Origin of the sequence: Variovorax sp. LjRoot84 (genome assembly GCF_964254305.1) — a bacterium.
Lineage (GTDB): Bacteria > Pseudomonadota > Gammaproteobacteria > Burkholderiales > Burkholderiaceae_C > Variovorax.
The window spans coordinates 162,689-215,776 of the sequence record NZ_CAXUTE020000001.1; the positions used below are offsets into that span (position 1 = coordinate 162,689).

The window sequence follows — 53,088 nt, forward strand, 5'->3', positions numbered from 1 at the left end:
TGCCGCCGCGAGCTCGATGGCCAGCGGGATGCCGTCCAGCTGGCGGCAGATGCGGGCCTTGAGCGCGACCACACGCGGGTCCTCGCTGCGGCCGGCGCCCGCCACCGAGCTCGCGCGGGCGTCGAAGAGCTGCAGCGCACCGTGCCGCAGCACATCGGCGACGTTTTGGTTCTCTTCGGCGGGCACGTCGAGCGAGGCGACGCGGTAGACGTATTCCCCGTCGGCCTTCAGCGCTTCGCGGCTGGTGGCGATGACGCTGGCGAACGCGCCCGCGTGCAGGAGCTTCTCGACGATCTGAGCGGCTGCCTCGACCAGATGCTCGCAGTTGTCGAGCACCAGCAGCATGCGGCGGGTGCTGATCGCCGAGGCGATGCGGTCCAGCGAAGGGGTGCCCGCACCTTGCGGAAAGCCGAGCGCCTGCGCCACCGCGGGAGGCACGAATTCGGGCGCGCCGAGCGGCCCCAGTTCCGCGAGCGACACGCCATCGGGGAACAGCGGCGCCAGGCGTCTGGCGGCCTCCAGGGCCAACCGGGTCTTGCCGACGCCGCCGGTGCCCACCAGCGTGATCAGTCGATGGGTGGCGGCGAGTTCGACGATCTCCCGCAGCGCCGCTTCCCGGCCGATCAAGGGGGTCAGGCTCACCGGCAGATGTCCGTTGCTCGCCACGGCGGTGGCCACCCTGGCGCCGTCGCTGATCTCGCCGACGAACTGGTAGCCGCGGCCGGCGATGGTGCGAATCAGGTTGCGGTCTTCGCCCAGGGCGCGGCGCAAGGCGGAGACCTGGGCCTCGAGGGTGTTCTCCTCGACGATGCGGCCGGGCCAGGCCAGGCGCATCAGCTCGTCCTTGGTCACCACGGAACCGCGCCCATCGATGAGCGCGATCAGGATGTCGAAGGCGCGGCCGCCCAGCGCCACGGGCTGGCCTTCGCACAGCAGTTCACGGCGCTGCAACAAGACCCGGCAGCTGCCGAATTCGAACGAGGAAGGCGCGGAGGCGGCGGGGTTCATCGCGGATGAGGCACGGACGTGCTGGCCTGGGCTGAGACGCGCGAGTTTAGGGGCAGGGCTTCGCTTTTTCAGGAGATTTCAGCGCCCGTCCGGGACGGCCAGGCGCTCGGCTCGTACCTTCGAGCCCCTCCCTTCCACCCCAACCAGGAGCAGCGCCATGAGCTATGTCACCACCAAGGACGGCACCCAGATCTACTACAAGGACTGGGGCACCGGCAAGCCCGTCGTCTTCTCCCACGGCTGGCCGCTCGATGCGGATGCGTGGGACCCGCAGATGCTCTTTCTGCTGCAGCACGGCTGGCGTGTGATCGCGCACGACCGGCGCGGCCACGGCCGCTCGAGCCAGCCGGCCGAGGGCAACGAGATGGACACCTTCGCGGACGATCTCGCGGCGGTGATCGAGTCGCTGGACCTGAAGGGCGCGACGCTGGTCGGCCATTCGACCGGCGGCGGCGAGGTGACCCGCTATGTCGGCCGGCACGGGACCAAGCGCGTCGCCAAGGTCGTGCTGATCGGCGCCGTGCCGCCGCTCATGCTGCAGACCGAGGCGAATCCCGGCGGACTGCCGATCGAGGTCTTCGACAACATCCGCGCCGGCGTGGCCGCCAACCGCTCGCAGTTCTTCAAGGACCTCGCGGTTCCCTTCTACGGCTACAACCGGCCCGGCGCAAAGATCTCCCAGGGCGTGATCGATTCGTTCTGGGGCATCGGCGTGCTCGGCGGCATCAAGCCCGAGTACGACTGCATCAAGGCCTTCTCCGAAACCGACTTCACCGAAGACCTGAAGAAGTTCAACGTGCCCACGCTCTTCATCCACGGCGACGACGACCAGATCGTGCCGATCGGCGCATCGGCCGCGATGGCGTCCAAGCTGGTGAAGAACTCGACGCTCAAGATCTATGCGGGCGAGTCGCACGGCATCTGCACCACGCAGCCGGACCGGGTCAACGCCGACCTGCTGGCCTTCCTCGAAGACTGAGCGTCGCCATGTTCGGCCTCACACCGCTGGGTGCGATCCACACCGCCATCAGCCTGGTGGCGCTGGCGGCGGGCTTGCTCGCGCTCATCCGCCACCGGGAGATCCTGCCCAGTAACCGCCTCGGCAGGGCCTACATCTGGGCCACCGTGCTGACTTGTCTCACCGGCTTCGGCATCTTCCAGCACGGCGGCTTCGGCAAGCCGCATGCGCTGGGTGTGCTCACGCTGGTGGTGCTCGGGATCGCAGCACTCGCTGGCCCCAAGAAGCGCAGCTTCGGTCGCGCGTCGCCTTACGTCGAAACCATCGGCTACAGCGCCACCTTCTTCTTCCACATGATTCCGGGGCTGACCGAAACCTTCACCCGCCTGCCGCTCGGCGCGCCGCTGTTCTCGGGGCCCGAAGACCCGGCGCTGCAGAAACTGGTCGGCTTTTTCTTCGTCGTCTTCGTCGTGGGCGCCGCGCTGCAGGTGCGCCGCCTTCACCGGTTGCGGGCCGATGCGCCTGCGGCGGGCATCCAGGGAGCAGGGCCGTGAACGCGTCCGGATGCCTCGTTGCGATGGCCCTCGCGGTCTTCGGCGCCGCAGGAAGCGCGCAAGCGGCCGATCAAGAAGGGCCCGTTCGCATCAAGGTGCAGCCCTTCGTGACCCTGCCCGACAACGTCCGGCATCCGGAAGGACTCGCCTCGAATCCCGCGAACCGCGAGATCTACGTCGGCACCTTCGACGCCCGCATGCCCGAGTCGGCACGCAACAACCAGCTGCTTCGCTATTCGGCGGATGGACGCTTGCTCGCGCAGAAGAGCTTCGGGCCGACGCCCTTGACCGGCATCGAGTTTGCAGACGGCAAGCTCTACATCCTGAACTTCGGTGCATCGAAGCTGCAGCGCATCGATGCCGCCTTCACCTCCGCCACGCCGGTGGAAGACGTCGCTGTGTTCACGGCCCTGGTGCCGCCCACGCCGTTGCCGAGGCCGGTCGCGAATCCGGAAGGCAGCAAGGACATCATCACCTTCGGGTCCAGCGGATTCCCGGCGCCCAACGGCATGGTGTTCGACAAGGCAAGAAACCTGTACGTGTCCGACTCGTTCCAGGGCGCCATCTATCGCATCGAGCGGGCGACGAGCTGCGCGCCATCGTGTGCCGTGGTGCCGATATCGCGCGACCCACTGCTCGCGACGGCCGGCACCTTGCCCTTCGGCGCCAACGGGCTCGCGTTCAATGCCGACGAAAGCCTTCTCTATGTCAACAACGCCGGCGACGGACGCCTGCTGCGCATGCCGATGCCGGCGGGGCCGCTCGGCATCGTCGCCGAGAGCGTGCATGGCGCCGACGGCCTGATGTTCCACCGCGGCCTGATGTGGATCGCATCGAACCAGGCTGACGTGGTGCTGGGGCTCGACGAGAAGGGCCGCACCGTGGTTCGCGCGGGCGAGTTCGATGGCATCGGCAGCGACGGGGCGCCGCGGGGACTGCTGTTTCCGGCGAGCACTGTCGCGCAAGACGACTGGATGATCGTCTCGAACCTTGCCTTGCCGCTCACGCCCGCAGAGGGCGACGAGTGGGAGGAGAAAGTGACGCGATGGAATCTCGTCCGGTTCAAGTTGCCCGCGCCGGCCCGCTAGCCGACGGAGGGTCTTATCTGGCCAGCAGCGGTATCGGGTAGGCGAAGTCCACGAAGGCCGTGGCCTCGAATTCCGAGTCGACTTTCTTGCGCGGCATGGGCAGGGGTTCGGGGATGCCCACGAAGGCCGTGGCCTCGAACTCCGAATCGTCCTTCTTGCGCGGCGAGGACATGGGCAAGGGTTCGGGGATCTCCATGAAGTCGGTCCGCGCAAAGCTGGTGTCGACATGGCGCGCTGGCTGCTGTGCCAGCGCATGCCGCTCCCTGGCCGTCTGGCGCAGCCGCGCCAGGTCGGCCCTCACCTCTTCGAGCGAGCGCATCGTCTTCGCGCCGACGGGCGCTTCGGCCTCAGGGACTTCCACGACGATCGTGGGCGCTTTCATGACTGGCGTGGGAGCAGCCGGTTGAACGGCAACCGGCTCGACCTCGGGCCGTGCCGCTTCGAAGCTCGTCGGACGGAACTCGCGCCTGGCCGGGGCCTCGCTTCGAGGCTTGGCCCGCGCGGCCGGCCGCATCGGCACGGGCGCCGCCAAGACGGCCCAAAGGCCGCGCGGGATGCGAAAGAGCGGTTCGAGAAGGCGAGATGCGTTCATGACTTGAGGCTCGAAATAGGTGTCGTGCCATTGTCAAACGCGGTCGAATGCAGGCAAACGGGTTACATCGTGCGCCGCGCCGCGAATTGCGCACAACTGCACGAACCTTCAATGCCTTTGCGAGCGCCGAGATCGCGGAAGACGGTCAAGCCCGATTCGGCGCGTCACAGCACCGTCACCGGGCGCATCGATAGTCGCGCCATCTGCACCGGTTCCCGCGTGCGATCGGCACATGCACCAAAGAACAGCGCTGCCGCAATTCGATGGGCCAGGAGGGACCCTGCCATGACGATCCGCCACTTCGCGCTGAGCTGCGCATTGACTGCCGTTGCCGTCACAGGCATCGGCTTGGTCTCTGCGCCTGTTCAGGCCCGTTCGGCCCAGCCGATCAAGACCATCGCCTTCAACGACCACGACGATGATCGCGATCGCGACCACGACCACGACCATCACGGTCGCCCGCGCGAGCCCATCAAGATCAAGATCATCGGCTTCAACGACTACCACGGCAACCTGCAGTCGCCCGGCACCTTCGGCATCAACACCGTGGTCCCCGCGGCGCAGCGTCCGGCCGTGGGCGGTGCCGAGTACCTGGCGGCCTACGTGGCGCGGCTGAAGGCGCAGAACATGCTGAACGTGGTCGTCGGCGCCGGCGATTTCATCGGTGCCTCGCCGCTGATCTCGGCCCTGTTCTTCGACGAGCCGGCGGTCGAGACGCTGAACAAGATCGGGCTCGAGTTCAATGCCGTCGGCAACCACGAGTTCGACAAGGGCTCGGCCGAACTGAAGCGGCTGCAGAACGGCGGCTGCAAGCTCACCAACAGCGTCCCCGACCCGAACAGCTGCAAGGGCGTGGGCTCCAACGCACTGGGCACCTTCGACGGTGCGAAGTTCAAGTGGCTGTCGGCCAACGTGTTCGAGACCGCCACCGGCCGCACCCTGCTGCCGGCCTACGGCATCAAGAACTTCCGTGGCGTGAAGGTGGCCTTCATCGGCATGACGCTGAAGGGCACGCCCAGCATCGTCACGCCGACTGGCGTCGCCGGTCTCGAGTTCCGTGACGAGGCCGAGACGGTCAACGCATTGATCCCGCGCCTGCGCGCGCAGGGCGTCGACGCGGTCGTCGTGCTCGTCCACCAGGGCGGCTTCCAGACCAGCCCGAACGTCGGCGACATCAATGGCTGCGACGGCAACCTGAAGAACGCCGACGGCAGCGACTCCGAGATCGCCAACATCGTCAAGCGCCTGCGCAACGGCGTCGACCTGGTGATCAGCGGCCACACGCACGCGGCCTACAACTGCTCCGCCAACACGGTCGACGTGAAGAACGTCAACGGGGTGGCGGTCAGCACGCCGCGCCCGACCGGCCTGCCGAACAGCGAGGGGCGCCTGGTCCCGGTCACGAGCGCGAGCGCCTTCGGCCGGGTGCTGACCGACATCGACCTGAGCGTCCACCCCCGTTCGCACAAGGTGCTGGCGGTGTCGGCGACCAACCGGCTGGTCGACCGCACGGACGTGGCGATCAACAACGCGATCGCCACCGATCCGAGCGTGAAGAACATCGTCGACGGCTACAACGCGCTGGTGTCGCCGCTGGCCAACGCGGTGATCGGCACCATCGCCGCGCCGCTGCCCAATGCCGCGAACAGCGCCGGCGAGATGCCGGCGGGCAGCCTGATCGCCGACGCGCAGCTGCAGGCCACGCAGCCGGCCGCGCTCGGGGGCGCGGTGATGGCGTTCATGAACGCCGGCGGCGTGCGCAACCCCGGCTTCGCGATCGCCGGTGCCAGCTACCCGTACAACGTGACTTACGGCAACGCGTTCACGGTGCAACCCTTCGGCAACAGCCTGGTGACGATGACGCTGACCGCGCTGCAGCTGAAGAACCTGCTCGAACAGCAGTTCGTCGGCTGCCAGGGCCAGATCCAGCAGCGCATCATGCAGGCGTCGAACGGCCTGAAGTATTCGTGGAGCGCCGCCGCCGCACCCTGCTCGAAGATCGTCGACGTGGTGCTCACGCCGACCGACGTCACCGTCACGCCGCCGGTTGCGACCGGCGCGCCGGAGACCATCGTGGCCAACGGCGTGGTGCAGAACCCGACCAAGACCTACCGGGTCACCGTCAACAACTTCATGGCCACCGGCGGCGACGGCTTCACGGTGCTCCTGGGCGGCACCAACGTGCTCGGCGGCGCGCAGGACATCGATGCGCTCACTGCCTACCTGAACGCCGGCTACAAGTCGCCGAAGCCCCCCTACGACCCGACGCTGCCGGCGCTGGCGATCCCGCGCATCACGGTGCTGCCCTGACTGGCAACCGGGCTGCGTCCGTCGTCGCGATCGCCTGCATCGCGCTCGGCCTGCCGGGCATGCGCGCCGATGCGCAGCCGCGTTCGCCGGCAGCGATCACGGACATGCGCGTGCTGGACACGACGCGGATGGAAGCCCGCTCGGCGCTGCTCGGCCGCGCCGAGTCGGAGCTCGTGCGCGGCGACATCGCGGCGGCCACCGACGCTTTCGACCGTGCCGCCCTGATGCTGCACGCGCCCGACACCGAGATGGGACTGGTGCGCACCTACATGCAGGCCGGGCAGTACCGGCGCGCACTCGCCTTTTGCGCGCACACCGCCGGCGCGCACCTCGAATCGGCCCCGGCCGGCGCGCTGTACGCGTGGCTGCTGCGCGCCGGCGGCCAGGCCGCGTTCGCCGAGCGCGTGCTGAACGAGACGCTCGCACGCTTGCCGCAGGATCCCGTGCTGATCGAGGCGCGCAGCGCTCTTGCGAAGCCCTTGCCGGTGGCGGCGGGGCCGCTGCTGCAAACGCCGCACCGGATGGCACCCCAGGGTGTGATGGCGCGCGGGCAGGCAGAGATTCCGGAGGCGGCACGGATCGTCTCGAGCGGTGTGCTGATCAACGACGGCACGCTCGCACTCGTGCCGAGCTCGGCCGCGCGCTCGGCGGCCTCCGGCACGCTGTGGGTGCGCAACGGCCTCGGGCAGACCACGCGCGCGCGGATCGACGGCGACGCCAGTGCGCAAGCGCTCGAGGCGCTCGGCGTCACGGTGCTGCGCCTTGAGGCCGCATTGGACGCGACGGGAACGCAGGCCGTGGCGGCGCGCGATCCCTTCGCGGGAAGCCCGGGCTTCGCGCTGGAATACGCCGCGCCGGGCGCCGCCGTCGCCGCATGGCCGTGGCTGCGGCAGGGCTTCCTCGGTTCGTTTCAGGGCAACGCCGGCCTTCGGCGATTGGGCATCGAGGTCGCCGACGGGCCGCACGGCGGGCCGGTGCTCGACGCCAACGGGCGCCTTGCGGGCATGGCCTTGCAGGGCTCCGAGCGCGAGGCCGTGATGCTGCCTGCGTCGCGGTGGCGGTCCTTGCTGGAGATCGCGCCGGCCACGCCGTCGCCGAGTGCCGTCGACCCCGCTGCATCGGCGCGGCCTTCGAGAGCGATTCCGCTCGACGAGGCCTATGAAAGCGGGCTGCGACTCGCGCTGCAACTGATCGCGTTGCCCTGAGCGCCCGTTTTTCGTTGCCTCACGAGGTCGCGCCGCACTCACCGCTGCCGCTGCGCTTCGCCAGTGCGGTGCCGCGAACCGGCGCCGCAGCACCCGTCCGGCTGCTCGCGGTATGGATCAGCAGGGCGCCGACCACCATCGCCATCCCCAGCAGCTCGTTGCCCGAGGGCAGCTTGCCCAGCGCCACGCTCATCAGGAGCGCCGACACCGGGATGAAGTTCAGGAAGGCCGTGCCCGTCACCGCACCGAGGGTGCGCACGCCGTGATTGAAGGCCAGCACGGCCATGGCCGAGGGCACGAGGCCGACGAAGAGCAGCACGTGCCACGAGAGCGCCATGCCTTGCGCGCTCGGTACCGCGGCCAGGCCGAAGGCGGTGGCCAGCAACGCGCCCAGCAGCAGCACGGGCCAGGCGGTCAGCACGGTCAGCGCGGTGTATTCGACGACGTCGAGCCGGTCGGCGAACTGGGTGGCGCCGCGCGTGTACCAGACCCAGCCCAGCGTGCCGAGGAGGGCGATCGCGTCGCCGTAGGCGGTCGATGCGCCGGCCTCTGCGCCGTGCGGGAAGAGCACGCCCGCGACGACGACCACGCCGGCCAGCGCCAGCGCGCTGGTCGAGAGCGTCGCGCGCGTGGGCCGCACGCCGTCGAGCACCCAGCGCAGCAGCTGTGCGGTCATCGGCGTGGTGGCCATGATGACCGCGCCGTGCGAAGGCAGCGAATGGGCGAGGCCCGTGAGCAGCAGCACGCTGAACACGCCGAAGCCCGCGATGCCGCGCAGGGCCAGCGGGCCGGCGTGGGCGCGCAGCTTTCGCCAGGGCGCCGCGCCGCGCGGGGCGAGCAGGGCGACGAACACCAGCGCGGAGAGGCTGTAGCGGATCAGCGTGAACCAGAATGGATCGACGTGGTGGAGAACGTTCTTGCTGACGAGGAACATGCCACCCCAGGTGGAGGTGGCGGCGAGCAGCGCGGCGATGCCGAGCGCGCGTGGGTGGATGGTCTTGAACATGAGCCGAATATCGGCATCGGGGCCCGCATTGACCATTCGTTTCTTTGGACCGGGGTCTCAGGATTTGCGAACAGACGAATCCGGCCGGCGCGCTCACAATTTGCGACATGGAGCTCTACCAACTCAAGACCTTCGTGGCCATCGCGCGCGAGGGCAGCCTCACGCGGGCGGCCGAGCGCGTGTTCACCAGCGCGCCGGCCGTGAGTGCGCAGCTCAAGGCGCTGGAAGACGAACTCGGCGTCAAGCTTTTCGAGCGCACGCCGCGCGGCATGACGCCGACCGAAGCCGGCCACACCCTGCTGGAGGAAGCGGAGCGCACCCTGGCCTCGGCGACGCGCATGCGCTCGGCGGCCGAGCAGATTCGCGGCGCGGCGCAGGGCGTGGTGCGCTTCGGCACCGTGGTCGATCCGGTTGCGCTGCGGCTCGGCGAAGTGCTGGTGAAGCTGGCCGAGCGCCATCCGCAGGTCTCGCTGCAACTGCAGCAGGGCCTGTCGCACCGGACGCTGGAAGGCGTGCGGCGCGGCGAGCTGGACTGCGCCTATGCGCTCAGCGACAGCGAAAAGCTCGACGGCCTCGTGCTGCAACGCCTCGGTGTCGTCGACCTGGCGGTGGCGCTGCCGCTGCCGCTCGCCGAGGCCCACCCCGCGCTGGATCTCGAGGCCCTGACCCAGCTGCCCTGGGTCGGCACGCCGCCTTCATGCATCCTGCGCGCGCACCTCGACGGCCTGTTCGCAAGCGTCGGCCGCGAATACCGCCCCGCGCGGACGGCCGACAGCGAGAGCGCGATCCGCAGCATGGTTGCGGTCGGCCTGGGCGCCGGGCTTCTGCGCGTCGACCAGGCCGAGCAGGCCGAGCGCAACGGCGAGCTGAAGATCTGGCGGGGCTGGCGCTCGCACACCTGGCTGTGCTGGGTCGAAGCGGCCGGGAGCAGCCGCACGACGGCGGTCGATGCGGTGCGCAGCGCGGTGCTGGAGGCCTGGGGCTGAGCTTCCCGTCGGCTTTGTCCGTGGAAGATAAAGCCTCGTTTCCTACGCCGGGCGCCACCGTCCCGGGTGAGTTTGCGGCGCATGGAAGAAGACCTGTGGGCGTTGGAAGAGCGGCTCTGGCTCGGTGACGCGCTCTTCTACGAGCAGCACCTGGCAGTCGATGCGCGCATGGTCTTTCCGCAGCCCGTGGGCATGATGGGACGCGCGCAGATCCTGGCCTCGATCGAGCCGGACAAGCGCTGGCGTCGGGTCGAGTTCGCGAATCAGCATCTGCTCGATCCCGTCGAGGGCACGGCCGTGCTGGTCTACGCCGCTGCCGCCGATCGCGGCAGCACCGGCAGCGCCTATCGCGCGCAATGCAGTTCGGTCTATGTTCGCACCGGCGGCCGCTGGCAACTGGTGGCGCACCATCAAACGCCGGCCGACTGCAAGCTCAGCAGCTGATCGGCTGCCGCTGCCTTCGGCGGCTGCGGCTTCGGATCGCAGGCGGCGAGCGTTGCCAGGGCGATGCATGCCAGCGCAAGAGTGAGCTTTCGATAGGTCATGGTCGTCTCCTTGGAGCGCATGGGCACTTCTTCACGATTCTGCCGTTGCAAGGCGCGGCTGGATGTCGGCGCATGACCTACAGCGCGCGGCGCATTCCGGATCAATACGCGAAGTTGCGCACTTTGACTCGAAAGTTCTACCTGGCGTTGGCGCGCGTTGACCGCAGCGCGGGGCCCCTGACCTATTCTGCGGGCTCGCAACTACTCGAGACATCCTTGATGAAACACCGCGTCGATCGCAACGCAAGCTTCGCCCCTTGGGCCGCGGCTTTTCTGCTGGCCGCTGTCGCTCCGGCCCATGCGCTGGTGCTCGGCGTGACCGAGGGCGTGACCTACAAGGCCAGCGACAGCCAGATAGAAGCCAAGTTCGAGCCGATCGCCGAGGCACTGAGCAAGGCGCTCAAGCAGCCCGTGACCCTCAAGGTCTTGAGTTCGTACGCCAATGCGCGCGAAGCATTGAGGCAGAACCAGGTCGATCTGGCCTTCGTGCATCCGGCCCATATCGCCTTCGAAGCGACCAAGGCCGGCAACTACAAGACGCTCGCCTGGACCGCGGGCTTCACCGAATACAAGGTCTCGTTCCTGTGCAAGGACCTGCAGACGATCTCCAACTGGAAGGAGATCGCCGGCAAGAGCCTGGTCATGCCCGACCCGGATTCCATCACCTCGGTGATCACGCGCGCGATGCTGCGCGAGCAGGGCCTGCAGGACGGCGCGGTCAAGACCACCAACACGCGCTACCAGGACGCGGTGCCCTTCTACGTGCAGAACGGCTTCGCCGCCTACGGCGCCACCGCATCTGCCGGCGTGGTCAAGGCCTGGAAGTCCACCGGCGGCAAGACCTGCGCCGAATCGCGCGCCGTCCCCATCAAGCAATGGCTCGCATCGAGCAAGCTCGATGCGAGCGCGGTCGCCACGGTGCGCGACACCTTGCTGGGGCTCGGCCAGTCGGAAGGCGGCAAGCGCGCGCTCGCCACCTCGACCTATTCCGGCTTCATCGCGCCTTCGGCGGAAGTCGAGAAGAGCCTGATGTACTGGCTCGGGATCTAGGCCCTCGACCAAAGCCGCACTGCGAGCGCCGCGCCGGCCGCCGCAGTGGCGAGCGCCGTGACCGCCATCCAGCCCCATTCGGCGAACAGCAGGCTGCCCAGCGCCGCACCGACGGCCATGCCGATGAACATGCCGACGAAGAGCACGGCATTGAGGCGGCTGCGCGCGCCGGGCTCGATGCCGTAGACGATGGTCTGGTGCGCGATCAGCGCGGCCTGGATGCCGAGGTCGAAGCCGATGGCGCAGGCCACCAGCAGCGCCAGCCGAGCGTGCGGCTGCATCAGCGGCGCCAGCGCCATGGCCGCGAAGGAGAGCACGACCAGCCCCGCGCCCAGGCGCGTCACCAGTTCCGGCCCGCGGCGATCGGCGATGCGGCCGGCGATGGGCGCGGCCAGCGCCCCGGCGGCGCCCGCCAGCCCGAAGGCGCCGGCCGCGGCGCTGCCGAGGTGGAACGGCGCGCCGTGCAGCATCACGGCCAGGGTGGACCAGAAGGCGCTGAAGCCGACCGAGAGCAGGCCCTGCGCCAGCGCCGCGCGGCGCAGTGCGGCATGGCGCTGCCACAGCTGGGCCAGCGAACCGAGCAATGCGCCGTACGCCAGTTGCGTAGTGGGCTGGAAGCGCGGCAGCCGCTGCCATGCGGCGGCGCCGATCAGCGCGATGCTCGCCGCGGCCGCAACGAACACCGCGCGCCAGCCGAAGTGCTCCGCCACGAAACCGCTCGCCACGCGCGAGAGCAGGATGCCCAGCAGCAGCCCCGTCATTACCGTGCCGACCACCTTGCCGCGATGGGCGTCGGGCGCGAGCGTGGCGGCGGCCGGCACGATGTCCTGGGCCATCGTCGCGGCCAGGCCGATGACCAGGCTGACGACCAGCAGCGCGCCGATGGAGGGCGCAACGCCGGCCAGCAGCAGCGCGGCGCCGAGCACGGCCGCCTTGAGCAGGATGATGCGGCGCCGGTCGTAGCGGTCGCCCAGCGGCGCCAAGAGCAGGATGCCGAGCGCGTAGCCGAGCTGCGTCAGCGTCGGGATGAAGCCGACGGCCCGGTCGGAGGCGCCGATGTCCGCACCCAGCACGCCGAGCATGGGCTGGCTGTAATAGATCGAAGCGACGGCGAGGCCGGCCGCGGTCGCGAGCAGAAGAACCAGCGACGCCGGCAGGCCCTGGGCCGCGCGGGCCGGCTCCGGGGCCGGTACGGCGGCTGCTCTGGCATGCGAGCAGTGAATACCAGACATGGTGTTAACCCTTAGAAACTCTTGAGGGACGGAGTGTGAGGTTTGAGTGCTCTCGGTGGTAGCCGCAAGCCGCGCACAATTGATATACGCTGCTCGTATGAAAGAACCCGGCTCACCCTCGGCCTCCGCCGACCGCATCGCGCTGATGCAGACCTTCGTCCGCATCGTGGAAGCCGGCAGCCTTTCGGCGGCGGCGGCGCAGATGGGATCGACGCAACCCACCGTCAGCCGCCGCCTGCAGGTCCTGGAACGGTCGCTCGGTGTGCGGCTGCTGCAGCGTTCCACGCATGCGATGAAGCTCACCGAAGACGGCGAACGATGCTTCGAGCGCGCCAAGGAACTGCTCGCGAACTGGGAGGCCTTCGAAGCCGACCTGCGCGGCACCGGCGACGAGCCCGAAGGCAGCTTGCGCGTGATCGCGCCGCATGCCTTCGGCCAGTCGCAGCTCGTCGAACCGCTGGCCCGCTTCCTGCGGCGCTACCCGCGCGTGACGGTCGAGTGGCTGCTGCACGACGATACGCAGGACTTCATCGCCAACGGCATCGACTGCGCCATCCAGATCGGAGAAGTCGGCGACCCCGCGCTGGTCGCGATCAAGCTGGCCGAGGTGCCGCGCATCGTGGTCGCCGCGCCCTCGGTGCTGGCCGGCGCGCCGGTGCCGGCGCACCCCTCCGAGCTGGCGGGCTTGCCCTGGCTGGCGCTGCGCACCTACTACCGCAACGAGGTGACGCTCACGCATGCGGCGAGCGGCGAAACCCATCGCTTCGCGATCCGGCCGCGCATGAGCACCGACAGTCTGCTGGCCCTGCGCCACGCCGCGGTGCTGGGGCTGGGCGCGGGCGTGGGGTCGGCCTGGCTGCTGACCGAGGACCTGGCCCAAGGCCGGCTGATCCAGCTCGCGCCGCAATGGTGCGCCGCGCCACTGCCTGTCTACGTGGTGTATCCCCACGCCCGCTTCTATCCGGCCAGGCTGCGCCGCTTCGTCGAGGCGATGCGGGAGGCCATGCCGGCGGTGGTGGGGATGCGCCAGCGCGAAGAAGTTATCCTACGCAGGCCTTGATCACGGGCCCATGGCTCCCGCCACCCGTCGACCTGACCATCCAATCCGTATGAGCAAATCCATCCTCGCATCCCTGGCCTTGGCCGCATGCTGCGCCGGCGCTCTCGCGCAGCCGCTCAAGCTTCCCGTGGAAAGCAGCGACCAGGGCACCCTCTACGTCGCGCCCAACGTGTCGCCCACCGAGACCTCGGCCCGCACGAATGGCGCAACGATCGGCACGCAACGACTCGACGGAAGCGGCGCGTACGGCGGCGTCGACACCTCCGGGTCCCGGCCCAACTATTCGCTCGGTGCAAGCACGGGCGGCAACACGTCTTTTTCGGCAGGCGCCCATTCGGACGGCAAGAGCAACGCGGGCATCAAGGCCGGCGTGACGATCAAGTACTAGCAGCCGACGTTCACGCGCGGCGAAACAGCAGCACCGCGTTCGTACCGCCGAAGGCGAAGGAACTGCTGATCGCGGCCTCGAGCTGCGGCGCGGCTTCACCGGCCTCGCGCACCAGGTTCAGGCTGCACTCCGGGTCGATGGTCTGGCAATGCGCGTTGGGCGGCAATTGGCGCCGCGCCAGCGCCAGCACGGTGATCACCGCCTCGAGCGCGCCGGCGGCGCCGAGCAGGTGGCCGTGCAGGGCCTTGGTCGAGCTCACGCGCAGATCGTCGAGCGCCTCGCCCCACACCTCGGCCAGCGCGTTGCGCTCGACCACGTCGCCGATGCGCGTGGCCGTGCCGTGCGCGTTGCAGTAGCCCACGTCGCGCGGCTGCAGGCCGGCCTGCCGCAACGCGGCGCGCAGGGCGCGGGCCTGGCCCGGGGCGTCGGGCTTGGTCAGGTGGGTGGCGTCGCAGCCGATGCCCCAGCCGGCCAGCGTGGCATGGCTGCGCGCGCCGCGCAGGCGTGCGCGCTCGGCCGATTCGAGGACGAGGAAGGCCGCGCCCTCGCCGAGCGCGAAACCGCTGCGGTCGGTGGCAAAGGGCCGGATCGCGCTGGCCGCCTCGCCGGGCGCGAAGCCGGCCAGGGTCTGCATCGCCTGCCAGGCCAGCAACACGCCCGGCACGATCAGCGCTTCGCTGCCGCCGGCGATGGCGATGTCGACCTCTCCGCGCTGCACCGCCTTGGCTGCCTCGGCAATGGCCACGGCCGACGAGGCGCAGGCCACGGAATAGGTGAGCACCGGGCCCTGGACGCGCTGCCGCATCGCCACCTGCGAGGCCGGCGCGTTGGGCATGAAGGCCGGAATGGTGAGCGGCGGCATGCGCCCGGCGCCGCGGTAGGCCGCCTCGAGAGCGCCCGCGCCGCCCATGCCGCAGCCGGCGTAGATGCCGATGCGTTCGGGGTCCACGTTGCCGAGCGCGCCGGCATCGCGCACCGCCAGGTCAGCCGCGGCCACGGCCAGTTGGCTCACGCGGTCGACGCCGGCGAGCTGCAGCTTGGTGAACCAGCGGGATTCGTCGAAGGCCACCGTGGCGGCGGCGGCCGGCTTGGGCAGCTCGGGGAGGACGGGTCCGAGCGCCGATTCGCCGCGCATCAGCGCATCGAAGACCGTGCCCGGATCGTCGCCATGCGGCGCGACGAGGCCCAGACCAGTGACGGCGACCTCGGTTGTCACTTGGCCTGCGCCATCCTGACCTTGTCGACCATGGCCGCGAGGCCGGCCAGCGTGTCGACGCTGTTCGCGTCGTCGTCGGTGATGGAGATGGAGAAGTGGTCTTCGATCGCGAACACGAATTCGACCAGCGTCAGCGAATCGAATCCCTTGTCGCGCATGGACGCGTGAGGGTCGAGCGCCGCCGCCTCGATGCCGTACTTCTCGTGGATCAGATCCTGTAATACTTTCAGCGAGCTCATTGTGCGATTTCCGTCCTCACGCCGGCCCTGGCCTCATCGATGGGGAATGATATCCGCTCGACCGAAAATGGCGCGGGCCACGCGCTGCGGGCCGGGCCGCCAGCGCAGCGAGGGCAGCACGAAGGCGATGCCGAGCAGCGCGCCGGCCAGCGCATCGAGCACCACGTGCTGCTTGATCGCCAGCGTCGACCAGGCAATGGCGGCGAACCACAGCCAATTCAAGAGGCGCACGAAGACCGGTGTGCGCGCCCGGCGCAGCACGTCGTCGATGCGGATGACGGTGAACATCGCGACCGCGACATGCATCGAGGGGCAGGCATTGCCTGGCGCGTCCACGCCCTGCAGCAGCGCAAAGCCCGGGAAGTCCGAGGCCGGCGCCGCGAGCGGCACCTGCGTCGGCCAGTAATGGAACAGGCCCAACCCGGTCAGGCACAGCGCGCCGACCCAGAGGCCATAGACCACCAGCTCGCGAAAGCTCAGCTGCAGCCCGGGCGCGACGCCCACATACAGCCAGAGCGAAAAGTAGGCGACCAGCGCCTGCGGCTGAAACGGGATCAGGTGGTCGAGCGCGGTCAGCGGCATCACCGTGACCGCGAAGTCGGGGTGGCGCAGCATGTGGAAGTAGCCGATGAAGAAGAGCCAGGTGAACACCGTGACGCCGACGATCTTCAGTGCCAGGTGGCGGCGAATCCGCAGGCCGATGTCGGCGGTCCAGGTCTGTGGAGGGGAGGGCGCCATGTAAGGGTCGATCGGGGCGTTGATGTTTCGACCGGGTCGATCATGCCTGAGCGGGGCCCTTGACAAGAGCCCGGCCCAAATCAGATACTGAACCTTCAAGTTCAGTTACGGCCCTTTCGAAAGGAATCCCATGCAGAAGATCTCTCCCTTCCTGTGGTTCGACGGCAAGGCCGAGGAGGCCGCGAAGTTCTACACCGCCATCTTCAAGAATTCGCGCATCACCAATGTGATCCCCGGACCCGGCGGCACGGTGATGGGCGTGAGCTTCGAGCTCGAAGGACAGGAGTTCATGGGCCTGAACGGCGGGCCGATGTTCCAGTTCACGCCGGCCGTCTCCTTCTTCATCAAGTGCGAGACGCAGGAAGAGATCGACAACTACTGGACCCGGCTCACCGAGGGCGGCGGCGAGCCGCAGCCCTGCGGCTGGCTCAAGGATAAGTTCGGCCTCTCGTGGCAGGTGATACCCAATGCGCTGGGCACCATGCTGCAGGACAAGGACCCGGCCAAGGCGCAGCGCACCATGGAAGCCATGATGAAGATGTCAAAGCTGGACATCGCGGCGCTGAAGAAGGCCTACGACGGCGGCTGAGCCCTTCAGCCGCGCGCCGGCAGCACCGTCCCGCGGCTCTCGCCGAAGCCGATGCGCGCATGGCCCGGCTTCTCGCACCAGCCGCGCAGCAGCACCGCATCGCCGTCCTCGAGAAAGCCGCGTTGTTCGCCGTCGGCCAGCGCGATCGGCGCCTGGCCGGCGCGCGTGAGTTCGATCATCGCGCCGGCTTCGCCCGGCCCCGGGCCCGAGATGGTGCCGCTGCCGAACAGGTCGCCGGCGTTCAGGCTGCAGCCGCCCACCGTGTGGTGCGCGACCATCTGCGCAATGCTCCAGTACTGGTGTTTGAAGCTGGTGGCCGACAGGCGCGAGGGGCTGCTGCCCTCGGCGCGGGCCTTGGCGCTTTCGAGCCAGACCTCGAGCCGGATGTCGAGCGCGCCGCTCGCGCGATTGGCTTCGCTCTCCAGGTAGGCCAGCGGCTGCGGATGATCGGCCGGCCGAACCCAGGCCTGGCGGTAGGGCGCCAGCGCTTCCAGCGTCACGATCCATGGCGAGACGGTGGTCGCGAAGTTCTTGGCCAGAAAAGGGCCGAGCGGCGCCATCTCCCAGAACTGGATGTCGCGCGCCGACCAGTCGTTGAGCAGGCAGATGCCGAAGATGTGGTTCTCCGCGCGCTCGAGCGGAATCGGCGCGCCGGCCGCATTGCCCTGGCCGATGTAGATGCCGAGCTCGAGCTCGTAGTCCAGCCGCGCGCAAGGGCCGTAGGTCGGCGCTTGCGCGCCGGGCGCCATGGTCTGTCCCATCGGCCGGTGGAACTGCTGGCCGCTCACGCCGATGGTCGAGACGCGGCCGTGGTAGGCGATCGGAATCCACTGGAAGTTGGGCGTGATCGGATCGTCGGGCTTGAGCAGCCGCCCGATGTTGAGCGCATGGTCGATCGAGGTGTAGAAGTCGGTGTAGTCGCCGATGCGCGCGGGCAATGCGAACGCGGCCTCGGCCTGCGGGATCAGGCAGGCGCGCACGGCCTCGGCCACTTCCTTCGGCGCATCGTCCTTGAGCAGCGCGAACAAGCCATGGCGCAGCGCGCGCCACACGCTGGGGCCGAGCGCGAAGAAGTCGTTGAGCGCCGATTGCGCGCAGGCGCGTGCGCCATCGAGCGCCGCGCCGTCCAAATGCCGGCCCGCGGCCAGGGCCGCGAGGTCCAGCACCTGGTCGCCGATGGCGACGCCGCCGCGGTAGGGCTCGCGGCTTCCGGTACGGTGGAACACCGCGAAGGGCAGGTTCTGGATCGGGAAGTCGCTGCCTTCGGCGTTGGCCGAGGCCAGCCAGCTGCGGGCGCTGGCATCGTGCGTGTGGTTGAGCGTCGTCGTCATGATGTTCATCCCACGGTGGCCATCAGCGCGTCGTCGAAGATCGCGACCGCGCGCGTCCAGCCGGCCGAGGCGCCGCGGATCTTGTGCGGAAAGCAGCTGATGAAGAAGCCATCCGCCGGCAGCGCCTCGAGGTTGTGCAGCTTTTCGAGGTGGCAGTAGCCGATGTCGCGGCCGGCCTTGTGGCCTTCCCAGATCAGCGAGGCGTCTTTCGATTCGCCGTACTTCTTGGCCGTGTGCACGAAGGGCGCATCCCAGCTCCAGGCGTCGGTGCCGGTGAGGCGCACGCCGCGCTCCAGCAGGTACATGGTCGCTTCGTAGCCCATGCCCGCGCCGGCCGAGACGTAGTCGCCGTGGCCGTAGCGCGAGCCGGCACGTGTGTTGACCACCACGATCTCCAGCGGCTTCAGCGTGTGGCCGATGCGCTTGAGCTCGGCGTCGACGTCGTCGGCCGTCACGACATAGCCGTCCTCGAAATGCCGGAAGTCCAGCTTCACGCCGGGCTGGAAGCACCATTCGAGCGGCACGTCGTGGATCGCGATCGCGGGCTTCTTCTCGCCGAGCGCCTTGTCCATGGTCGAGTGGAAGTGGTAGGGCGCATCGAGATGCGTGCCGTTGTGCGTGGAGAGCTGCACGAACTCCACGGCCCAACCTTCGCCGTCGGGCAGGTCTTCCCGCTTCAAGCCGGGGAAGAAAGGCTCGATCTGCTCGTAGGTCTGCTCGTGCGTGAAGTACTGGATCTTGGGCGCGAAGGCGGGCGGATCGGAGAGCACGTCGTTTTCGAGAAAGATCGAGAGGTCGACGAATTTGCGGGTCATGGCGGGGTTCCTTTTCTTCAGGGGTGCTGCCAGCGCAGCAGTTTCTTTTCGGCAAGGGCCAGGAGGGCATTGCTCGCGAAGCCGATCAGGCCCAGGAGCACGATGCCGGCGAAGAGTTCGCTCGCGCGAAAGGCGCGCGCCGCGAGCAGGATGGCCTGGCCCAGGCCGCTCTGCGAGGCGATCATTTCGCCGACCACGGCGACGATGAGCGAAATGGTCATCGACAAGCGCATGCCGGCCAGGATGTCGGGCATCGCGTTGGGCAGGCCGATCTTCCAGACGAAGGCCGCGCGCGGCATCTGCAGGCAGCGCGCCACTTCGGCGAGCCGCGGCTCGATGGCCGCGAAGCCGTGCACGGTGGCCAGCAGCACCGGCCACATCGCGCCGAAGGCGACGACGAAGAGCACCATGCCCGGGTTGAGGCCGAAGATCGAGATGGCGAGCGGCAGCAGCGCGGAGGCCGGCAGCGGGCGGATGAATTCCAGCGTCGGCTGCACCCAGGCGCGCACCGCGGGCGAGACGCCGATGGCGGCGCCCAGCAGCACGCCGAAGAGCGAGGCCAACAGCCAGCCTTCGAGCATGCGGCGCACGGTGGCAATGGTGAAGACCAGCAGCTCTCCGCTGCCGCTGCCGCGCAGGTTGAGGCCTTCGGCCAGGCTCGCGAGCGTCGCTTCGGGCGTCGGCAGGAACACGCGGCTGACCCAGCCCGCGTTGCTTGCGGTCCACCACAGCGCGACGAGCGCCGCGAGCACCGCGGCCGAGCCGAGCCATCCGGTGAAGCGATGGCTCATTGCACGACTCCCATGCGCCGCGCCACCCAGCGTTGGAGCCGCTGCATCGCCGCGTTGATGACAAAACCCACCACGCCGATCCAGCCCAGCCAGGCCAGCATCAGCGGCGGGTCGAAGCTCTGCTGCGCGATCATCATCGCGTAGCCCATGCCGTTGGGATTGGCCGCGATCTCGACCGTGACGGCCACCACCAGCGCCACCGCCACGCCGAGCCGCAGCGCCACGAAGAGGCGCGGCACGATCGCGGGCAGCACGATCTTCCAGGCCCGTTCGCGCGCCGTGAGCCCGAGTACGCGGCTCACCTCCAAGAGGCGCGGCTCGACCTGCTGCACGGCCGACTGGACGAGGATCAGCATCGGCCAGAAGGTGGCGAAGGCGACGATGGCCAGCTCCATGCGCACGCCGAAGCCGAACATCAGCATCGAAAGCGGAATCAGCGCGACGGAGGGGATGGGACGCAGTACCTCGATAGACAGCAGGCCGAACTGCGCGGTGCGCCGCGACAAGCCCAGCACGATGCCCAACGCAATGCCGAGCACGGCGCCGAGCAGCAGGCCGAGGGCCGCGGTGCCGAGCGTGAAGCCGGTGGCCTGCCACAGAGAGCCGTCGACGGCCGCGCCGGCAAAGGCCTTGAGCGCGGCGCTCGGCGGCGCGAGCGCATCGCTGCCCTGTGCGGCGGCGCGGCGCGCATACCACTCGAAAAGGCCGAGCAGCAGCGCGGGAAAGACCCAGGGCCGTAGCAGCGACAGCGCGCGCTCAGTCATGGTGCTGCTCGATGAAGGCGAAGAGCTCGCGCCGCAGATGCAAGAACTCCGGATGCTCCTTGGTCGTGAGCTGGTCGCGCGGCCGCGGGATCTTCACATCGATCATGCGCGCCAGGCTCGGACGCCCCGGCGCGGGATCGGCCTGCAGCGCGATCACGCGGTCGCCGAGGTAGATGGCTTCCTCGAGGTCGTGCGTGACGAAGAGCACCGTCAGTCCGTCTTCACGCACCAGGCGCGCGAGTTCGTCCTGCAGGCCCTGGCGCGTCAGCGCATCCAGTGCGCCGAAGGGCTCGTCCATCATCATCAGCTCGGGCTTCTGCGCGAGGCAGCGCGCGATCTGCGCGCGCTGCTGCATGCCGCCCGAGAGCTGCACCGGAAACTTCTGCGCATGCGCCGCGAGGCCGACCTTGGCCAGCACTTCGGCGATGCGCGGCGCGCGTTCGCTCGCCGGCACGCCGGCCGCTTCGAGCGCGAGGCTCACGTTGCCCTCGACCGTGCGCCAGGGCAGAAGCGCGCGGCCGTAGTCCTGGAACACGAAGGCCACTTCGCGCGAAGGCTCGTTCATCGGCTTGCCCTTGCGCCGCACCTCGCCGGCGCTGGCGCGCACGAGGCCGCTGGCCGCGCGCAGCAGCGTGGTCTTGCCGCAGCCGCTCGGGCCCACGATGCAGACGAACTCGCCGCGCGCTACCTCGAAAGAGGTAGGCGACAGCACCTCGCGCGCGCCATAGCAAATGCGCACGCCGTCGATGGCGAGGAAATCCGGCCTCACTTCGCGACCAGCCTGGCGACGTCGATCGAAGTCTTGAGCATCTCCTGCTCCTTCATGAGGCCGACCCAGTAGGCGAGCTGCTTGTCGGTCACCACGGGGCCGGGCGGCGAGATCTGCACCTTGGCCAGCACCTCGGGCGGCAGCTTGATGTACTTGCCGATGCTCGCGCGCACCCTGGCGTCGTTCTTCGGCTGCTGCATGAAGGCGCCGGCTTCCTGCACCGCCTCGCGGAAGCCGCGCGCCGCGGCCGGGTTCTTCGCCACCCATTCGCGCTTGGCCGCATGCACGATGGTCTGGTTGCCCTCGGGCAGGAAGGTCGAGTAGTAGGAGGCGACATAGCCCGCGCCGCTGTCGGTGATGCGGCTCATGAACGGGTCGGCCGAGACCACCGCATCGACCGAGCCGCCGCGCAGCAGGTCGGCATGCTGCGGGAACGAAGCCTCGACGAAGTTGACCTTGCGGTAGTCCACGCCCTGGTCCTTCAGGTAGGCGCGGAAGGTCACGTGCAGGAAGGCGCCGAGGCCCGGCACGCCGATCTTCTTGCCCACGCAGTCCTGCGCGCTCTTGATGCCGGAGCCGGCGCGCGCCACCAGGCCGAAGCCGGTGATGGTCTTCGAGGTGAGGCCGCCGCCGGCGACCAGCACCAGGTCCATCCCGCCGTCGACCGCCTGCAGGAACACCGAAGGCGTGGGCCCGCCGATCTGCAGCGAGTCGGACTGCAGCGCAGCCGGGATGGTGGAGTTGAGCGGAATGAACTTGAGCTCGACGTCGAGGTTGCGCTTCTTGAAGTAGCCCTCTTCGGCCGCCACGAAGACCGAGGCGAAGTCGGTCACGGCCGTGTAGCCGAACACGATCTTGGCGTTGGCCTGTGCGCGCGCAGGCAGTGCGGCGGTTGCGGAGGCGGCGGCGAGCGCCGACAACAGGGTGCGTCGTTTCATCATGTCTTTTGTCTCCTGGAGGTGGGGTTCTTCTGCGAGGCCTTGGGTCGCGGCAGCGCCGCGCGCAGGCCGCCGACGATGAAGTTCACGAGCATCGGCGCCACGGCCGGATCGCTGCGCCGGTTCTCGCCGCGCGAGAGCCGCTCGATGCGGTTGTCGTTCAGGTGGTGCAGCAGCGTGCCGAGCGCGAACTGGTAGGCCCATGCGGCCTGGCCGCGCGTCGCATGCGGCAGCGCAATATGCAGCGCGTCGATATACGCCTCGGCCAGCGGATCGAAGTAGCCGCGCAGCACGCGGTCGGCTTCCTCGGTCGCGTGGTAGAGCTCGCGCGCCACCAGCAGCGCGTAGTACTCGCCTTCGGCGCTCGCGCGCAGCGCCAGCACCGGGCCGGTGAAGGCTTCGACGATGCGCGGCAGCGTCTGCGGGTCATGAGGGTCGTTGTGCACTGCGCGCAGGCCGGCCAGCCGCTCCTCGATGGTGTGGCTCCAGTGCTCGAAGATCGCGTGGAAAAGCTCGTGCTTCGGCCCGTAGTAGTAGCCCACCAGCGCGAGCGGCACGCTGGCCTCGTCGGCGATCTGGCGGATCGTCACCGCGTGGTAGCCGTGCTGCGCGAACAGCTTCTCGGCCGCGAGAAGGATCGCCTGCCGGCGGTCGGGCCGAACGGAAGAAGCGCGCTGCACACGTTGAACCATGGCGGGTATTGAACAAGCGTACAAATTTGTTGAACACTCGTACAAACCCTGTGCTTTCCCGCATTGAAGCCGGGTCCACCGGCGCGTTAGGCTGCGGAGGTGACTCAAACATCCGCCCCCTTCATTCCCCAGATTCGTCTTTATCAAAACTGGCTGCGCGAGAAGCGCGGTCTGAACTTCGATTCGTACGACGCGCTGTGGCGCTGGTCGGTCAGCGATCTCGAAGCCTTCTGGCAGAGCATCTGGGATTTCAGCGGCATGCAGTCGCCCACGCCCGCAAGCGCCGTGCTGGCCGATGCACACATGCCCGGCGCGCGCTGGTTTCCCGGCGCCCAGGTCAACTACGCGCGCGAGGTGCTGCGCCATGCCGATGCGGCGCATGCGGCCGGCATGCCGGCGATCGTCAGCGAGAACGAGCTGGGCGAAGTGCGCGAGATGTCCTGGCCCGAGCTGCGCCGGCAGATCGCCGCCTGCGCGCTGAGCTTGCGCGAACTCGGCGTGGTGCGTGGCGACCGCGTGGCGGCCTACATGCCCAACGTGCCCGAGACCATGATCGCTTTCCTCGCCTGCTCGAGCGTCGGCGCGGTGTGGAGCGTGTGCGCGCCCGACATGGGAACGGCCGCGGTGGTCGAGCGCTTTCGCCAGATCGAGCCCAAGGTGCTGATCGCGGCCGACGGCGTGTACTACGGCGGCAAGGCGCTGGACCGCAGCGGCGTGATCGAGGAACTGCGCGCCGCATTGCCCAGCGTCCAGACGCTGGTGTTGCTGCGAACGCCCTTCGCTGCGAAGCAGATCGCGGCCGAGTCCGATTGGACCGCCGCAGTCGCGCGCGACGATGCGCAGACGGCGGCCTTCGAGCCCGAGTGGCTGCCCTTCGAGCATCCGATCTGGATCGTCTATTCGAGCGGCACCACCGGCCTGCCCAAGCCCATCGTGCATGGGCAGGGCGGCATCCTCGTCAACATGTACGCCTGCGGCCTGCACCACGACCTGGGCCCGAGCTACAGCGCCAACAACTTCGGCGAGCGCTACCACTGGTACAGCTCCACCGGCTGGGTGATGTGGAACTCGCAGCTCTCGGGCCTGGCCTTCGGCGCGACCATCTGCATCTACGACGGCAATCCGGCCGGCAGCAAGGAAAAGCCCGACTGGGGCGTACTCTGGCGCTTCGTCGCGCGGCACCGGGTCACCTTCTTCGGCGCCGGCGCGGCCTATTTCGCGAGCTGCATGAAGGCCGGCGTCGAAGCCAAAGACTGCGGCGATCTCGCGCGCGTGCGTGCGCTGGGCAGCACCGGCTCGCCCTTGTCCGAGGAGGTGCAGCGCTGGGGCACGACGCAGGTGCTCGCGGCCGGCTCGCCCGCCGTCTGGTGGTACAACATTTCGGGCGGCACCGATTTCTGCGGCGCCTTCGTCGGCGGCAACCGCGAACTGCCCGAGGTGCCGGGCCAGATGCAGTGCCGCTTTCTCGGCGCTGCGGTCGAGGCCTGGAACGAGCAGAGCCAGCCGGTGATCGGCGAGGTCGGCGAGTTGGTCTGCACCCAGCCCATTCCCTCGATGCCGCTCTATTTTTGGGGCGACGAGGGCAATGCGCGCTACCTCTCCAGCTACTTCGATACCTACCCGGGTGTCTGGCGCCACGGCGACTGGATCAAGATCGGCGAAGACGGCGGCTGCATCATCTACGGCCGCAGCGATGCGACCATCAACCGCCAGGGCCTGCGCATGGGCACCAGCGAAATCTACAGCGCCGTCGAAGGCTTGCCCGAAGTGCTCGACTCGATGGTGGTCGATCTCGAGTACCTCGGTCGCGAAAGCTACATGCCGCTCTTCGTCGTGCTGCGGCCCGGCGTCGCGCTCGACGATGCGATGCGCGCGAAGATCAACCACGCGATCAAGACGCAGCTCTCGCCGCGTTTCCTGCCCAACGACATCTTCCAGGTGGCCGAGATTCCGCGCACCCTCTCGGGCAAGAAGCAGGAGCTGCCGATCAAGAAGCTGCTGCTGGGCCAGCCGATCGAGAAGGTGGTGAACCGTGAAGCCATGGCCAATCCGGGCAGCCTCGAGTGGTACGTGGCCTTCGCCGCGCAGCATGCGCAGGCGCGGAATGCCGAAATAGGACATTGATGCCGCAGCGCAGCAAATAACAGCCGGGCGTGCTAAGGTCGCGTGACCTAGGGTTAACCCCTAAATCGCGACCGCACCGCCATGTCCGCACCCTCCCCGCCTTCTTCCGCCTCTGCGCCCGGCTTCGTGCGCGCGATGCTCGCGCTCGGCGTGGGCGGCTTCGCCATCGGCACCGGCGAGTTCGTCATCATGGGCCTCCTGCCCGAAGTGGCGCGCGACATCGCCACGAGCATTCCGCAGGCCGGCCACGTGATCAGCGCCTATGCGCTGGGCGTGGTGATCGGGGCGCCGGTGCTCGCGGTGCTGGCCGCCGGCTGGCGCCGGCGAGCGCTGCTGATCGCCTTGATGGCGGTGTTCGCGCTCGGCAACTTCGCCAGCGCCCTCGCGCCCGGCTACCTGTCGCTCAATCTGCTGCGCTTCGCGAGCGGCCTGCCGCATGGCACCTACTTCGGCGTGGCCGCGCTGGTGGCAGCCGCGCTGGCGCCGCCGGACCGACGCGCACGCGCCGTCGGCCTGGTGATGCTGGGACTCACCGGCGCCACGCTGGTCGGCGTGCCCATCGCGGCCTGGCTGGGCCAGCTCTTCGGCTGGCGTGCCGCCTTCGTCTTCGTCGGGCTGATCGCCGTGCTCGCGATGGTGATGCTGCGCCGCGACCTGCCGGACCTGGCCGCGCCCTCGGGCGCCAGCCCGCTGCGCGAACTGGGGGCGCTCAAGCGCAAGCAGGTCTGGCTCACTCTGGGCATCGGCGCGATCGGCTTCGGCGGCATGTTCTCGGTGTTCAGCTACATCAAGCCCACGCTCACCGAAGTGGCGGGTCTGCCCGTGGCCGGCGTGCCGCTGGTGCTCGCGCTGTTCGGCTTCGGCATGGTGGGCGGCAACCTGGTCGGCTCCCGGCTCGCCGACAAGGCGCTGATGCCCACCATCGGCGGCCTGCTGGTCTGGGCGGCGCTGGTGCTGACCACCTTCAGCTTCGCCGCGCATCACGTGGCGACCGCGGCGCTCAACGTGTTCCTGATCGGCACCATCGTTGCCATCGGCCCGGCGCTGCAGATCCGGCTCATGGACGTGGCCGGCGATGCGCAGACGCTGGCCGCCGCGCTCAATCATTCGGCTTTCAACACGGCGAATGCCCTGGGCGCCTGGCTCGGCGGCGCCGCCATCACGGCCGGCCTGGGCTGGACCTCGACCGGCTGGGTGGGCGCCTTGCTCGCGCTGGCGGGGCTCGGCGTGTTCGCCTGGTCGCTGGCGAGCGAGCGCGGCGGCCTGCGCGCGGTCGCTGCGAGCGCGGGCCGCTGATTCCGTCCCGCGGAGTGGGACGCGGCGGTTGCCCGTCTCGCTGATCTTCCGTCTGCGTCTTGGCCCGTGGGCAGGGCGCGTTCCAGAATGTGCACGCACGGAGACAAGCATGTACATCAGCGAACAACTGCTCAACCCCGACGGGCGCCGCCTGCGTTTGTCGACCCAGCTCGGCGTGGAGCACGTGGTGCTCGACAACCGCGGCACCGAGCTGGTCTCGGCCAGCGGCGGCGTGAGCGAATGGGACGCGAGGAAGCTGGCCGACTACCGTAGATGGGTCGAAGGCTTCGGCCTCAAGCTCGACATATTTGCGCTTGACGTCGGCTCCATCCTGCTCGATTCGCTGGTCGACCTCGAAGGCGCGAAGAAGCAGCGCGCCACGCTGGCTGCGAACATCCGCAAGGCGGCCGATGCCGGCATCGGCTGCCTCAAGTACAACGTCCAGATGGTGGGCATCACGCGCACCGGCCTCAAGCCGGGACGCGGCGGCGCGCAGAACTCCGGCTTCGTCTACGCCGAGTACTCGGCCGAGGACGACCGCAAGCATTCGTACTGGGGTGTGGGCTATCCCACCAATCAAGATGAAGGCGATGCCGAGACCGCGATGCTCTGCGGACAGAAGCTGGCGCGCGAGGTGCCGCCGGTCAGCGAGAAGGCCGGCTGGGATGCGATCGAGTTCCTGGTCGAGGGCCTGGTGCCCGCGGCCGACGAAGCCGGCGTGCGCCTGGCCTGCCATCCGCACGACCCGGCCTATCCGGTGGGCGGCTTGAACGGCATCGAGCACGTGGTCGGCTCGGCCGACGGCATTCGCAAGTTTCTTGCGCTGAGCCCGAGCCCGAACCACGGCCTCAACTTCTGCCAGGGCACGGTGGCCGAGATGTTCAGGGAGCCGGGCAAGCACATGATCCCGGTGATCGAGGAGTTCGCCTCCACCGGCCGCATCTTCATGGTCCATTTCCGCAACATCCGCGGCGGGTACCTCGACTTCCAGGAGGTGTTTCCGGACGAGGGCGACGTCGACATGTTCGAGGCCGTCAAGGCCTACCAGCGCGGCGGCTACAAGGGGCCGCTGTGCCCCGACCATGTGCCGGTGTCCGATCTCGACGAGAACCGCGAGCGCTTCATGGCCTTCGCGCTGGGCTACACGCGCGGACTGCTGCAGGCAGCGGGAGTCGGTCAGGGCGCGTAGCGGTTGACGACGATGCCGCAGTCGTAGGAGGCCGACCCGATCAGCTGGAGCTGCGGGCCTCCGGTGCGTGCATCCTCGAAGATCGAACGCCCGCTGCCGACGGCCGTCGGATTCACGAAGAACTGGAACTCGTCGACCAGGCTCGCCGCGACCAGCGAGGAGGCGAAGCCGACGCCACCGAAGGCGATGATGTTGCGGCCGGGCCGGCGCTTCAGCGCATTCACCTCGTCGACCATGCTGCCGCGAACGATCTCGGTGCGATCCCACTTCGATGCCTTGAGCTTGCTCGTGAGAACGACCTTGTTCGTCTCGACGATCTTTCGTGCGAAGGCGTAATGCGGATCCGCAGGATGGTTCTGCGCCACGCGGCCCCAATGATCGAGGTAGCCTTCCTGCGCCATCTTGCGGCTCAGCAGGATGCAGTCGATCACGTCGAAGACGGCGTTGAAGTCCTTCTTGAGCGGCTCGTCCCAGCGCCAGCCCTCGCCCCAGTTCCAGACCTGCCACGCCAGCGCTGGATTCGCCGCGGCGACGTAGCCGTCGACGGACATCTGCATCTGCAGGATGAGCTTTCTCATGCCGGGGCTCCTTGAACTACTGCTTGCGAAATGCAAGCAGTTGAAGTATCGACAGACTGATACGAAAATGCAAGCAGTCTTTGAAAGAAAGCAATGGCCATCCAGCAGCGCTCGTTTTGTCCGATCAATCTCGCGCTCGAAATCTTCGGCGACAAGTGGAGCCTCCTGATCGTTCGCGACCTGATGTTCGCCGGCAAGCGGCACTACAGGGAGCTGCTGCAGTCGGAAGAGGGCATCTCTTCGAACATCCTGGCCGAGCGCCTGGGCAAGCTGGTGGAGGCCGGCATCCTCACGAAGGAGGAGGACCCGAGCCACAAGCAGAAGGCGATCTACAGCCTGACGCCGATGGGCGTCGATCTGCTGCCGGTGCTCGCGAACATCGGCATCTGGGGGCGCAAGTACCTTCCGGTCACCAAGGAGAGCGGCGCGAACGCGGCCGCGCTCGAGAAGGGCGGGCCCGCCCTCTGGAAGCAGATGCGCTCAGAACTGCGCCGCACGCATTCGGGCCACGGCGCCTAGCGCGGCCGGGGAACTCACAGCCAGTTCCCGCCTTGCGGCATCTGGATGGTGGTGGCCGGGTCGCCGCCACTGAAGAGCGCACCGAAGAGGATGCTCAGCAGCGAGACGAAGATGCTCGCGAACAGCGCGGTCCAGAAGCCGGAGACCTTGAAGCCCTTCACCAGCGCCGCCACCAGCAGCAGCACCAGTGCGTTGATCACCAGCAGGAACAGGCCGAAGGTGAGCAAGGTCAGCGGCAGCGTGAGCACGATCAGGAGCGGCTTGACGATCGCGTTGGCAAAGCCCAGCAGCAGCGCGGAGACCACCAGCGCCGAGGTGCTTTCGAACGTGATGCCGCGGAAGATGTGGCTCGCCACCCAGAGGGAGAAGGCCGTGATGGCCCAGTGGAGGAGAAAGGGCGCCAGGTTGTTCAGCATCTTGCGGATCATATCGGCGCCCCATCCGCGAGCGGGTCCCACATGCCGGGACGAGCGCGCCGGTTCAGCGCCGGCCGGCCTTGCGACGAAGGCATGGAGCACGAGAATGAAAAACACATTCGAAAACGGTGATTCCGCGCACCCAAGGAGACAAAGACATGCTCAGCAAGCGATCCTTTTTCATCGCCGGCGCATTGGCCGGCCTGCTCGCGCTGCCCTTCGCAGCGCAGGCGCAGGACGACTATCCGAGCAGGCCGGTGCGGGTGCTCGTCCCGTTCCCGGCCGGCGGGACCAGCGACATCATGGGCCGCCTGATCGCCGAGGAACTCGGCAAGCAGCTCAAGCAGCCCTTCGTGGTCGACAACAAGGGCGGTGCCGGCGGCACCATCGGCACGGCCGAGGCGGCGCGCGCGGCGCCCGACGGCTACACGCTGCTGCTCTCGGGCATCGGCAGCAACGCGATCGCGCACGGCTTCACGCCCAAGCCGAGCTACGACTCCGCGCGCGATTTCATCCAGATCTCGCAGCTCGCCGCGGGGCCGAACGTGCTGGTGGTGCATCCGAGTTTTCCGGCCAAGACCTTCAAGGAGTTCATCGCCTGGGTCAAGGCCAACCCGGGCAAGTTCAGCTACGGGCAGGTCAATTCGTCCTCGGGGCATCTCACGACCGAGTACCTGAAGCAGACCGCGGGGCTCGACATGGTCGGCATCCCCTACAAGGGCGGTGCGCCGGCGCTCAACGACGTGCTGGCCAACCAGATCCCCGGCATGTTCACCAACCAGGACGCGGTGCTGCAGCACGTCAAGGCCGGCAAGCTGCGCGCATTGGTCGTCACCAGCGCCGAGCGCAACCCGCTCTACCCCGATGTGCCCACCGTGGCCGAATCGGGCTACCCGGGCTTCACGGCCGTGTCGTGGACCGGCCTGTCGGCGCCCAAGGGCACGCCCAAGGCGGTGGTCGACAAGCTCGAGGCCGCGATGGTCACGGCCTTCTCGCAGCCCGCCGTGCGCGCCAAGCTCGAAGGCAATGGCTTCGTGGTGGTGGCTTCGAAGTCGAGCGACTACAGCGAGTTCGTGAAGAAGGAAATCGAGCGCTGGTCCAAGGTGATTCACACCGCCGGCATCAAGGCCGACTGAATTGCAGCAAAGTCATTCCGCAGACAGACAGGAGTTTCAAGTGAGCACCGAACAAAGCGTTTCCTATGCCCGCCAGGCCGTCGGCGAGCGCACCGCCGCCGATGCGGCCGACCGCATCGACTGGATCAAGCTGTCGCTGGTCTACCTGCCGCTGGCGGTGCCGGTCAGCGATGCCAAGGTGCTCACCGGCCGGCAGAAGCCGCTGACCGAGATCGCCTTCATCTTCGCCGAGCTGCGCACGCGCGACGGCCACGAAGGCGTCGGCTTCGGCTACTCCAAGCGCGCCGGCGGGCCCGGCATGTATGCCCATGCGAAGGAGCTGGCGCCCAACCTGCTGGGCGAGGACCCGAACGACATCGCCAGGCTCTTCACCCATCTGCTGTGGGCTGGCGCCTCGATGGGCCGCAGCGGCCTGACCACGCAGGCCATCGCGCCCTTCGACATCGCGCTGTGGGACCTGAAGGCCAAGCGCGCCGGGCTGCCGCTGGCCAAGCTGCTGGGCGCGCAGCGCAACTCGGTCCAGTGCTACAACACCTCGGGCGGCTACCTGCACACACCGCTCGAACAGGTGCTCAGGAACGTCGGGATCTCGCGCGAGAGCGGCATCGGCGGCATCAAGATCAAGGTCGGCCAGCCCGACATCGCGACCGACCTGAAGCGCGTCGCGGCCGTGCGCGAACTGCTGGGCCCCGACTTCCACCTGATGGTCGACGCCAACCAGCAATGGGACCGCACCACGGCCCAGCGCGTGGGCCGCCGCCTCGAAGAACACAACCTCACCTGGATCGAAGAGCCGCTGGATGCCTACGACATCGAAGGCCATGCCGCGCTCGCCGCCTCGCTCGACACGCCGATCGCCACCGGCGAGATGCTCACCAGCTTCGGCGAGCATGCGCAGCTGATCATGGGCAACGCGAGCGACTTCGTGCAGCCCGATGCGCCGCGCGTGGGCGGCATCACGCCCTTCCTGCAGATCATGCAGCTCGCCGACTTCAAGGGCCGCAAGCTGGCGCCGCATTTCGCGATGGAGATCCACCTGCACCTGGCCGCGGCCTATCCGCAGGAGCCCTGGCTGGAACACTTCGAATGGCTGGAGCCGATGTTCAACGAACGCCTGCAGCTGAAGGACGGCCGCATGTGGGTGCCGGACCGGCCGGGCCTGGGCTTCAGCCTCAGCGAGCAGTCGCTGGCCTGGACGGCGGACAGCGCGGAGTTCGGCAAGCGGCCCTGAGCGCTTGCGTTCGCCCCGGCGCTACTCGTTCGCGTCGGCGGACGGCGCCGGGCGCGAGAAAAGGCGCCGCACCCACGACTCCGAGCGCGAAAGCTTCGCCTTGGCGGCAGCGGCTTCCCGCCCGTTGTAGTAGGCCTCGCGCTCGGCCTGGAGCACCGAAGCGAGGGCCGCGAGATTCGTCGGGTTGTATTCCCACAGCCCGGCGACCACGAAGTGGCCCATGTGCTCGGCGTCGGGCTTGGGCGTGATCATGATGTGGCCGGCGCCGATGCTCTGCAGAAACGCGGAGCGCGCGCCGGCGAGCCGCATGCCGTCGCCGTAGCCCTCGATCTGCCGGCTCAGCGAAAGGCTGATCGCCTGCACGGAGGTGAAGTTCTCGGCGACGAACATCACCATCTCGACCAGCGCGAGCTTGCTGATCTCCAGCTTCTGCTGGCTGACGAGGATGGACGGCGTGAAGTGCTCGATGTGGACCTCGGTGCCTTCGCGGTTCACGGGAACCGGATCCAGGATGCCGATATGCGTCGAGCCGTCGAACAGGTGCATGGGAGCGCCGAGCACGTAGGGGCTCGATTCGGGCCCCGTGATTCGCAGTTTCGCTGTGCTCATGATTCCCTTGCGTGCCTTCGACTTTAGACGCGAGTGCCCCTTCGCGAGCTCTCTTTGTCGCCGATTTCGGCAATTTTGTGACTATTTGACGATCATGGAGGGCCCCGGGGGGCCTCGTCTTCCGCCATACGGCCTATGGCGCCGTGTCGCGCTTGTGCCTTTTGTTTTCAGACGTCGACAAGCGGGAGTGCATACCGGCGGTAGCATGTTTACCTTTTTCTTACATTGTGTAACGGTTTGTACTCTAGACCCCACTCTTAGGGTTCGAGAGGCAGATACAACTTGCGTCGTAACTGAGCAAGTGGAGTAATGCGCAGGCCGGCGAGATTTCGCGACGCTTGCCGGCCCCCATCACTTCAAGGACACAGTCATGCAACTCTCCGAACTCGAGGAATATCAGGACCAACTCGTGCTGCACCTGGAAGCGTCCGGCCTGAACGTGAGCTTCGGCGACGATCTGGCGGTGCTGCTGAAGACCTATGAAGTCGCCACGGGCACCGGCTACGTCCAGCTTCCTTTCGTTCTGGAAGATCCGAAAGACTTCAATCCCTACAACTTCTGGGTCTGCTTCGACGACGGCAACGCACCCGTGGCGCTGACCGGCTTCCGGACCATGCAGAACAGCGGCGAGACTCGGCGTGTCGGAGAGGCCTACAGCCGGGGCGCGCTCTACCGCCCCAAGAAGCCCGAAGGCTGGTTTCCGGACAGCGGCCCCGAGCTCAGGCCGCACGCGTTGTACGGCTACATCGGCGCCGGCTGGGTGCATCCCCGCTTCCGCGGCCACAATCTCGCCGGCTTCATCGCCCGCATCGCGCAGTCCGAAGCGCTGATGCGGACCCGGGGCACGCTGTCGATGTCGACGGCGATGACTGCGGAGGCGCTGTTCCGCTCCGGCATGAACCTGCGGGCCAGCGGCCTGCATCACCTGCACGTCGAGCAGGTGCTCGGCGGCTACCTGGCCATCGCGGACCACGACATGAAGCTCTTCCTGTCGTACAGCACCGGTACCGAGCTGATGAGCTTTTACGAGCGCGAGCTGGCCATGCTTCGCGAGGGCGAGGTCATCCCCTGGCTGCACGAACACGACAAGGCGTCGGCCGAGGAAGTGATCGCCGCCGTCCCGCAACGCACCAGCGAAGAGGTGCCCGTCAGCACCATGGCCGGCCTGCTCGCCTGAGAGAAGTCAGGGCCCACTCTCCAGCGCGAAGCGCAGGCTGAAGGCCGCGCAGAATTCCCGCGTCCCGCTGATCGACAGCGTGACCGTGCGCCAGCCGGCTTCCTGCGTGTCCTGCAGGTCGTAGTCCCAGTCGCCGCCGTCGCCCACCGGGCCGCGGCGATCCGGAAAGCTGGCGCTCGCCCAGTCGAGCACCAGGGCGATCTCGGCATCCACGTCTGCCGCCCGATCCGGCGCCGTGGAGGCCATCGCGTCGAAGACGCCGATGCCTTGCGTGTCCTCGCTGTAGTCGAAATCCAGGTAGTTCAGCGTCATGGCGCCTCCAGCAGGTGGCGCAGCATGAGCTGCGCATTGGAAGGCAGGTCTTCGCGGCGGCGCACGCAGACCATCAGATTGCGCACGGCCCAGTCGTCGATGAGCGCGATGCGCGCGATCTTCATCGACCTGGCGCAGCGCGCGGCCACCGTCTGCGGCACGATGCCGACGCCGATCCCTTGTTCGACCATGCGGCAGACCGCTTCGAGGTGGCGCACGCGCACGCGGTAGGCAAGCCGCCGGCCCAGGCGCTTCGCGTGGTGCGAGACGAGTTCCTGCAGCGGGCTGCTGCCGGTCAGGCCGACGAACTCGCGGCCCACCACCTCGCGCAACGCCGCCCGGCGCCGCTTCGCCAGCGCGTCGCCGCGCGGCACCACCAGCACCAGGTGGTCCTCCCTGAAGACGAAGCTCTCCAGGCCGGCCAGGTCCACCGCGTCCGACACGATGCCGATGTCGCCGAGCTCGCTGCGCAGCGCCTCGACGATGTCGTGGCTGGCGCGCTCCTCCAGGTCCACCGAGATGCGCGGATGGAGCGCCAGGAAGCTGCTCAACGCCTCGTGCAGATGTTCCGTCAGGGCCGAGGTATTGCACAGCAGCCGCACGTGGCCCTTGAGCCCCGCCCCGTATTCGCCCAGTTCGCCGTGCATCCGCTCCATCTGCAGCAGCACGGCGCGCGCATGGTGCAGCAAGGTCCGACCGGCCTCCGTCGGCTCCACGCCGCGCGGGTCGCGCACCAGCAGCGCGACGCCGAGTTCGGCCTCCATGCCGCGCACGCGCTCGCTGGCCGAGGCCAGCGTCATGTGCGTGCGCTCCGCGCCGCCGGTGATCGTGCCGGCCTGGACGACGTTCTGGAAAAGCCGCAAGTCGGTGAGGTCGAAGCGCATGGCATCACCGTATCACGCAGCCCTCAGCCGCTGCCTGAGGCGGCCTTCGCAACTTCCGCATTTTCAGAGAAGGCGCTGGCGCAGCAGACTGGCCGCTCCCATGCTTCCAAGGAGAGATCGATGAGTAGCGAATGGCATGCAAGCCTGCGGATCGGCTGGCGCTGCGCGTGGGTCGCCGCGACGGTGGCGATCGCCCTCGCATCGATGCCGAGCGGCGCCGCTGGCACGGCCGCAGTGCGGCTGACGCCAGAACAGCGCTTTGCGCTGGCGCTGGAAGCGCAGACCGAGAAGGACTACCGCGCCATGCTGCGCTGGCTGCGCACATCGGCGGAAGCCGGCTTTCGCCCTGCGCAGGAGATGCTGGGCATGGCCCTGCTGGGCGGACCGGCGCTGTTCGGCAACGCGGTGCAGCGCCAGCCCTGCGAAGCGCTGGACTGGTTCATTCGCGCCGCCGACCAGGGCAGCGAGATCGGCCGGGCGCATCGCAACCTGCTGAACCGGCAGCCGCTGGGCCGGCGCTGCCGCTGAAAGCTCAGCCGGCCGGCCGCCAAGCGCTGGTTGAGCGTGAGGTCGGTCCGGTCCTCGTGCAGATGCGGACGCAGCACGCCGACCCGGTGCGAACGCGGGATCACGCGCAGGCAGCAATTCTCTACAGTCGATTCCTCGAGCGCCACCCACGTGTGCAATTGGCCAGCGGCCGGATCGGCCAGTAGTGGCCGTCCTGGTGCCAGGGCGTCTCGTAACCCTCGGCGGCCGGCTTGATGCTGCCGGCCGGCTGTGGCACGCTGGCGCGAAGAGTGAGGTCCACATGCCGGCCCGAGCCGTGGCTGCGCTGAGTGCCCTTGTGCTGTCGCTGCTGGTGTGCGGCTGTGCCAGCCTGCCGAGCGTCGTCGAACGGCCGGTATCGACCAGCATCGCGGCCCCGGCCGATGCGCCTCTGCCGGCGCTCGCGCGCGAGCTGGCCATCCCGCCGGGCCAGTCGGCGCTGCGCTCGATCCCGATGCCGCATCACGCGCTCGCGGCCCGGCTCGAACTGATCGCCCGCGCGCAAAGCTCGCTCGACCTGCAGACCTACCACATCGCCGACGACGCCACCGGCCGGCTGTTGCTGCGCGCGATGCGCGATGCGGCCGAGCGCGGCGTGCGCGTGCGCCTGCTCGTCGACGATTTCCATACCGAAGGCCTGGACGAGCTGCTGCTCGGCCTGGCCGCCCACCCCGGGGCGGAGGTGCGCCTGTTCATCCCTTCGCCTACGGCCGCGACGCGTCGCCGGTGCGGCTGTGGCAGTTCCTCACCGACTTCGACCGCCTCAACCACCGCATGCACAACAAGCTCTTCGTCGCCGACGGCGTCTTCGCCATCGCCGGCGGGCGCAACCTGGCCGACGACTACTTCCTGCGCAGCGCGCGGTCCAACTTCATCGACTTCGACCTGCTCGCGGCCGGCGCGCTCGTGCCCGAGCTCTCGCGCTCCTTCGATGCCTACTGGAACAGCGAGCGCGTCTACCCGCTGCAGGCGGTGGCGGGCAACCGCCTCGATGCGGCGCAGCGCCGGGCGCGCTTCGAGCAGCGGACCGCGGGCGATACCGGGGGCTCGGTGCCGGGGCTCTCGGAGGTGGCCGCCGGCAACGCGCTGCGGCCGCGTCCGGACCCGAGCGACGAGGGCCTGTTCGGCTTCTTCATCGCTCCGGCCGGCGCCTTTGCGGACGCGCCGGTCAAGCTGCGCAACGACAGCTACGAGCCGGGCGCGGACTCGGTCACCGGCCGGCTGATCCGTCTGCTGGCCACCGAAGCGAAGTCGGAAGTGATCCTGGTCTCGCCCTACTTCGTGCCCGGACGCGTCGGCATGGCGCATCTGCGGCAGCTGCGTGCGCGCGGTGTCGACGTGCGCATCTTCACCAACGCCACCGGCGTCAGCGACGAGCCGCTGGTCGGCGCCGGCTACGAGCGCTACCGGCTCGAGATGCTGCGCCTGGGGGTGCGGGTGTTCGAGGTCACCTCGGGGCGCCTCAAGCGCGATGCCGGCCTGCGCAGCGTGCTCGGCAGCTCGACCGGCCGGCTGCATGCCAAGCTCGGCTTCGTCGACCGGAAGATCCTGCTGGCCGGCTCCCTGAACCTGGACGGCCGCTCGGCGTTGATCAATACCCAGCTGGGCTTGCTGGTGCGCAGCCCCGGGCTCGTTGCGCAGCTGTTGGACTTCTACCGCGTCGAGACCAACGTCGGCGTCTACGAAGTCCGCCTCAAGCCCGATGGACAGAGCCTCGAATGGATCGGCCTCGATCCGGAGGGCGAACCGGAACGGCTCGACGAGGAGCCGGAATCGACCTGGCTGCTGCGCCTCAAGCTGCGCCTGATATCGCTGTTCGTGCCGGAGGAGCAGCTTTAGCGGCGGCCGCGAGCTCAGGGCTCGCGCCCGGCTTTCAGCGGATAACCCGCCTCGCGCCAGGCCTTCATGCCGCCATCGAGCGCGACCGCGTGCAGGAAGCCCATGTCGCGCAAGGTTGCGGCCGCCAGCGTCGAGATGTAGCCCAGCTCGCAGCAGCTCAGGATGCGCCGCGTGGGATCGGGCAGGTCCTGGTTGACGCGCAGCTCCAGCTGGCCGCGCGGCAGCAGGCGCGCGCCGGGAATGTGGCCGCCCTCGTAGGCCTCGCGCTCGCGCACGTCGAGCACGATGAGATCGTCCTCGCCGGCCTCCACGCGCGTCTTGAGCTCGGCCAGCGACATGAAGGGCACCGTCGCGCCCGCTTCGGCCAGGAGGCGCGCCACCGTCTTGCCGCCGCTCATGTTGGTGCGCAGCGCCTCGGTCACATGTGTGGGCATCGTGAGATTGAGGCTGTTCATCATTTCGACGAACTCGGCGCGCTCGCGCTTCTGCAGGCGCGGGTTCGATGCCAGCTCCTCGCCGATGGTCGAATGTGTGCGTCCTTTGTAGTCATGCGCCGGACAGACTTTGAGCGCCGGGTCCAGGCGCAGCACGCGGTTGAACAGGCTGTCGTAGAGCGCTTCCGGGTCGCCGCTGGGCAGGTCGGTGCGACCGGTGGCGCCGATGAGCAGCGTGTCGCCGGTGAACAGCCGGTCTTCCACCTGCAGGCACATCGAGTCGGCGGTGTGGCCCGGCGTGTGCATCACTTGCAGCCTGAGCTTGCCCAACACGATCATCTCGCCGTCGCCCAGCCGCATGTCGACGAAGGGAGCCGGGCTCTTGCGGTGCATCACCACCGGCACCTTGAGCTGCCGTGCGAGTTCGCGCGTGGCCGAGAAGTGGTCGGCATGCGTGTGGGTGTCGATCAGGTAGCGGATGCGCACGCCGTCGCGGGCGGCGAGCGCGATGTAGTGGTCGATCTGGCTCAGTTCCGGATCGATCAGCGCGGCGGCGCAGCTCTGGTCGCAGCCGACGAGGTAGGACTGGCAGCCCCCGGTCGCGACCTGTTCGAAGAGCATGCCGCGCTCCCGGTTCAGCCCGGTTGCTTGACCACCCGCAGGTAGGGCTTGGGCGCGTCCCAGCCGCCCGGGAACAGCTTCTTCGCGTCGTCGTCCGACACCGAGCCGGCGATGATCACGTCCTCGCCCTGCTTCCAGTTCACCGGCGTGGCGACCTTGTGCTTGGCGGTCAGCTGCATCGAGTCGAGCACGCGCAGGATTTCGTCGAAGTTGCGGCCGGTGGTCATCGGGTAGGTCAGCATCAGCTTGATCTTCTTGTCCGGGCCGATGATGAAGACCGAGCGCACGGTCGCGTTGGTGGCGGCGGTGCGGCCCTCGGAGGTGCCGGGTTCCTCGGCCGGCAGCATGTTGTAGCGCTTGGCCACGGCGAGGTCGGTGTCGCCGATCATCGGGTAGGTCGGCAGGTAGCCCTGCGTTTCCTCGATGTCCTTGGACCAGCGGTCATGGGCATCCACCGGATCGATGCTCAGGCCGATCAGCTTGGCGTTGCGCTTGGTGAACTCGGGCTCGATCTTCGCCATGTAGCCCAACTCGGTGGTGCACACCGGCGTGAAGTCCTTGGGGTGCGAGAACAGGATCGCCCATTGGTCGCCGATCCATTCGTGGAAGTTGATATCCCCCTTGGTCGTCTTGGCCGTGAAGTTGGGGGCTTCGTCGTTGATGCGCAGTGACATGTTCGCTCCTCGAAAAAGGTTTGACCTACAACAAACGCGTGCTGCCGACGATGCGGCAAGCCTCAAAGCATAGAAGAGCGCCGGGCCGGATGCCTAGCTCTTCTTGGATGTCCTGGCAAAGAATTGTGTCGGCACCGGCTGGACCGTCTCGCTGCCGCATTTGGGGCAGCGCAAATGGACGGTGGCATGCTCGGCAACATGTTCGGCGTGCTCGAAGACCTCGCCGCATTTCTGGCAACGGTACTGGTAGGTAGGCATCGCGCGTCTCCATCCTTGACCGGGACTCGGGGACTCGGGGACCCGGGACGCGATTCTCTTCCTTATTCGCTCTTCAGGTGATAGCCGCGACCCGCATAGTCGAAATCGACCAGCTCGTTGATCGCCACGCTCTTGTCCGCTGTCGAGGCGTAGTAGGCGCGGATCTCGGCGATCCGGCCGCTTTCGGGATCGAACTCGTACCACTCGGCGCCGCGCAGGGCGGTGCCGCTCCTGTTCTTCCAGTGGGTCCACTCGATCATGGCCTCGGGCTTGTCGTGGCTCACGATGATGCGCTCGATGGTCCACTGCGAGCCCAGGGTCTCGACGCACCATTGCCATTTCTTCGCGATGGTGTCGGCCGTGCGCCAGGGAATCTCGGGCAGGCCGGCGGGGAAGTAGTGCACCGCGTCGGGCGTGAAGCAGTCGACCAGCGCCTGGTAGTCGGCGGCGTTGCAGGCGTCGAAATAGCGGCGGATGAGGGTTTCGTAATAGGCGGGGGTGAAGGCGGTCATAGCGGTCTCTGGTTGGCAACGAGAGTCGGGCGGCCGGCGGCGACCCATTCGCGGTGCTGCTGGCGCGTCGCCTCGCTCGGCGGGTACAGGCCCCACAGCGCCTCGCCGGCGCGCACGCGCAGCGCGAGATAGGCCTCGATGTCGTCGCGCTGCTCGCACAGATCGGCCATCTCCTCGGCCAGGTGCGCCGGGATCACGGTGATGTTGTCGCCGTCGCCGTGGATCACGTCGCCCGGGTACACCGCCACGCCCGCGCAGCCGATCGGCACCTGCAGGTCGGCCACGTGGTGGAAGGCCAGCCGGGTGGTCGCGGTCACGCCGGTGCACCAGATCGGAAAGTCCATCTCCCTGAGCTCGGTGCCGTCGCGGAAGCTGCCGTCGGTGACCACGCCGCGCGCGCCGCGCATCATCATCCGCGTGATGAGCATGCTGCCCATCGAGGCGGCGCGGCCGTCCTTGTTGCTGTCGATCACCAGCACGTGGCCCGGCTCGAGCTGCTCGACGCCCACCCACTGCAGGTTGTCGGCGCTTGGTTCGGTCTTGAGGTTGCCGTAGACGTCGACGTCCTCGCGCGCCGGGATGAAGCGCATCGTGTAGGCGCGGCCCGCGAAAGGCTTGATCCTCCGGTTGAGCGGCGTCAGGCCATGCAGCACCGGCTGGCGAAAGCCCTTGATGTAGAGCTGCGTGGTCAGCGAGCCGCTGCTGGCGCGGGCCAGGCGGTCGAGCACCGCGTCGGGCACATGGGGCACGGGCGGGCGCTGCGGAATCGCGGCAGGCGGCAAGGGAGCGTGGGCGGTCATGGTCTGTCTCAACATGTGGAACCGAAAGGTGGGCCGGCACCCGGCGCGGGGGAACAGGCATCGTAGTGAGAGGTGGCCAAAAATAGAATCGACGCCACCGCCTGCGCAGGGACGATTGGCAGGCCAGTACCAGCATCTGAGACAAACCATGGCCACATCCTCCGGCGACGGCACCGGCGCCCTCGAAAAGGCGCTCGACGTGCTCGACGCGATCGGTTCCGCGCCCGAGGGCCTGGGCCTGGGCCAGAGCGAGCTGGCCGAGCGCCTCGCGCTGCCGCGCACCACCGTCTACCGGCTGCTGGCGACCCTGGTCGCGCGCGGGCTGGTGCGGCGCGATCCGCTGCGCAAGGTCTATTGCCTGGGATTCCGCTGTTTCGAGATGGCGCGCCAGGCCTATGCAATGCCCGACCTGGTGGCCGCCGCCGCCTTCGAGCTGCGCGCGCTGCGCGACCTGACCGGCGAAACCACCTACCTCGCCGCGCTCGATGGCCGCGAGGTGATCTCGCTGGAGCGCTGCGACGGCGCTCACAGCCAGCGCTCGGCCGCGGTGCTGGGCCAGCGCAAGCCGGTGCACTGCACCAGCCAGGGCAAGGCCATCCTGTCGGCTATGCCCGACGCGGCGCGCGATGCGATCGTGCGCGATGCGGTGCTGAAGCCACTCACGCCGCTCACCATCACCGACCGGCGCCGGCTGCAGGCCGAGTTGCGCATCACGCGCTCGCGCGGCTATGCGATCGACGACGAGGAGATCGCGCTCGGCGTGCGCTGCGTCGGCGCGCCGGTGGTCGATGCGGCGGGGCAGGTGCGCGGCGCGATCAGCGTGGCCGGCCCGGCCTGGCGCCTCACGCGCGCTCGGCTCGAACTGCTGGGTCCCGAAGTGGCGGAGGCCGCGCGGCGCGTCGGCGCGCAGCTGCAGCCGCAGGGCGCCGAGGCCGCGGCGCAGAGCGAAGCCTCGGTCTCGGCGCTGCCGGGCCCGTGGGCCTTCCATGGTGCGCACCCCTTGTGGTCGGCGGACGGCCAGCGCCTCTGGTGGGCCGACGTGCTCGCGCCCTCGGTGCGCGTGTGGGACGGCGAACGGGATCGCGAACTCGCCACGCTCGAAGCCTCGGTGGTCGGCCTGCTGCGGCGCGGCGATGCACTGGTGGCGGTGCACGGGCACGGCGCCTTCGTGGTCGCGGCCGATGGTTCGACGACGCCGCTGGCGTCCTGGCTGAAGGGCGCGGTCCTCGCGGTGTGCAACGGCGAGGACGATGCGGTCTGGGCCGCCGTCGCGCTGCCCGAAGCGGGCACCGCGATCGGCCTGGTGCGTGAGGACGGCGGCCTGGATGTGAAGTGGCGCATCGGCGAGCCGGTGCAGTGCCTGCGCTGGCGCGGCGACGACCGCACGCTCTATGCGGCGGCGCCGGGCTCGGGGGCCATCCTGCTGATGCAGGCCGGCGCGCCTACCGTGCGCCGGCTTGCCACCGTGCCCAGGGGCTCGGGGCGGATCAGCGGCGTGGCCTTCGATGCGGCGGGCGGCATCTGGACCGCGCTGTGCGACGGCTGGTCGGTGGTGCGCTTCAGCGCCGACGGCCAGCTCGATCGCGTGGTGGGGCTGCCGGTGCCGTGCGCGACCGATCTGGTCTTCGGCGGGCCGGATGGCCACCAGCTCTACATCACGACCGCGCGTCAGAGCGTGGCACTGGACACGCTGGCGAGCGCGCCCCTGTCGGGGCGCCTGCTGGCCTTGCCGGTCTGATCGGCGGCCGCGCACTGCTCGACCAGCCACTGGCGAAAGAACCCGAGCGCCGGTCGCTCGTCGTGCGTCGCAGGCGTCACCAGGAAGTAGCCGCGCTCCGCGCGCAGCGGCCGGTTGCAGGCCACGACCAGCTCGCCGCGCGCCAGCTCGGGCTCGATCAGCATGCGCGGCATCAGCGCCATGCCGAGCCCGTGCGCGGCCGCGATTGCCAGCATCGAGAACAGCTCGTAGCGCGGGCCGCTGCGCGCGCGCGGCGCGTCCACCCCCTGCGCGTCGAACCACTGGTGCCAGCCGTCGGGCCGGGTGCTTTGCTGCAGGAGCGGCAGCCGTGCCACCGCGGCCGGCGAGAGCTGCTTGCGCGGCGCCATCAGCGCCGGGCTGCACACCGGCACCACGTCTTCATGCAGCAGAAGGGTCGACTGCGTGCCGGCCCAGTTGGCCGTCTGCGCGATCGTGCCCGCGTAGAGCGCGGCATCGAAGGGGGTGTCGTTGAAGAGAAAAGGACGGGTGCGCGTTTCGATGTGCACCGTGATGTCGGGATGCAGGACGGCAAAGCCGGGCAGCCGCGGGATCAGCCAGCGCGTGGCAAAGGTCGGCACCGCCGCGAGCTGCAGCGAGCCGCCCAGGCCCTGGCGCGCCATCGCGTCGAGCGTGTCGCGCTCCATGGTGTCGAGCTGGCGCGCGATCTGGCGCGCGTAGTCGGCGCCGCCCGGCGTCAGGGCCACGCCGTGGCGCGTGCGGCGGAACAGCGCCATGCCGAGGAAGTCCTCCAGCGCCGTGATCTGGCGCGACACCGCGCTCTGCGTGAGCGCGAGTTCCTGCGCCGCGCGCGTGTAGCTCTCGTGGCGTGCGGCCGCTTCGAAGCAGATCAGGGCCTGGGTGGACGGGATTTTTCGACGCATGGTATGCGAGTGCTACATAGTTGAAGCAACCGCGCTTCCAATGGCAAGACGCTCCGGCATTGTGCTCTGAAGTGAGCGGAACGCATAACTGGGTGTGGAATCCTCGTTTGCGCTCGCCATGCCGCGCGCTTACGATCGCGGACGAACCTCAAGCCCCCTATACCGGAGACCGCCATGGCCCACGCCGCCTTTCACTGGGAAGATCCTCTTCTGCTCGACCAGCAGCTCACCGCCGACGAACGCATGGTGCGCGACGCTGCCAATGCCTACTGCCAGGAACGCCTGGCGCCGCGCGTGCTCGACGCCTTTCGCAGCGGCGAGACCGACCCCGCGATCTTTCGCGAAATGGGTGCGCTCGGCCTCCTGGGCCCGACGATCCCCGAGCAGTACGGCGGCCCCGGCCTCAACTACGTCTGCTACGGCCTGATCGCGCGCGAAGTCGAGCGCGTCGATTCGGGCTACCGCTCGATGGCCAGCGTGCAGAGCTCGCTGGTGATGGTGCCGATCAACGAGTTCGGCACCGAGGCGCAGAAGCAGAAATACCTGCCCAAGCTCGCCACCGGCGAATGGATCGGCTGCTTCGGCCTGACCGAACCCGACCACGGTTCCGACCCCGGCAGCATGGTCACGCGCGCCAAGAAGGTGGCCGGCGGCTACTCGCTCACCGGCGCCAAGATGTGGATCAGCAACAGCCCGATCGCCGACGTGTTCGTGGTCTGGGCCAAGGAAGTGAGCGAGAGCGGCGCGGTCGGCCCGATCCGTGGCTTCGTGCTCGAGAAGGGCGCCAAGGGCCTCTCCGCCCCGACGATCCACGGCAAGGTTGGCCTGCGCGCCAGCATCACCGGCGAGATCGTGATGGACAACGTGTTCTGCCCCGAAGAGAACGCGTTCCCCGAAGTGCAGGGCCTGAAAGGCCCCTTCACCTGCCTCAACAGCGCCCGCTACGGCATCTCCTGGGGCGCGCTCGGCGCCGCCGAGGACTGCTGGCACCGCGCGCGCCAGTACACGCTGGACCGCAAGCAGTTCGGCCGCCCGCTCGCGGCCAACCAGCTGATCCAGAAGAAGCTGGCCGACATGCAGACCGAGATCACGCTGGGCCTGCAGGGCTGCCTGCGCCTGGGCCGCATGAAGGACGAGGGCACGGCCTCGGTCGAGGTCACCTCGCTGCTCAAGCGCAACTCCTGCGGCAAGGCGCTCGACATTGCCCGCCTGGCGCGCGACATGATGGGCGGCAACGGCATCAGCGACGAGTTCGGCGTGGCGCGGCACCTGGTCAATCTCGAGGTGGTCAACACCTACGAAGGCACGCACGACATCCATGCGCTGATCCTGGGACGTGCCCAAACCGGCATCGCCGCTTTCGCCAATTGACATGGCTGCCGCAGCACTCGACGGCATCAAGGTTCTCGACCTCTCCCGCGTGCTCGCGGGTCCGTGGTGCACCCAGATCCTCGCCGACCTGGGGGCCGACGTCGTCAAGATCGAACGCCCCGGCGTCGGCGACGACACGCGTACCTGGGGCCCGCCCTTCCTGAAGGACGCGCACGGCCGCGACACCGACCAGGCCACCTACTTCACCGCCTGCAATCGCAACAAGCGCTCGGTCACCATCGACATGGCCTCGCTCGAGGGCCAGGCGCTCTTGAAGAAGATGGCCGCGCAGAGCGACATCGTGGTGGAGAACTTCAAGACCGGCGGCCTCAAGCAGTACGGTCTCGATCACGAAAGCCTGCGCGCGGCCAATCCGCGGCTCATCTACTGCAGCGTGACCGGCTTCGGCCACGACGGCCCGCATGCCTCGCGCGCCGGCTACGACCTGATGATCCAGGCCACCAGCGGCATGATGAGCATTACCGGCCGGCCCGACGAGGTGCCCGGCGGCGGCCCGCTGCGCGTGGGCGTGGCGCTCACCGACCTGTTCACCGGCGTCTACGCGTCGAGCGCCATCCTGGCCGCGCTCGAGGTGCGGCATCGCACGGGCGAAGGCCAGCACATCGACATGGCGCTGCTCGACGTCGGCATGGCCATCCTCGCCAACCAGGCCAGCGCATTCCTCAACACCGGCGTCGCGCCGCAGCGGCAAGGCAACAGCCACCCGAGCCTGGCGCCCTACCAGGACTTCCATACGAAGGACGGCGCAATGCTGCTGGCCATTGGTAACAACGGCCAGTTCGCGCGCTTTTGCGAGGCGGCCGGCCATGCCGACTGGGCCAGCGACCCACGCTTTGCGACCAACACGCTGCGCGTGCGCCATCGCGAGGTGCTGATCCCGCAGATGGAGGCCGTCACGCGCACGCGCACCACCGCCGAGTGGATCGCGCTGCTCGAGGACAAGGCGGTGCCCTGCGGCCCGATCAACGACATCGCGCAGGCCTTCGAGGACGAGCAGGTCAAGGCGCGCGGCCTCGCGGTGTCGATGCCGCGCCAGGCCGGCGACGGCATCGACCATATCGTCGGCGTGGCGAGTCCGCTGCGCCTGCAAGGCACGCCGCCGGTGCAGCGCCATGCGCCGCCGGCACTCGGGCAGCACACCGACGAGGTGCTGGCCGAACTGGGCATCGACGAAAAGCAGCGCGCCGCGCTGCGCGACGCGGGCGTGGTCTAGCGGCGCGGACACAGCGTGAACGGCCCAACGCAGGACGCGATCGTCGGCTTGGCCGTTGCGTTGGGCGCGGGCCTTCTGATCGGCATCGAACGCGAGCGCCGCAAGGGCCGCGGTGCGGACCGGGCGGCCGCGGGCCTGCGTACCTTCGCGCTGGCGTCGGTGGCAGGCGCGCTCGCGCAACTGCTGCCGGTGTCGGGTCTGGTCGTCGTGGGCGCGGCGGTGATCGGGCTGCTCGGCGCGCTCTCGTACTGGAAGAGCCGCTCGCGCGATCCGGGGCTCACGACCGAGGTGGCGCTCTTCGCCACCTATCTGGTCGGCGTGCAATCGGTGCTCTCGCCGGCGCTGGGCGCCGCCTGCGGGGCCGGCATCGCGCTGCTGCTGGTTGCACGCACGCGGCTGCACCGTTTCGCGACGCAATGGCTGAGCCAGCAGGAAGTCCATGACGCGATCCTGCTGGCCGCGCTCGCGCTGATCGCGCTGCCGCTGATTCCGTCGCAGCCGATCGCCGCGCTCGGCGGCATCGAGCCGCGGCCGCTCGCGGCACTGGTGCTGCTGATCATGGGAATCCAGGCCTTCGGGCAGCTGGCGCTGCGCTGGCTCGGCGTGCGCGCCGGCTTGTTGGTGTCCGGCCTGCTGTCGGGATTCGTCTCGAGCACCGCGACCGTGGCCTCGTTCGGCGGCCGGGCCCGCGCGCAGCCCGCGCAGACGCCGGTGCTGGCATCGGGCGCCGCGCTGTCGGCGGTGGCGACCTGGGTGCAGGCCCTGCTGATGAGCGTCGCCTTGTCGCCCGTCGCCGCCGCCGCGCTGCTGCCCGCCGCACTCGCTGGTGCGCTCGGCGCGGCGGCCGTCGGCCTGCTGCCGGTCTGGTCGCAGCGATCGGCGGGTGACGCCGAGCAGCCGGAGAGAAAGGGCAGCGCGCTGCGTCCGCGCGAAGCGCTCGCCGTCGCCGCGATGCTGGCTGTGGTCGCAGTGCTGGTGGGCAGCGCACAGCGCCGCTTCGGCGATGCCGGGCTCGGCATCAGCGTCGCGCTCGCCGCCTTGGCGGACGCGCATGCGCCCGTGGCGTCCTTGGCCTCGCTGCATGCGGCCGGCGCCTTGCAGGCCGAGCGTTTCGTGCTCGGCGTCTGCCTGGCGGTCAGTGCCAACACGCTGACGCGCTGCACGGTGGCCGCCATCTCCGGCGGCCTCGGCTATGCGCTGCGCGTCTCGGCCGCGCTCATCACCAGCCTCGCGCTGGCCTGGGCCGCAGCCTGGTGGACAGTGGTTCGCTGAGGTTTCGGGGTACGCGTCCGAGCCTATTTGCGGAGATTACGAAGCAGGCGTCTATATCTGGCAGCGCCCCAGTTGGCCGCGCCTGCACTACGACCCGTCCCGCCTTGCCGCCCCGCTCGCTGCAGTCCACGGCGCCCAAGGCCATCTGCTCGGGCGGATGACGGCCATGGGCATGCCGCAGCGGGATGCGGCCACCCTGCGGGTGCTGACCGACGACGTGCTCAAGACGAGCGAGATCGAAGGCGAGCAGCTCAACCCGGAGACCGTGCGTTCGTCCATCGCACGCCGCCTGGGCCTGGATATCGGCGCCCTGGCGCCGGCCGACCGGCACGTCGACGGCGTGGTGGAGATGGTGCTCGACGCCACCGGCGCCGCTGGACAACCCCTGACCCGCGGGCGCCTGTTCGGTTGGCATGCCGCGCTTTTCCCGACGGGGTACAGCGGTCTCTCGCCGATCCGCACCGGCGAGTGGCGCGACGATGCGGCAGGGCCGATGCAGGTGGTGTCGGGCCCCGTCGGGCGGCGCAAGGTGCCCTTCGAGGTACCGCCTGCGCAGCGGCTCGAGGCGGAGATGGCCCGCTTCCTTGAATGGTTCGAGCTGTCGCGCGGCGGCGATCTGCTCGTCCACGCGGGCCTGGCCCATCTGTGGTTCGTCACGCTCCATCCCTTCGACGACGGCAACGGACGCATCGCGCGCGCCGTGGGCGACATGGCGCTGGCCCGCGCAGAAGGGTCGAGCCAGCGCTTCTACAGCCTCTCGGCACAGATCCAGCGCGAGCGCAAGGACTACTACGAGATGCTGGAGCGGACGCAAAAGGGCACGATGGACGTCACGCCATGGCTGGCCTGGCTCCTGGGCTGCCTGTTGCGCGCGATCGAGGGCGCGGAGGCATCGCTGTCGGCCGTGCTGGGCAAGTCACGCTTCTGGCAGCGCTGGGCCGAGACGCCGTTGAACGAGCGGCAGATCAAGCTCGTCAACCGGCTGCTCGATGGTTTCGAGGGCAAGCTGACGAGCAGCAAATGGGCCTCGATGGCGAAGTGTTCGCCCGATACCGCGCTGCGAGACATCAACGAATTGGTTGCACTCGGCGTGGTCGCCACTGTCAATAGCGTCACTGCATGGTTATGGGTTGTATGTTGGGATCGATCGGGTGATGCGACACGAGCGTTGCAGCGACGATGAATCAGACTCATATCCGCGGATTGGTTACCAGCACTTCATCGATTCGTCACGGGCCTGCCTCGCTCTAGAGTCGGGGATCTGCCTTGCGGTGCCCTTGTAGGAGCCTCGAGGGTTGCCCTATCGTTGCTCGTATCGCATCGCCAGATCGATCCGGGTTGCTCCGTTTCTTCAGCTTGACTCGACTTTCTCGCGCTGCGCCTGCATGCCGATGGCCCAGACGAAGCCGGCCAGCTCTCTTGCGACTGCGACGCAGGCCTTGTTGGCTTGCAAGCCACGCGCATTCAAAGCGGCAAACCGCTGAGTCAGCCGCAGCTGCGCCGTCCAGGCCATCCTTCGTATCGGTTCGGACAACGCTTGTTGTCGAATCTGCGCTTGTTTGCAGATGCGCGCCTTGAAGCGGTAGTTCCAGGCGGCTTCGGTCAGTAGTCGGCGCGCGTGCGCGTTGCCCGTCTTGGTGATGCTGCCGCGGCTCGTGCGCTCGCCGCTGGAATGCTCTGACGGAACCAGCCCGAGATAGCCCATGAGCTTGCGCGGATGCGCAAAGCGCCCGAGGTCGCCGATCTCGGCCACCAACCCAATCGCTGTGATCGCGGCTACACCACGCAGTGCCTGCAGCGCACCGACCACCGGTTCGAAGCGCCAGCCAGCAATGGAGGACTGCAGCGCCTTCGTCAGCCGATCGACGCGATCGTCTGCCGCCGTCACGGCTTGCCAGTATTCGGTGAACGCCGTCTGGGCGGCGCCGGCGCCGAAGTTCAGCGTCCCCAGCCAGCGGTAGTAGGCACCGCACCACGACGTCTTGCCGGTGTAGCGCACGTCGTGGCGCAGCAAGAAGCCCTTGAGCTGGTGGCGGGCCTGGACGCGACTGTGGACCGCGTCTTCGCGCGCCCGTGACAGGTCACGGATCGCTTCGTCGTCTGGATCGGGGATCCACACGGCGCTCAACTGCCCGGCGCGCGAGCACTCGGCCAGTTGAACGCTGTCACGTCCGTCGGTCTTGACTCGGTCGCCAGGACGCCGCGGGATCTGCGACGGGGCAATGATCTCGCAGCTGTAGCCCTTGGCCTTTAGCGCTCGCTGCAGTCCGAAGCCCGTCGGACCCGCCTCGTACACGATGTGCAGTTGCTCGGGGGAGCCGACCTTGGCCAGCACCTTCAGCAGCTTGTTCACGTCGTGCGTGACCTTGCCAACCAGTCGTCCAGGCGCTCGGCCCGGCTCGGCCGCTGCCACGCTGATGCTGTCCTTGTGGACGTCCAGGCCCACGTGAATCTTGGTACGCTCTTCCATGGTCGGTCTCCTTGTTGCTGACGGCGCAAGCCACAGCATGTAGCTCTACGCGCCTCGGCGCGCAACCTACGATGTTGGAGACCGGCCACCGGGCCCTTGCGGGCGGCGACCATGATGTCTAGCGCGGCCCTCAGAGCGCACGCCCGACGATCGCCAGCGCGAACACCGCCACGCCGAGCGCCAGGTTGGTCGCCACCAGCTTGCGGATGGTGCCGAGATTCGCCGCCGCCGCCGGCCAATCGCGCACCGCGACCGCGCGCTGCAAGCGCGGGTAGGGCGCGAAGCGGACGTGCAGGAACAAGGCCATCATCACCAACCCGACGGCAAGCATGGCATGCACGCTCCAGTGCACGCGCGCGAAGCCGCCCGCAAGCATCAGCGTCCAGAGCCCGCTCGCAAGCAGCACGCCGATGGCGATAGCCACGCCGACGAAAAAGCGCGACAGCGTGTCCGCCATGAAGGGCAACCTGAGCGGCGGCTCGAGCGTGGCAACGGCGGCCGGCCGAACGGCGAAGTGCATCGCGGCCATGCCGCCGACCCAGAAGGCGGCAGCGAGCAGATGCAGGAACAGCAAGATGGCGGGAAGAACGGGCATGGCGAAGGGTAGACCAGAACTCACCCGAGTGCTGCGCGCAGCCTGGCCACCAGCCGGCGCGCCTCGGCGGCCGAGGCGATGTTCGTGAAGCCCATCAGCAGCCCTTGCGCGCCGCCGGCGCCGATGCTGCGCAACGACAGCGCCTGGCAGTTCAAGCCGGCCTGTTGCGCGCGGCCTGCCAGCATGTCGTCGTTGCCGAGACCGTCGAGGCGCGCGATCAGGTGCATGCCGCCGCGGCGAAGGTCGATGCGTACGTGCTCGCCGAAGACCCGCAGCAACTCGGCCGCCAGCGTCGCCCGGCGGCGCGCGTAGAGCAGCCTCATCTTCTTGATGTGGCGCGAGAAATGGCCTTCCTTCAGGAAGTCGGAGACGATGGCCTGCATGAGCTGCGGACATCCGTTGGACCCGATTCGTGCGGTTTCCGCGCAGCGCTCCACCAATGGCTCGGGCACGACCACGTAGCCCAGGGCCAGGCCCGGATAGAGAACCTTGGAGAAGCTGCCGGCGTAGAGCACACGCTCGTGCGTGTCCAGGCTCTTGAGGGCTGGCAGGGGATGGCCGGCATAGCGGTACTCGCCGTCGTAGTCGTCCTCGACGATCCAGGCCTTCGCCTTCGACGCCCAGTCGAGCAGCTGGAGGCGGCGCGCCATGCTCATCGAAAAGCCGAGCGGTGCTTGGTGCGAGGGCGTGACGATGGCCATCCTCGCCTTCGCCGCCCGGCGTGTGCCTTGCGCGACCACGATGCCTTCCTCGTCCACCGGCACCGGCACGCTGCGATGGCCAGCGCTGCGGAGCACTTCGCGCGTCGGCGGAAAGCCCGGGTCCTCGATCCAGACCGTGTCGCCGCGCTGGAGCAGCGCATGCGAGACCAGCGCCAGCGAGGCGCGGTAGCCGGCCGTGACGAAGACCTGCGCCGGCCGGCAAGCGACGCCGCGCGAGACCAGCAGGTAGGCGGCGATGGCTTCGCGCAACGGCCCGTAGCCCGAGGGGTCGCCATAGAACATGTCAGCTGCGCTCATCGAGCGCATCCTGCGCGCCGCAAGCCGCGACCAGAGCTTGCGTGGAAAGGCATCGAGCGCAGGAATGCCCAGCTGGAAGGGCAGCGGCACCTCGGCCGCGCCCGGCGGCGCACCGGCCGGTGCCTTGGCCGAGACGCGGCCGGCGCGCACCGGCCTGCGCTGTGCCAGATGCGGCGAAACCACGGTGCCCGCCTGCCCGCGCGCAACGAAGTAGCCCTCGCCCGCCAGCTGGCCGTAGGCGGCCTCGACCGTTGCGCGCGCCACGCCGAGCTCGCCGGCGAGGCTGCGCGCCGAGGCCAATCGATCGCCCGGCCTGAGCATGCCTTGTTCGATGGCGGCGCGAAATCGTTCGTAGATCTGCCGGTACAGCGGCGCCTGCCGCGTCCTGTCGAGCTCCAGCATGCCGGTAGGGAAAGGGCGCTTCATCATGGCCTGGTCATTCTGTCGATTCTTGGCTCTTTTGCCTGGGGCATCGTAGACCTAAGCTGGACGCCGTGAACTTGAAAGAGAACATGCAATGAGCGAGAAGACGGTATTTCTGGCCGGCGCCACGGGCGCCATCGGCAGGGCCCTCGTGCCGTTGCTGACCGGCGCGGGCTACACGGTGCATGGCAGCACCCGGCGGGTGGAAAGGGCGAAGGCGCTGGAGGCGCGGGGCGTGCAGCCGGTGGTGATCGATGTCTTCGATGCGCCGGCACTGGCCGCGGCCCTGAAGCGCATCGCGCCGGCGGCCGTGATCCACCAGCTCACCGACCTGCCGGGCAGCCTGGACCCGAAGGCGATGGCCGAGGCAGTGGTCCGCAATGCGCGCATTCGCACCGAGGGCACGCGCAACCTGGTGGCGGCGGCGCTCGCGGCCGGCTGCGGCCGCATGATCGCGCAGAGCATCGCCTGGGCCTATGCGCCGGGTCCCAAGCCCTGCCGCGAGGAGCAGCCGCTCGACCTCGATGCGCAAGGCAGCCTCAGTATCAGCGTGCGCGGCGTGGCCGCGCTGGAGCAATCGGTGCTGGGCTCGGCCGCGTTGAAGGGCACCGTGCTGAGATACGGGCAGCTCTATGGACCGGGCACTTGGAGGACGGCGCCCGAAGGCACGAGCCCGGTTCACGTCGAGGCCGCGGCCTGGGCCCCCCTGAAGGCGCTTCAGCGCTCGCCGGGCGGCAGCATCTTCAACATCGCCGAGGATGGCCCGGAAGTCAGCAGCGAAATGGCCAAGCGCGAACTGGGATGGCATGCCGGGCTTCGCCTGCCGCAAGGAGCGATGCAATGAACGCGTTCTCCCTTCACGGCCGTCGCGGCGCCGGGCTCGCCGCGCTGCTCCTGGCCGCCGGCTGGATGCTGCTGGCACCCGCGGCGCCGCGCTCCGCGGTGCAATGGTTCGGGGATCTCTGCACCTCGCTCGGCCGGCCGATGTTCGCGTCGGCCGCAACGACGGCGGGTGCCGGCGCGCGGCCCGCGACCATCGTCAAGCCGCTGTCCTGCGAGCCCTTGCCGAACGTGCCGGGCAAGAACGTGACGACCGTCAGCGTCGAGTTTCCGCCGCTCGCCTACTCGCCGGCGCACCGGCATCCGGGCTCGGTGACCGCCGTCGTGATCGAGGGGACTGTGCGCTCGCAGCTTGGAGGCACTCCCGCGCAGGACTACCGGGCCGGCCAGACTTTCTTCGAGCCGCCGGGCACGCTGCACGTGTTCGCGGAGAACCCCGACCCCGTGCGCAGCGCGAAGCTGCTCGCCTTCTTCGTCACGGACGAGAACTGCGGGCCGCTCCTGATTCCCGAGTGAGCGCGGCGCCTCAGATCGCCGCGCAGCCGCACCGGTAGCGCCAGGCACCCCGGTCGCCGATGATGATCGGAGCCGTTGCAGCGCTGCCGCAGCAGCCCGTGCCATGCGACGACGCGGTGCTGCCGGCGCGGCGGTGCTGGTAGCCGCCGTAGACATTGACCGGCAGCCAGTCGGGCATCGGCTTGACGGTGGCCGGTGCCTGTGCCGCGAAGGGTCCGCTCGCGTGCACCACCTCGCCGCCGACCATGGTGAGCACCGCCGTGATGTCCTTGATGGCGTCCTCCTTGATCGCGAAGAAGTCGTCGGACAGCACCGCGAAATCCGCCAGATTGCCGGGCGCGATCGAGCCCTTGCGGGCGTCCTCGCCGGTCAGTGCCGCACCCTCGAGCGTCCACATCCGAAGCGCGACCTCGCGGCTCACCAGGTTGCGCTCGGCGTTGAGCCGCGTGTCGCCCAGTGTCTTGCCGGTCACCAGCCAATGCAGCGAGACCCAGGGGTTGTAGCTGGTCACGCGGCTCGAGTCGGTGCCGCAGGCCACCGGCAGGCCCATGGCGCGCATGCGGCCGATCGGCGGCGCATCGGCCGCGGCCTCGCGGCCCCAGGTCTGCGCGTACACCTCGCCGTCCAGCGACATGCGGTTCTGGATCGCGATGCGGCCGCCCATCGCAGCCACGCGCTCCATCGAGCGC

Annotated in this window: 59 protein-coding genes (2 of these 59 only partly in view); 28 read left to right on the forward strand and 31 right to left on the reverse strand. The window is 68.7% G+C overall.

The window, feature by feature from the left end:
• Positions 1–1,008: the 5' end (the start) of an ATP-binding protein gene (locus ACSQ9I_RS00860; protein ID WP_436311963.1), read on the reverse strand. The gene continues 1,824 nt to the left of window position 1, outside the view; the window shows 1,008 of its 2,832 coding nt (coding positions 1–1,008); it begins with the start codon at positions 1,006–1,008; its stop codon lies off the left edge, out of view.
• Between the two features lie 157 nt (positions 1,009–1,165).
• On the opposite strand from ACSQ9I_RS00860, the gene ACSQ9I_RS00865 reads away from it, so the two are divergent.
• Genes ACSQ9I_RS00865 through ACSQ9I_RS00875 form a run of 3 tightly spaced genes read left to right on the forward strand, consistent with a single transcriptional unit; the run spans position 1,166 to position 3,608 of the window.
• On the forward strand, positions 1,166–1,987 hold the full coding sequence (locus ACSQ9I_RS00865; RefSeq protein ID WP_436311964.1) for an alpha/beta fold hydrolase: 822 nt from the start codon (positions 1,166–1,168) through the stop codon (positions 1,985–1,987).
• 8 nt (positions 1,988–1,995) lie between these two features.
• Positions 1,996–2,520, forward strand: coding sequence for a hypothetical protein (locus ACSQ9I_RS00870; RefSeq protein WP_436311965.1), 525 nt, complete (start codon positions 1,996–1,998; stop codon positions 2,518–2,520).
• A complete protein-coding gene (locus tag ACSQ9I_RS00875; RefSeq protein WP_436311966.1) occupies positions 2,517–3,608 on the forward strand; it encodes an SMP-30/gluconolactonase/LRE family protein in 1,092 nt (363 codons plus the stop codon). The genes ACSQ9I_RS00870 and ACSQ9I_RS00875 overlap by 4 nt, the downstream gene beginning before the upstream one ends.
• A gap of 13 nt (positions 3,609–3,621) precedes the next feature.
• On the opposite strand, the gene ACSQ9I_RS00880 is transcribed toward ACSQ9I_RS00875, so the two are convergent.
• Positions 3,622–4,200 carry a hypothetical protein gene (locus ACSQ9I_RS00880; protein WP_436311967.1) on the reverse strand — a complete coding sequence of 193 codons (579 nt, stop codon included), beginning with the start codon at positions 4,198–4,200 and terminating at the stop codon, positions 3,622–3,624.
• A 285-nt stretch (positions 4,201–4,485) separates the two neighbouring features.
• Here ACSQ9I_RS00880 and ACSQ9I_RS00885 point away from each other — a divergent pair, with 285 nt between their 5' ends.
• Complete coding sequence (locus ACSQ9I_RS00885; RefSeq protein ID WP_436311968.1) at positions 4,486–6,510, forward strand: bifunctional metallophosphatase/5'-nucleotidase; 2,025 nt, start codon at positions 4,486–4,488, stop codon at positions 6,508–6,510.
• Between the two features lie 59 nt (positions 6,511–6,569).
• Complete coding sequence (locus ACSQ9I_RS00890) at positions 6,570–7,715, forward strand: tetratricopeptide repeat protein (protein WP_436311969.1); 1,146 nt, start codon at positions 6,570–6,572, stop codon at positions 7,713–7,715.
• Positions 7,716–7,734: 19 nt separating this feature from the next.
• Here ACSQ9I_RS00890 and ACSQ9I_RS00895 read toward each other — a convergent pair whose 3' ends face one another.
• A complete protein-coding gene (locus ACSQ9I_RS00895; RefSeq protein ID WP_436311970.1) occupies positions 7,735–8,721 on the reverse strand; it encodes a DMT family transporter in 987 nt (328 codons plus the stop codon).
• A gap of 107 nt (positions 8,722–8,828) precedes the next feature.
• Here ACSQ9I_RS00895 and ACSQ9I_RS00900 point away from each other — a divergent pair, with 107 nt between their 5' ends.
• Entirely contained in the window at positions 8,829–9,707 is an 879-nt protein-coding gene (locus tag ACSQ9I_RS00900; RefSeq protein WP_436311971.1) for a LysR family transcriptional regulator, read from the forward strand.
• An 81-nt stretch (positions 9,708–9,788) separates the two neighbouring features.
• Positions 9,789–10,151: a nuclear transport factor 2 family protein gene (locus tag ACSQ9I_RS00905; RefSeq protein ID WP_436311972.1), complete on the forward strand. Its 363-nt coding sequence runs from the start codon at positions 9,789–9,791 to the stop codon at positions 10,149–10,151.
• On the opposite strand, the gene ACSQ9I_RS00910 is transcribed toward ACSQ9I_RS00905, so the two are convergent.
• Positions 10,118–10,252, reverse strand: coding sequence for a hypothetical protein (locus tag ACSQ9I_RS00910; RefSeq protein ID WP_280142623.1), 135 nt, complete (start codon positions 10,250–10,252; stop codon positions 10,118–10,120). The two genes, ACSQ9I_RS00905 and ACSQ9I_RS00910, sit on opposite strands and share 34 nt — an antisense overlap.
• A 219-nt stretch (positions 10,253–10,471) precedes the next feature.
• Here ACSQ9I_RS00910 and ACSQ9I_RS00915 point away from each other — a divergent pair, with 219 nt between their 5' ends.
• A complete protein-coding gene (locus ACSQ9I_RS00915) occupies positions 10,472–11,302 on the forward strand; it encodes a phosphate/phosphite/phosphonate ABC transporter substrate-binding protein (protein WP_436311973.1) in 831 nt (276 codons plus the stop codon).
• On the opposite strand, the gene ACSQ9I_RS00920 is transcribed toward ACSQ9I_RS00915, so the two are convergent.
• Entirely contained in the window at positions 11,299–12,534 is a 1,236-nt protein-coding gene (locus tag ACSQ9I_RS00920) for an MFS transporter (RefSeq protein ID WP_436311974.1), read from the reverse strand. The genes ACSQ9I_RS00915 and ACSQ9I_RS00920 overlap by 4 nt on opposite strands.
• A gap of 97 nt (positions 12,535–12,631) precedes the next feature.
• Here ACSQ9I_RS00920 and ACSQ9I_RS00925 point away from each other — a divergent pair, with 97 nt between their 5' ends.
• Entirely contained in the window at positions 12,632–13,594 is a 963-nt protein-coding gene (locus tag ACSQ9I_RS00925) for a LysR family transcriptional regulator (RefSeq protein WP_436311975.1), read from the forward strand.
• A 49-nt stretch (positions 13,595–13,643) separates the two neighbouring features.
• Entirely contained in the window at positions 13,644–13,982 is a 339-nt protein-coding gene (locus ACSQ9I_RS00930) for a hypothetical protein (protein WP_436311976.1), read from the forward strand.
• A 10-nt stretch (positions 13,983–13,992) separates the two neighbouring features.
• On the opposite strand, the gene ACSQ9I_RS00935 is transcribed toward ACSQ9I_RS00930, so the two are convergent.
• The 3 genes from ACSQ9I_RS00935 to ACSQ9I_RS00945 are packed head-to-tail and all read right to left on the reverse strand — an operon-like array spanning position 13,993 to position 16,175.
• Positions 13,993–15,198: a beta-ketoacyl-[acyl-carrier-protein] synthase family protein gene (locus tag ACSQ9I_RS00935; RefSeq protein WP_436311977.1), complete on the reverse strand. Its 1,206-nt coding sequence runs from the start codon at positions 15,196–15,198 to the stop codon at positions 13,993–13,995.
• Positions 15,195–15,437: an acyl carrier protein gene (locus ACSQ9I_RS00940; protein WP_093104493.1), complete on the reverse strand. Its 243-nt coding sequence runs from the start codon at positions 15,435–15,437 to the stop codon at positions 15,195–15,197. The genes ACSQ9I_RS00935 and ACSQ9I_RS00940 overlap by 4 nt, the downstream gene beginning before the upstream one ends.
• Positions 15,438–15,470: 33 nt before the next feature.
• Positions 15,471–16,175 (reverse strand): phosphatase PAP2 family protein, encoded by a 705-nt coding sequence (locus ACSQ9I_RS00945; protein ID WP_093104491.1) that lies wholly within the window; start codon positions 16,173–16,175, stop codon positions 15,471–15,473.
• Positions 16,176–16,305: 130 nt separating this feature from the next.
• Here ACSQ9I_RS00945 and ACSQ9I_RS00950 point away from each other — a divergent pair, with 130 nt between their 5' ends.
• Positions 16,306–16,764 carry a VOC family protein gene (locus ACSQ9I_RS00950; RefSeq protein ID WP_093104490.1) on the forward strand — a complete coding sequence of 153 codons (459 nt, stop codon included), beginning with the start codon at positions 16,306–16,308 and terminating at the stop codon, positions 16,762–16,764.
• A gap of 5 nt (positions 16,765–16,769) precedes the next feature.
• On the opposite strand, the gene fahA is transcribed toward ACSQ9I_RS00950, so the two are convergent.
• Genes fahA through ACSQ9I_RS00985 form a run of 7 tightly spaced genes read right to left on the reverse strand, consistent with a single transcriptional unit; the run spans position 16,770 to position 22,864 of the window.
• On the reverse strand, positions 16,770–18,095 hold the full coding sequence (gene fahA / locus ACSQ9I_RS00955) for a fumarylacetoacetase (RefSeq protein WP_436311978.1): 1,326 nt from the start codon (positions 18,093–18,095) through the stop codon (positions 16,770–16,772).
• Positions 18,096–18,100: 5 nt separating this feature from the next.
• Entirely contained in the window at positions 18,101–18,910 is an 810-nt protein-coding gene (locus ACSQ9I_RS00960) for a cyclase family protein (RefSeq protein WP_093104488.1), read from the reverse strand.
• A 17-nt stretch (positions 18,911–18,927) separates the two neighbouring features.
• Entirely contained in the window at positions 18,928–19,701 is a 774-nt protein-coding gene (locus ACSQ9I_RS00965) for an ABC transporter permease (RefSeq protein ID WP_436311979.1), read from the reverse strand.
• Complete coding sequence (locus tag ACSQ9I_RS00970) at positions 19,698–20,465, reverse strand: ABC transporter permease (RefSeq protein ID WP_436311980.1); 768 nt, start codon at positions 20,463–20,465, stop codon at positions 19,698–19,700. The genes ACSQ9I_RS00965 and ACSQ9I_RS00970 overlap by 4 nt, the downstream gene beginning before the upstream one ends.
• Positions 20,458–21,234, reverse strand: a complete 777-nt coding sequence (locus ACSQ9I_RS00975) for an ABC transporter ATP-binding protein (protein ID WP_436311981.1) — start codon at positions 21,232–21,234, stop codon at positions 20,458–20,460. Before ACSQ9I_RS00975 ends, ACSQ9I_RS00970 begins: the two co-directional genes overlap by 8 nt.
• Positions 21,231–22,175 carry an ABC transporter substrate-binding protein gene (locus ACSQ9I_RS00980; protein WP_436311982.1) on the reverse strand — a complete coding sequence of 315 codons (945 nt, stop codon included), beginning with the start codon at positions 22,173–22,175 and terminating at the stop codon, positions 21,231–21,233. The genes ACSQ9I_RS00975 and ACSQ9I_RS00980 overlap by 4 nt, the downstream gene beginning before the upstream one ends.
• On the reverse strand, positions 22,172–22,864 hold the full coding sequence (locus tag ACSQ9I_RS00985) for a TetR/AcrR family transcriptional regulator (protein WP_436311983.1): 693 nt from the start codon (positions 22,862–22,864) through the stop codon (positions 22,172–22,174). The genes ACSQ9I_RS00980 and ACSQ9I_RS00985 overlap by 4 nt, the downstream gene beginning before the upstream one ends.
• Positions 22,865–22,963: 99 nt before the next feature.
• Between ACSQ9I_RS00985 and ACSQ9I_RS00990 the strand changes: the two genes are divergently transcribed.
• The 3 genes from ACSQ9I_RS00990 (at position 22,964) to ACSQ9I_RS01000 (ending at position 27,473) form a co-directional block, all read left to right on the forward strand.
• Positions 22,964–24,988: an acetoacetate--CoA ligase gene (locus tag ACSQ9I_RS00990; protein WP_436311984.1), complete on the forward strand. Its 2,025-nt coding sequence runs from the start codon at positions 22,964–22,966 to the stop codon at positions 24,986–24,988.
• A gap of 81 nt (positions 24,989–25,069) precedes the next feature.
• Positions 25,070–26,284 carry an MFS transporter gene (locus ACSQ9I_RS00995; RefSeq protein ID WP_436311985.1) on the forward strand — a complete coding sequence of 405 codons (1,215 nt, stop codon included), beginning with the start codon at positions 25,070–25,072 and terminating at the stop codon, positions 26,282–26,284.
• 109 nt (positions 26,285–26,393) lie between these two features.
• The gene (locus tag ACSQ9I_RS01000; RefSeq protein WP_436311986.1) at positions 26,394–27,473 is read left to right on the forward strand and encodes a mannonate dehydratase; all 1,080 of its coding nucleotides are present in this window, start codon (positions 26,394–26,396) and stop codon (positions 27,471–27,473) included.
• Here the strand turns inward: ACSQ9I_RS01000 and ACSQ9I_RS01005 are convergent.
• The gene (locus tag ACSQ9I_RS01005) at positions 27,461–28,051 is read right to left on the reverse strand and encodes a dihydrofolate reductase family protein (RefSeq protein ID WP_436311987.1); all 591 of its coding nucleotides are present in this window, start codon (positions 28,049–28,051) and stop codon (positions 27,461–27,463) included. The genes ACSQ9I_RS01000 and ACSQ9I_RS01005 overlap by 13 nt on opposite strands.
• 93 nt (positions 28,052–28,144) lie before the next feature.
• Here ACSQ9I_RS01005 and ACSQ9I_RS01010 point away from each other — a divergent pair, with 93 nt between their 5' ends.
• Entirely contained in the window at positions 28,145–28,570 is a 426-nt protein-coding gene (locus ACSQ9I_RS01010) for a winged helix-turn-helix transcriptional regulator (protein ID WP_436311988.1), read from the forward strand.
• A 14-nt stretch (positions 28,571–28,584) separates the two neighbouring features.
• On the opposite strand, the gene ACSQ9I_RS01015 is transcribed toward ACSQ9I_RS01010, so the two are convergent.
• Positions 28,585–28,986, reverse strand: a complete 402-nt coding sequence (locus ACSQ9I_RS01015) for a phage holin family protein (RefSeq protein ID WP_436311989.1) — start codon at positions 28,984–28,986, stop codon at positions 28,585–28,587.
• 158 nt (positions 28,987–29,144) lie between these two features.
• On the opposite strand from ACSQ9I_RS01015, the gene ACSQ9I_RS01020 reads away from it, so the two are divergent.
• Entirely contained in the window at positions 29,145–30,122 is a 978-nt protein-coding gene (locus ACSQ9I_RS01020) for a Bug family tripartite tricarboxylate transporter substrate binding protein (RefSeq protein WP_436311990.1), read from the forward strand.
• A 115-nt stretch (positions 30,123–30,237) separates the two neighbouring features.
• Entirely contained in the window at positions 30,238–31,353 is a 1,116-nt protein-coding gene (locus ACSQ9I_RS01025; protein ID WP_436315690.1) for an L-talarate/galactarate dehydratase, read from the forward strand.
• 21 nt (positions 31,354–31,374) lie between these two features.
• Here ACSQ9I_RS01025 and ACSQ9I_RS01030 read toward each other — a convergent pair whose 3' ends face one another.
• The gene (locus ACSQ9I_RS01030) at positions 31,375–31,962 is read right to left on the reverse strand and encodes a hypothetical protein (protein ID WP_093104471.1); all 588 of its coding nucleotides are present in this window, start codon (positions 31,960–31,962) and stop codon (positions 31,375–31,377) included.
• Between the two features lie 370 nt (positions 31,963–32,332).
• On the opposite strand from ACSQ9I_RS01030, the gene ACSQ9I_RS01035 reads away from it, so the two are divergent.
• Positions 32,333–33,139 carry a hypothetical protein gene (locus ACSQ9I_RS01035; RefSeq protein ID WP_436302378.1) on the forward strand — a complete coding sequence of 269 codons (807 nt, stop codon included), beginning with the start codon at positions 32,333–32,335 and terminating at the stop codon, positions 33,137–33,139.
• A 6-nt stretch (positions 33,140–33,145) separates the two neighbouring features.
• On the opposite strand, the gene ACSQ9I_RS01040 is transcribed toward ACSQ9I_RS01035, so the two are convergent.
• A complete protein-coding gene (locus tag ACSQ9I_RS01040) occupies positions 33,146–33,451 on the reverse strand; it encodes a hypothetical protein (protein ID WP_436311991.1) in 306 nt (101 codons plus the stop codon).
• The gene (locus ACSQ9I_RS01045; RefSeq protein WP_436311992.1) at positions 33,448–34,335 is read right to left on the reverse strand and encodes a LysR substrate-binding domain-containing protein; all 888 of its coding nucleotides are present in this window, start codon (positions 34,333–34,335) and stop codon (positions 33,448–33,450) included. Before ACSQ9I_RS01045 ends, ACSQ9I_RS01040 begins: the two co-directional genes overlap by 4 nt.
• 120 nt (positions 34,336–34,455) lie before the next feature.
• Here ACSQ9I_RS01045 and ACSQ9I_RS01050 point away from each other — a divergent pair, with 120 nt between their 5' ends.
• Positions 34,456–34,863: a sel1 repeat family protein gene (locus ACSQ9I_RS01050; RefSeq protein WP_436311993.1), complete on the forward strand. Its 408-nt coding sequence runs from the start codon at positions 34,456–34,458 to the stop codon at positions 34,861–34,863.
• A 121-nt stretch (positions 34,864–34,984) separates the two neighbouring features.
• On the opposite strand, the gene ACSQ9I_RS01055 is transcribed toward ACSQ9I_RS01050, so the two are convergent.
• Positions 34,985–35,509 (reverse strand): hypothetical protein, encoded by a 525-nt coding sequence (locus ACSQ9I_RS01055; RefSeq protein WP_436311994.1) that lies wholly within the window; start codon positions 35,507–35,509, stop codon positions 34,985–34,987.
• On the opposite strand from ACSQ9I_RS01055, the gene ACSQ9I_RS01060 reads away from it, so the two are divergent.
• Both ACSQ9I_RS01060 and ACSQ9I_RS01065 read left to right on the forward strand, forming a co-directional pair.
• Positions 35,414–36,106, forward strand: a complete 693-nt coding sequence (locus ACSQ9I_RS01060) for a hypothetical protein (RefSeq protein ID WP_436315691.1) — start codon at positions 35,414–35,416, stop codon at positions 36,104–36,106. The two genes, ACSQ9I_RS01055 and ACSQ9I_RS01060, sit on opposite strands and share 96 nt — an antisense overlap.
• A gap of 74 nt (positions 36,107–36,180) precedes the next feature.
• Positions 36,181–36,720, forward strand: coding sequence for a phospholipase D-like domain-containing protein (locus tag ACSQ9I_RS01065; protein WP_436315692.1), 540 nt, complete (start codon positions 36,181–36,183; stop codon positions 36,718–36,720).
• A gap of 14 nt (positions 36,721–36,734) precedes the next feature.
• Here the strand turns inward: ACSQ9I_RS01065 and ACSQ9I_RS01070 are convergent, their stop codons facing one another.
• From ACSQ9I_RS01070 to ACSQ9I_RS01090, 5 genes are all read right to left on the reverse strand, one after another.
• Positions 36,735–37,775, reverse strand: coding sequence for an MBL fold metallo-hydrolase (locus ACSQ9I_RS01070; RefSeq protein WP_436311995.1), 1,041 nt, complete (start codon positions 37,773–37,775; stop codon positions 36,735–36,737).
• Between the two features lie 14 nt (positions 37,776–37,789).
• Positions 37,790–38,449, reverse strand: a complete 660-nt coding sequence (locus tag ACSQ9I_RS01075) for a peroxiredoxin (protein ID WP_093104462.1) — start codon at positions 38,447–38,449, stop codon at positions 37,790–37,792.
• Positions 38,450–38,542: 93 nt separating this feature from the next.
• Positions 38,543–38,707 (reverse strand): FmdB family zinc ribbon protein, encoded by a 165-nt coding sequence (locus ACSQ9I_RS01080; protein ID WP_093104460.1) that lies wholly within the window; start codon positions 38,705–38,707, stop codon positions 38,543–38,545.
• A gap of 62 nt (positions 38,708–38,769) precedes the next feature.
• Positions 38,770–39,219, reverse strand: a complete 450-nt coding sequence (locus tag ACSQ9I_RS01085; RefSeq protein ID WP_436311996.1) for a nuclear transport factor 2 family protein — start codon at positions 39,217–39,219, stop codon at positions 38,770–38,772.
• Entirely contained in the window at positions 39,216–40,019 is an 804-nt protein-coding gene (locus tag ACSQ9I_RS01090) for a ribonuclease activity regulator RraA (protein WP_436311997.1), read from the reverse strand. Before ACSQ9I_RS01090 ends, ACSQ9I_RS01085 begins: the two co-directional genes overlap by 4 nt.
• 148 nt (positions 40,020–40,167) lie before the next feature.
• Here ACSQ9I_RS01090 and ACSQ9I_RS01095 point away from each other — a divergent pair, with 148 nt between their 5' ends.
• Positions 40,168–41,757, forward strand: coding sequence for an IclR family transcriptional regulator domain-containing protein (locus ACSQ9I_RS01095; protein WP_436311998.1), 1,590 nt, complete (start codon positions 40,168–40,170; stop codon positions 41,755–41,757).
• On the opposite strand, the gene ACSQ9I_RS01100 is transcribed toward ACSQ9I_RS01095, so the two are convergent.
• Positions 41,688–42,659: a LysR substrate-binding domain-containing protein gene (locus tag ACSQ9I_RS01100; protein WP_436311999.1), complete on the reverse strand. Its 972-nt coding sequence runs from the start codon at positions 42,657–42,659 to the stop codon at positions 41,688–41,690. The genes ACSQ9I_RS01095 and ACSQ9I_RS01100 overlap by 70 nt on opposite strands.
• Positions 42,660–42,833: 174 nt before the next feature.
• Here ACSQ9I_RS01100 and ACSQ9I_RS01105 point away from each other — a divergent pair, with 174 nt between their 5' ends.
• Genes ACSQ9I_RS01105 through ACSQ9I_RS01120 form a run of 4 tightly spaced genes read left to right on the forward strand, consistent with a single transcriptional unit; the run spans position 42,834 to position 47,719 of the window.
• Complete coding sequence (locus tag ACSQ9I_RS01105; protein WP_436312000.1) at positions 42,834–44,030, forward strand: acyl-CoA dehydrogenase; 1,197 nt, start codon at positions 42,834–42,836, stop codon at positions 44,028–44,030.
• Position 44,031: 1 nt separating this feature from the next.
• The gene (locus ACSQ9I_RS01110) at positions 44,032–45,264 is read left to right on the forward strand and encodes a CaiB/BaiF CoA transferase family protein (protein ID WP_093104451.1); all 1,233 of its coding nucleotides are present in this window, start codon (positions 44,032–44,034) and stop codon (positions 45,262–45,264) included.
• Positions 45,265–45,279: 15 nt separating this feature from the next.
• Complete coding sequence (locus ACSQ9I_RS01115; RefSeq protein ID WP_436312001.1) at positions 45,280–46,536, forward strand: MgtC/SapB family protein; 1,257 nt, start codon at positions 45,280–45,282, stop codon at positions 46,534–46,536.
• Between the two features lie 25 nt (positions 46,537–46,561).
• Positions 46,562–47,719, forward strand: coding sequence for a Fic family protein (locus ACSQ9I_RS01120; RefSeq protein ID WP_436315693.1), 1,158 nt, complete (start codon positions 46,562–46,564; stop codon positions 47,717–47,719).
• A gap of 168 nt (positions 47,720–47,887) precedes the next feature.
• Here ACSQ9I_RS01120 and ACSQ9I_RS01125 read toward each other — a convergent pair whose 3' ends face one another.
• The 3 genes from ACSQ9I_RS01125 to ACSQ9I_RS01135 all read right to left on the reverse strand — a co-directional run bounded on the left by ACSQ9I_RS01125 (position 47,888) and on the right by ACSQ9I_RS01135 (position 51,049).
• Entirely contained in the window at positions 47,888–49,006 is a 1,119-nt protein-coding gene (locus ACSQ9I_RS01125; RefSeq protein WP_436312002.1) for an IS110 family transposase, read from the reverse strand.
• Between the two features lie 130 nt (positions 49,007–49,136).
• On the reverse strand, positions 49,137–49,601 hold the full coding sequence (locus ACSQ9I_RS01130) for a CopD family protein (RefSeq protein WP_436312003.1): 465 nt from the start codon (positions 49,599–49,601) through the stop codon (positions 49,137–49,139).
• Positions 49,602–49,621: 20 nt separating this feature from the next.
• Entirely contained in the window at positions 49,622–51,049 is a 1,428-nt protein-coding gene (locus tag ACSQ9I_RS01135) for a PLP-dependent aminotransferase family protein (protein WP_436312004.1), read from the reverse strand.
• A gap of 88 nt (positions 51,050–51,137) precedes the next feature.
• Here ACSQ9I_RS01135 and ACSQ9I_RS01140 point away from each other — a divergent pair, with 88 nt between their 5' ends.
• Entirely contained in the window at positions 51,138–51,887 is a 750-nt protein-coding gene (locus ACSQ9I_RS01140) for an NAD-dependent epimerase/dehydratase family protein (RefSeq protein WP_436312005.1), read from the forward strand.
• Entirely contained in the window at positions 51,884–52,399 is a 516-nt protein-coding gene (locus ACSQ9I_RS01145; protein WP_436312006.1) for a cupin domain-containing protein, read from the forward strand. Before ACSQ9I_RS01140 ends, ACSQ9I_RS01145 begins: the two co-directional genes overlap by 4 nt.
• A gap of 10 nt (positions 52,400–52,409) precedes the next feature.
• Here ACSQ9I_RS01145 and ACSQ9I_RS01150 read toward each other — a convergent pair whose 3' ends face one another.
• Positions 52,410–53,088: the 3' portion of an amidohydrolase gene (locus ACSQ9I_RS01150; protein ID WP_436312007.1), read on the reverse strand. The gene runs 1,322 nt beyond the window's last position; the window shows 679 of its 2,001 coding nt (coding positions 1,323–2,001); the start codon falls outside the window, past its right edge; it ends in the stop codon at positions 52,410–52,412.

Coding starts and splice junctions, on each gene's coding strand:
- ACSQ9I_RS01035 (WP_436302378.1), top strand. CDS start 32,333: ATGCAACTCTCCGAACTCGAGGAATATCAGGACCAACTCGTGCTGCAC.
- ACSQ9I_RS00915 (WP_436311973.1), top strand. CDS start 10,472: ATGAAACACCGCGTCGATCGCAACGCAAGCTTCGCCCCTTGGGCCGCG.
- ACSQ9I_RS01130 (WP_436312003.1), bottom strand. CDS start 49,601: ATGCCCGTTCTTCCCGCCATCTTGCTGTTCCTGCATCTGCTCGCTGCC.
- ACSQ9I_RS01135 (WP_436312004.1), bottom strand. CDS start 51,049: ATGATGAAGCGCCCTTTCCCTACCGGCATGCTGGAGCTCGACAGGACG.
- ACSQ9I_RS01085 (WP_436311996.1), bottom strand. CDS start 39,219: ATGACCGCCTTCACCCCCGCCTATTACGAAACCCTCATCCGCCGCTAT.
- ACSQ9I_RS00905 (WP_436311972.1), top strand. CDS start 9,789: ATGGAAGAAGACCTGTGGGCGTTGGAAGAGCGGCTCTGGCTCGGTGAC.
- ACSQ9I_RS00900 (WP_436311971.1), top strand. CDS start 8,829: ATGGAGCTCTACCAACTCAAGACCTTCGTGGCCATCGCGCGCGAGGGC.
- ACSQ9I_RS00995 (WP_436311985.1), top strand. CDS start 25,070: ATGTCCGCACCCTCCCCGCCTTCTTCCGCCTCTGCGCCCGGCTTCGTG.
- ACSQ9I_RS01045 (WP_436311992.1), bottom strand. CDS start 34,335: ATGCGCTTCGACCTCACCGACTTGCGGCTTTTCCAGAACGTCGTCCAG.
- ACSQ9I_RS01055 (WP_436311994.1), bottom strand. CDS start 35,509: ATGGAAATCGTCGACGAGCAGGCGCACGCGCACGCCGCGCTCGGCCGC.
- ACSQ9I_RS00890 (WP_436311969.1), top strand. CDS start 6,570: ATGCGCGCCGATGCGCAGCCGCGTTCGCCGGCAGCGATCACGGACATG.
- ACSQ9I_RS00965 (WP_436311979.1), bottom strand. CDS start 19,701: ATGAGCCATCGCTTCACCGGATGGCTCGGCTCGGCCGCGGTGCTCGCG.
- ACSQ9I_RS00985 (WP_436311983.1), bottom strand. CDS start 22,864: ATGGTTCAACGTGTGCAGCGCGCTTCTTCCGTTCGGCCCGACCGCCGG.
- ACSQ9I_RS00920 (WP_436311974.1), bottom strand. CDS start 12,534: ATGTCTGGTATTCACTGCTCGCATGCCAGAGCAGCCGCCGTACCGGCC.
- ACSQ9I_RS00910 (WP_280142623.1), bottom strand. CDS start 10,252: ATGACCTATCGAAAGCTCACTCTTGCGCTGGCATGCATCGCCCTGGCA.
- ACSQ9I_RS01145 (WP_436312006.1), top strand. CDS start 51,884: ATGAACGCGTTCTCCCTTCACGGCCGTCGCGGCGCCGGGCTCGCCGCG.
- ACSQ9I_RS01110 (WP_093104451.1), top strand. CDS start 44,032: ATGGCTGCCGCAGCACTCGACGGCATCAAGGTTCTCGACCTCTCCCGC.
- ACSQ9I_RS01140 (WP_436312005.1), top strand. CDS start 51,138: ATGAGCGAGAAGACGGTATTTCTGGCCGGCGCCACGGGCGCCATCGGC.
- ACSQ9I_RS01040 (WP_436311991.1), bottom strand. CDS start 33,451: ATGACGCTGAACTACCTGGATTTCGACTACAGCGAGGACACGCAAGGC.
- ACSQ9I_RS01100 (WP_436311999.1), bottom strand. CDS start 42,659: ATGCGTCGAAAAATCCCGTCCACCCAGGCCCTGATCTGCTTCGAAGCG.
- ACSQ9I_RS00980 (WP_436311982.1), bottom strand. CDS start 22,175: ATGATGAAACGACGCACCCTGTTGTCGGCGCTCGCCGCCGCCTCCGCA.
- ACSQ9I_RS01070 (WP_436311995.1), bottom strand. CDS start 37,775: ATGCTCTTCGAACAGGTCGCGACCGGGGGCTGCCAGTCCTACCTCGTC.
- ACSQ9I_RS00895 (WP_436311970.1), bottom strand. CDS start 8,721: ATGTTCAAGACCATCCACCCACGCGCGCTCGGCATCGCCGCGCTGCTC.
- ACSQ9I_RS00885 (WP_436311968.1), top strand. CDS start 4,486: ATGACGATCCGCCACTTCGCGCTGAGCTGCGCATTGACTGCCGTTGCC.
- ACSQ9I_RS00925 (WP_436311975.1), top strand. CDS start 12,632: ATGAAAGAACCCGGCTCACCCTCGGCCTCCGCCGACCGCATCGCGCTG.
- ACSQ9I_RS00865 (WP_436311964.1), top strand. CDS start 1,166: ATGAGCTATGTCACCACCAAGGACGGCACCCAGATCTACTACAAGGAC.
- ACSQ9I_RS00880 (WP_436311967.1), bottom strand. CDS start 4,200: ATGAACGCATCTCGCCTTCTCGAACCGCTCTTTCGCATCCCGCGCGGC.
- ACSQ9I_RS01000 (WP_436311986.1), top strand. CDS start 26,394: ATGTACATCAGCGAACAACTGCTCAACCCCGACGGGCGCCGCCTGCGT.
- ACSQ9I_RS01125 (WP_436312002.1), bottom strand. CDS start 49,006: ATGGAAGAGCGTACCAAGATTCACGTGGGCCTGGACGTCCACAAGGAC.
- ACSQ9I_RS00940 (WP_093104493.1), bottom strand. CDS start 15,437: ATGAGCTCGCTGAAAGTATTACAGGATCTGATCCACGAGAAGTACGGC.
- ACSQ9I_RS00960 (WP_093104488.1), bottom strand. CDS start 18,910: ATGACCCGCAAATTCGTCGACCTCTCGATCTTTCTCGAAAACGACGTG.
- ACSQ9I_RS01065 (WP_436315692.1), top strand. CDS start 36,181: ATGGCGCATCTGCGGCAGCTGCGTGCGCGCGGTGTCGACGTGCGCATC.
- ACSQ9I_RS00970 (WP_436311980.1), bottom strand. CDS start 20,465: ATGACTGAGCGCGCGCTGTCGCTGCTACGGCCCTGGGTCTTTCCCGCG.
- ACSQ9I_RS01050 (WP_436311993.1), top strand. CDS start 34,456: ATGAGTAGCGAATGGCATGCAAGCCTGCGGATCGGCTGGCGCTGCGCG.
- ACSQ9I_RS00930 (WP_436311976.1), top strand. CDS start 13,644: ATGAGCAAATCCATCCTCGCATCCCTGGCCTTGGCCGCATGCTGCGCC.
- ACSQ9I_RS01020 (WP_436311990.1), top strand. CDS start 29,145: ATGCTCAGCAAGCGATCCTTTTTCATCGCCGGCGCATTGGCCGGCCTG.
- ACSQ9I_RS01030 (WP_093104471.1), bottom strand. CDS start 31,962: ATGAGCACAGCGAAACTGCGAATCACGGGGCCCGAATCGAGCCCCTAC.
- ACSQ9I_RS01005 (WP_436311987.1), bottom strand. CDS start 28,051: ATGAGAAAGCTCATCCTGCAGATGCAGATGTCCGTCGACGGCTACGTC.
- ACSQ9I_RS01015 (WP_436311989.1), bottom strand. CDS start 28,986: ATGCTGAACAACCTGGCGCCCTTTCTCCTCCACTGGGCCATCACGGCC.
- fahA (WP_436311978.1), bottom strand. CDS start 18,095: ATGACGACGACGCTCAACCACACGCACGATGCCAGCGCCCGCAGCTGG.
- ACSQ9I_RS01010 (WP_436311988.1), top strand. CDS start 28,145: ATGGCCATCCAGCAGCGCTCGTTTTGTCCGATCAATCTCGCGCTCGAA.
- ACSQ9I_RS00945 (WP_093104491.1), bottom strand. CDS start 16,175: ATGGCGCCCTCCCCTCCACAGACCTGGACCGCCGACATCGGCCTGCGG.
- ACSQ9I_RS01105 (WP_436312000.1), top strand. CDS start 42,834: ATGGCCCACGCCGCCTTTCACTGGGAAGATCCTCTTCTGCTCGACCAG.
- ACSQ9I_RS00950 (WP_093104490.1), top strand. CDS start 16,306: ATGCAGAAGATCTCTCCCTTCCTGTGGTTCGACGGCAAGGCCGAGGAG.
- ACSQ9I_RS01080 (WP_093104460.1), bottom strand. CDS start 38,707: ATGCCTACCTACCAGTACCGTTGCCAGAAATGCGGCGAGGTCTTCGAG.
- ACSQ9I_RS00870 (WP_436311965.1), top strand. CDS start 1,996: ATGTTCGGCCTCACACCGCTGGGTGCGATCCACACCGCCATCAGCCTG.
- ACSQ9I_RS01075 (WP_093104462.1), bottom strand. CDS start 38,449: ATGTCACTGCGCATCAACGACGAAGCCCCCAACTTCACGGCCAAGACG.
- ACSQ9I_RS01090 (WP_436311997.1), bottom strand. CDS start 40,019: ATGACCGCCCACGCTCCCTTGCCGCCTGCCGCGATTCCGCAGCGCCCG.
- ACSQ9I_RS01095 (WP_436311998.1), top strand. CDS start 40,168: ATGGCCACATCCTCCGGCGACGGCACCGGCGCCCTCGAAAAGGCGCTC.